A 57,671-nucleotide genomic window follows, 5' to 3' on the forward strand; every position below is an offset into this window, starting at 1 on the left:
AGATAAAGGTTCAGTAGAGATTACAAAAGTAGACAAAGAAAGTGGCGCAGTATTAGCGGGCGTAACATTCGAAGTGCAAGATGAAAAAGATAAAGTAGTAACAAAAGTAACAACAGATAAAGAAGGAAAAGCAACAATTTCAGATTTACCAGTAGGAAAATATAAGCTAGTAGAGGTAGAAAGCTTACCAGGATATAAAAAACTAGCGAAACCAGTATCGTTTGAAATTAAAAAAGGTATGACAGAAGTTTTATCACTAAAAGTAGAGAACGAATTAGTAGATAAAGGCTCAGTAGAAATTACAAAAGTGGACAAAGAAAGTGGCGCGTTATTAAAAGGCGTAACATTCGAAGTGCAAGATGAAAAAGGCAAAGTAGTAACGAAAGTAAAAACAGATAAAGAAGGAAAAGCGAAAATTTCAGATCTATCTGTAGGGAATTACAAACTAGTAGAAGTAGAAAGCTTACCAGGCTACAAAAAGCTAACAGAGCCAGTATCATTCGAAATTAAAAAAGGTATGATAGAAGTCTTATCATTAAAAGTAGAGAATGAACAGTTAGACAAAGGTTCAGTAGAAATCACAAAAGTAGATAAAGATAGTCAAAAAGTATTAGAAGGCGTAGTCTTCGAAGTTCAAGACGACAAAGGAAAAGTAGTAACAGAAGTAAAAACAGATAAAAATGGTAAAGCAAAAATCTCAGACTTATCTGTAGGAAAGTACAAATTAGTAGAGAAAGAAAGCTTACCAGGCTACAAACAATTAACAGAACCAGTATCGTTTGAAATTACAAAAGGTATGACAGAAGTTCTATCATTAAAAATAGAAAATGAAATGGTAGATACGGGAAATGTAGAAATTACAAAAATAGATAAAGATAATAAGGCACCGTTAGCAGGTGTAGTCTTTGAAGTACAAGACGACAAAGGCAAGGTAGTAACGAAAGTAACGACAGATAAAGCTGGAAAAGCAACAGTTTCAGATTTATCAGTAGGAAAGTACAAGCTAGTAGAAGTAGAGAGTTTACCAGGCTACAAAAAATTAGAAAAGCCTGTACCATTTGAAATTACAAAAGGTATGACAAAATCTTTAGCGTTCACTGTAGAAAATGAAATGGTAGATACGGGGAATGTAGAAATCACAAAAATAGATAAAGACAGTAAAGCACCATTAGAAAATGTTGTATTTGAAGTACGTGACTCAAAAGGAAAAGTAGTTGCGAAAGTAACGACGGATAAAGAAGGAAAAGCAAACGTTTCAGATCTATCAGTAGGAAAATACAAATTAGTAGAGACGAAGAGCTTACCAGGTTACAAAAAGTTAACGGAACCAGTATCATTCGAAATTACAAAAGGTATGACAAAAGTCTTATCATTGAAAGTAGAGAACGAACAGTTAGACAAAGGTGCAGTGGAGATTACAAAAATGGCCGCTGAAAGCAAGGAAGTCTTATCAGGAGCTGTGTTTGAAGTTCATGATGAAAAGGGAAAAGTAGTAGTGAAAGTAACAACAGATAAAGATGGAAAGGCAAAAATCACAGATCTATCTGTAGGTAACTACACACTAGTAGAAGTAGAAGCACCAAAGGGATATGAAAAATTAACTAATCCAATTCCATTTGAAATTACAAATGGAATGATAAATGCAGTTCAATTAGAAGTATTAAACAAATTGAATCATTTAGCACCACCAGGTCCAGAAACACCAGATCCAGAAAAGCCTGGAACACCAGATCCAGAAAAGCCTGGAACACCAGATCCAGAAAAACCTGGAACACCAGATCCAGAAAAGCCTGGAACACCGGATCCGGAGAAACCTAGAACACCGAATCCAGAAAAACCTGGAACACCAGATCCAGAAAAGCCAGCGACACCGAATCCAGAGAAACCTGAAAAAGAATTACCGAAGACAGGGCAGAAAATGCCTGTGGAACCATATATGGGAGCACTTCTTGTAATGATGAGTTTTGGGTTACTCGTATTAGGTAGAAAACAGCAGAGATAATAAAGGTGAAAAGGTATCCTCAAAGTATTTGAGGATACCTTTTTTAGCATAAAAAAAGCATCTAGCAAAAGTACTAGATGCAAATAAAAACACAAGGGAAGACAAAATTCTTCCCTTTTCCCGTATGTAATTATATCAAAAAATTTATAAAAAACTAGCTATATTTAAAATATAATTTTTAAAAAAGTTATATACATAAATAATTGCAATACGCGCAGTTTTATCTTTCTGAAAAATCCATTTCTTTAATTTCGAATATTAAGACTAATGTTGATAAATCTTCAGATAATTAGAAAAAATACCCAAAAGGATATATAATATTGCTTAATAAATAATTTTAATGAATTACATATATTTCATTTGGTGTATTAATTGAATATCATAATTTTAAATTTTATTAAGCAAGAATCTCGGTTACTTATTGCATTTCTAACATAGGGTGAGATAGAAAAATACAATAGTGTGGAGGTTTTTATAATGACGTTTGTTCTTAGTAAAATGAATGGGTTTAGCATAGAAGAAAAGGTACATGAATTTGAATCTAAAGGATTCCTTGAAATCTCAAATGAAATCTTTTTACAAGAGGAAGAGAATCATCGTTTATTAACACAAGCACAGTTAGATTATTATAATTTGGAAGATGATGCGTACGGTGAATGCCGTGCTAGATCTTATTCAAGGTATATAAAGTATGTTGATTCACCAGATTATATTTTAGATAATAGTAATGATTACTTCCAATCTAAAGAATATAACTATGACGATGGCGGGAAAGTTAGACAGTTCAATAGCATAAATGATAGCTTTTTATGCAATCCTTTAATTCAAAATATCGTGCGTTTCGATACTGAATTTGCATTTAAAACAAATATAATAGATACAAGTAAAGACTTAATTATAGGTTTACATCAAGTAAGATATAAAGCTACTAAAGAAAGACCATCTTTTAGTTCACCTATTTGGTTACATAAAGATGATGAACCAGTAGTATTTTTACACCTTATGAATTTAAGTAATACAGCTATTGGTGGAGATAATTTAATAGCTAATTCTCCTCGGGAAATTAATCAGTTTATAAGTTTGAAGGAGCCTTTAGAAACTTTAGTATTTGGACAAAAGGTCTTCCATGCCGTAACGCCACTTGGAACAGAATGTAGTACGGAGGCTTTTCGTGATATTTTATTAGTAACATTTTCTTATAAGGAGACAAAATGAGAGAGAATAAAATAATTATGATTTCTGGAGCCAATAGCGGTATAGGTCATGCTTGTATAAAATACTTTTTAGAAAAATCATTTTATGTAATAGCGCTTGATATTAATAATAATAATTTAATAGATTATATGAAAACAGATATGCCTTTGAAAGTAGTGCAAATTGATTTAAGTAATAGCGAAGCGATTCATAATCTTTTTACTCAATTAGATTTAGAAAAGCTTTCTCCTGATATATTAATAAATGCAGCTGGTATTCGAGAGATAACACCTGTTTTACATTTATCCGATGATATGTTTAAAAAAGTAATTGATGTAAATTTAGTAGCCCCATTTATCCTTTCTAGGGAAGTAGCTAAGCGATGGTGTGAATCGAAAATAAAAGGTTGTATTGTGAATATAGCATCGGTTTCTGGATTAATGGCTGAACCAGAGCGAGCTGCTTATGTTGCATCAAAGCATGCTTTAATCGGATTGACTAAACAGATGGCTATGGAATTTGGGAAGCAAAATATAAGGGTAAATAGTATTTCTCCCGGTGTTATTAGAACTGAACTTACAGAAGAATACTTTAGTAATAAAGCCTTGATGTCTATGATAAAAAGTAATCAATCTTTAGATACTTGGGGGTTGCCGCAGGATATTGTTTCATGTATTGAGTACTTGATTTCTGATCAGGCCCGCTTTATTACTGGTTCTAATTTTGTAATTGATGGTGGTTGGACTGCTGGGAAAAATTTATAATTGAGTGTTTTTGAGGAAAAGCACCTGTCCTTTTTTTAGGCTGGTGTTTTTCTCACTATAAACCGAGTTTTTATTGGAGGGGGATTAATTTGCTTCAAAAGAGTTTTAAGCAAGAGAAAACGGTACCGGCCTTAAAGATGATAGCATCAATGGTTATCTTTGGATCAGTTGGATTTTTTTCGGTTCAAACAAACTTACCTTCGTTTGAATTAGTGTTTGTAAGGTGTATTTTTGCGACAATATTTTTAAGTGTATGCTGGTTGCTTACAGGGCAATATAAACAAGATAAATGGGAACGAAAAGAAGTTATTCAAGTTTTAATATGTGGCTTTTTCTTAGTATTTAATTGGGTTTTCTTATTTAAAGCCTTTGAAAATATGTCAGTTACAATTGCTATATCAGTTTATCATCTTGCACCAGTAATTGTACTGTTAATTGGAAGTATCGTCTTTAAAGAAAAATTAACATTCATATCTATCATTTCAATAATTGTGTGTTTTGCAGGAGCTTTATTAATTGCTGGTATTGATGGAAGCTTCTCTGTCGGCTCATTAATGTCTTCAGGTATGATATGGGGATTTCTTGCGGCTCTCTTTTATGCATTTACAACTTTATTTGGTAAAGGGATTAACAAAATGAGTGCGTATGCAATGACATTTTTACAAACATTCTTGGGGATATTTCTTTTAATACCATTTATAGATTTAGATGCTTTTAGTGGCCTCACTCAAAGTAATTGGACATATATTATAGCTACTGGTTTTATTCACACAGGGATAGTATATTATCTGTTTTTTGATAGTTTACGCTATTTATCTACAAAAACCATCTCAATATTAGTTTTTTTAGATCCGGCAGTGGCAATATTATTAGATACTGTACTTACTGGATTCCGTCCAACTTTAATGCAAATAACAGGAATTCTTTTTATTTTTATTGGCATGACTTTAACATTAAAAAAATCTAAAGATAAAAAACTAAGCCAAAAAGAAAAGCGAATTGAAAGCGATGCTAGTATATCTCAACAATAATGAAATATATTGTGTATAAAACGATAAACCTTGCATGAATCATGTAAGGTTTATTTTAGTTCAATATAATTCATATTTATAATACATAATTTTCAAAACTGAGGTATGTGTTTCTTTAATATGCTTTTGATTCAACTATTTTTATTTGACTATAAATTTACAAAAATGTATATAAAACCTTATTTTTTGATAATATATAAGTAATAAATTCATAGAATTGGAGTGATGAGATGCAGCCGTTAGAAAGGGAGATTCATTCTAATATGCTGAAAGTGTGGAGGATGCACGCTTTAATTGGGGCGGTAGTTATACTAACAGTCGTAATTGCGTATTTCTTTTTTATGATTAACTTTAACTGGTGGGGCTGGTTGTTCGGACTATTAGTAACAGGAGCTATTACATTTATTCCCCTTGATTATTTTGTGTTTCCAAATTTACGTCAACGCTATTATAGTTACAGATTAAATGAAGAAGAGATTGAGATTCAAAAGGGAATGTTTGTTGTAAAACGCGTACTTATTCCGATGATCCGTGTGCAGCACGTAACGATTGAGCAAGGGCCGATCATGAGAAAGTATAATTTAGCAGAATTACATATTTCAACAGCCGCAACTTCTCATAGTATTCCAGGTTTAACGAAAGAAGAAGCAGAACAGCTGAAAAGACAAATTGGAGAACTTGCGAAAGTGAGTGATAAGGATGTATAAGAGGCAACATCCGATTACGATATTGTTAGGTATTAGGATTGCGAGTTTGTTGCCACTTATTATTCTTGTTTTATTTAAACCTGATGAACAAGTGGAACCTTGGTATTTATTTTATCTTTTTCTTCTGGTTGTTTTATTCATCATGGCTATTTTTTCAGCAATTAAATGGTATTTTAAAGTGTACTGGATTGAGAATAATATTTTACATATAAAGCACGGTGTTTTTGTAAAGAAGGAAAGCTATTTAAATAAAGAGCGTGTACAAAATATTAGTACGTCTTCTAACATCATTTATCAAATGCTCGGACTTATGAAGTTAAATATAGAAGTAGCCGGTGGTGGTAATGAACCAGAAGTGATGTTGGCTGGTATTAAAGAAGACGAGGCAAAACATTTAATTTCTTTATTACATAAGAAAGAAACTACTGTAAAAGAAGAAATAGAAGAGGAAGAAAGCAAGACGGTTTATCAGTTAACAGCGAAAGAGGTTTTAGCCGCAGCGATTACATCTGGTCGGTTCGGACTAGTGTTCTCTGGGCTAGTACTTTTTTACACAAAGTTTGATTTTGTTCTTCCTGAAGGATTCACAAGTAAAGTAGAAGCGTATGTGATGGGAAACGGTGTTTATAAACTAATTGTAATTGCATTAATTTTAATGGCAATTTCGTGGATTATTTCCACGGCTGGATATGTGTTGAAATATGCAAACTTTAAAATTGAGCGAAAAGGGGAAGAGATTCGTATCATTCAAGGATTATTTGAAAAGAAAGAGTTTGTCTTAAAATTGCACCGCATTCAAGCGATTACTGTAAAAGAAGGTATGCTTCGCCAGCCGTTTGGCTATTGTGCTGTTGAAGTGGAAGCAATTCAAAGTATTGGAGCAGCAAGTAACGAAGTAATGTTGCATCCATTTATGAAGAAAAAAGATGTACAGCACCTGATCACATATTTAGAGTTACCATATGAAATCGAAGCGGAGATCGTTTACTTACCAAAAACAGCGTTGCGTCGTTATTTCATTATGGGCTGGTTAATAAGTATCATACTCACAGTTCTAATTGCCAGCGTGAGTATATATTTTAAACAATATATTGCGTTGTTTGTTATTTTACCGTTATTTATCGTGTTTTCGTTACTTGCGTATGCTAGATATAAAAGTGGCGGTTATGAATTAAGAGAAAATCAACTAACGGTTGTATATCGTAATTTTTCGAAATATACAGGAATAATGCGAAGAAGACATGTTCAAGCAGTAGGTTATAATCAATCGTATTTTCAAAGAAAAGATGAATTATGTACAACTCTTGTAGCGGTAGCTGGGCGGGGTTATGAAGTAAAGCATATGAGAAAAAAAGATTCACTTCGTATATATAATTGGTACAAAGAAAAAGGAAACACCGGTGTGTAATGGTGTTTCCTTTTTGTTATTAAATGGATATCTTTAGTCGAATCGTTGATATATTTCAAGATATGATAGATATATTCGGAAAATCGTTGATATATTTCAAGATGTGATAGATATATTCGGAAAATCGTTGATATATTCAAAGATATGATAGATATATTCGGAAAATCGTTAATATAATTTCACGTACTGTTAGTGTTGTATTATGTTTTAATTAAACTAACACATCAAAAGTAGTCACAAAAGATGGACGAGAGAAAATACTCTTTTGCTGTTCCGCATGTGGATGCGCTGGAGCTTGTCCTTCTGCTTGCGTGGGACGTTTTTTATGAGCGTTTTCGAATGAACGTGATTCTGTCCAGTCTTTAAAGTTTTGCTCTGTTTCCCACATCGTTAAGATGACGTATGTATCGTTACTTAATGGGCGTAGAACACGGATCGCTTGGAATCCTGGTTCGTTTTCAATAAGGCCTGCGCGGTTTTTAAAACGGTTTTCAAATACAGGGCGACCTTCGTCTGTGACAGAAATGTTGTTACAAACGATATAGCCAGGTTGTCCTTTAAATTCACCGACAGCATCTAGTACGTCATACTGAAGTGAACCTTCTACAGATTCTTCTGTATTTTCTTTATAAAACATATTTTTTTCATCATTTTTTGCAGTGAAATGTGCTTGTTCTAGAGGTGTTTCGTATGAAATAATAGCCTTCATTTTAATGCCCCCTTAATAGTTTGTTTCTATTATATCAACTCTCTTAAAAAACTTCGAAGATTATATACATAAAGATACTTCTTTTTCAAATAATAAATGTACCATCATTTGGAAAGAAGGACGATGTATGAAGAAAGTAAAGTGGACTTTATTAGGCGGCGTCGCAACGTTCGTAGTAGCGATTGTAATCTATAAACTTATCGTGTTAGCTGGTGGCTATATGATGGATGAAAAGCAGCTCGTTTTCCACTCTTCATCACGTATCGTTGACCAGAAAGGGAAAGAAATTACGAAATTATACGTAGAAAATAGAGAGCTCGTACCAATCGAGCAAATTCCGAAGTATGTGCAGCAGGCGTTTGTTGCGGTGGAAGATTCTCGTTTTTATGAGCATCAAGGGATTGATTATCCGTCTATATTCCGTGCTCTTTATAAAGATACGTTAGCTGGAGAAAAGGTAGAGGGCGGTAGTACCATTACGCAGCAACTCGCTAAAAACGTCTTTTTAACTCGTGAAAAAACATTTACGCGCAAATTGAAGGAAGTCGCAATTTCTCTTCAATTAGAGCAAAAATATACGAAGCAACAAATTCTTGAAATGTATATGAATCATATTTATTTTGGTCATGGGGCTTACGGCATTCAAGCGGCAGCAAAGTTGTATTTTAATAAAAATGTTGAGGATTTAACAGTAGAGGAGGGGGCAATGCTTGCAGGCCTTCCGAAGTCACCAAACGGATATTCACCGTACTATTCTGCAGAGAAGAGTAAGGAACGCCGTGATCTAGTGTTGTCACTTATGCATAAACAAGGCTATTTGACTGCAGAAGAAAGCGTTCGTTATCAAGGGAAGACAATTGCTCTATATAAAAATTTAGATGAGAATGAGCTTGCATATATGCCGTATATTGATATGGTCATAGATGAAGCCGCTCGTTTATACGGATTGTCTCATCAAGAAGTACTTCGCGGAGGATATACGTTTGTCGTACCTATGGATGAAAAGATTCAAAAGGTAGCATATAACCAGTTTCAAGATGCAAGGAATTTCCCTGGGAAAGAAGAGGGGGCGCAAGGTGCTTTCTTATTAATGGATAATCGTACGGGAGGGATTAAAGCGGCGATTGGGGGAAGAAAGTACGTCCCGAGAGGATTTAATCGTGTTTTTGCCAAAAGGCAGCCTGGATCTGTTTTAAAACCACTTATCGTTTATGCACCAGCACTAGAAACGAAAAAGTATAATCCGTATTCTTTATTAACGAATGAAAGAAATTCTTTTGAAGGGTATGAACCTCGAAATTATAATCATGAGTATTCAAAAGAAATGACGATGTATGATGCGATTTTAGAGTCGGCAAACGTACCGGCAGTTTCTTTATTAAATGAGTTAGGGGTAGAAGAAGGAAAGCAATATTTAGAAAAAGGGAATGTTCATATTGCAGATGCTGGTTTAAGTACAGCGCTTGGCGGATTGAAAAATGGCGTTTCAACATTTGATCTTGTAAAAATGTATCGTTCATTTTTAGCAAATGGAAATATTATCGAGCCGCACGTTATTGATAAAGTATTAAATAGACACGGTGCAGTCATTGGGGAATCTCCAAAAGTAGAGACAAAAATCTTCTCGAAGCAGACAGCATGGTATATGACGAAAATGTTAGAAGGAGTTGTGAAGGAAGGAACAGCGAGAGTTGGTGTATATAACGGTGCGTTAGCTGGAAAAACGGGTACAACTTCATTGCCAAATGACGATAAGGGAGCAAGAGATATGTGGTTCGTCGGCTATACACCAAACTTAGTAGGCGCTGTTTGGATTGGTTATGACCGCACGGATAAGGAGCATCAGTTGCAAGGAGAAAGTGCATCTGCGACAAAATTGTTTAAGAAAATTTTAACGAAGGCTAATGTAGAACATAAAGAGAAGTTTATGAAGCCTGAAGGTGTGGAAACAATCGGCGCTCCGATTCGGCTGCGCAAAATTGAAGATGTAAAAATGAAATTATCATTTAGCCCTTTCGGTTTATTTAAAGCAAAATTAAGCTGGACGCCACTTCCAGATAACAGAATTATGTACCGAATCTATAGAGTGGAGAACGGAATTCATACGCATGTTAGCACTGTAAATGGTGCTGGGGAATATGAGGAAAAGTTCGTTAACATATTTTCAAAACCGAGCTTTTACGTTGTACCATATAATACACAAACGAATCGTGAAGGAGAAAAGTCAAAAGTAGCTAAACCATAGTTTTTCTCTGTGTTATAATAAGAATGTTGTGAAAATAGTAAGCGTTTTTAAGAATGTTTGTGTCAATTTAATGAACAACGTACATAATATTATGCATTTTGTTTTTACAAGCTGTATAGTAAAAAAAGATAAATATCGAACGTATTCGAAGCATTGGTAAGGAAGGGAGCAAGGGTCTTGGTAAGAACTATAAATGAGACATTTTTAAAAGCATGTAGGGGGGAACGTACCGATTATGTACCAGCATGGTATATGCGTCAAGCAGGTCGTTCACAGCCGGAATATAGAAAGATTAAAGAAAAGTATTCTTTATTTGAAATTACACACAATCCAGAGTTATGTGCTTACGTTACAAAATTGCCGGTTGATCAGTATAACGTAGACGCAGCAATTCTTTATAAAGATATTATGTCACCACTACCTGCAATTGGTGTGGATGTAGAAATTAAATCAGGTATTGGCCCAGTTATCGATAACCCAATCCGTTCTTTACAAGACGTAGAAAAACTAGGGGAAATCAATCCAGAAGATGACGTACCGTACATACTAGATACAATTCGTTTATTAACGACAGAAATGTTAGACGTACCGTTAATCGGTTTTTCAGGAGCTCCATTTACATTAGCGAGCTATATGATTGAAGGCGGTCCATCTCGTAACTACCATAATACGAAAGCGTTCATGTATGCAGAGCCGAAAGCTTGGTTCGCTTTAATGGATAAACTAGCAGATATGGTTATTACATATTTAAAAGCGCAAATTAACGCAGGAGCAAAAGCAGTTCAAATTTTCGATTCTTGGGTTGGAACAGTAAATGTAGCGGATTATCGCGTATTTATTAAACCAGCAATGGAGCGTATTTTTGCAGAAGTTCGTAAGATGGGTGTTCCAATGATTATGCACGGCGTAGGAGCTGCACACTTAGTGAATGAGTGGCACGACTTACCGCTTGATGTAGTCGGCTTAGATTGGCGCTTACCGATTGAAGAAGCACGTGCACGGGGCGTTCATAAGGCGGTACAAGGTAATATGGACCCTTCATTCTTACTTGCACCATGGTCTGTTATTGAAGAACATGTAAAAGGTATTTTAGATCAAGGGATGAAACAGCCGGGTTATATCTTTAACCTAGGTCACGGTGTATTCCCAGAAGTAAATCCAGATACATTAAAACGTTTAACTACATTTATTCATGAATACTCTAAAGGGCAGTTAGCGAAGTAAAGGAGCATTGCTGTATGAAAAAGAAAATTGGTTTGCTTGTAATGGCATACGGAACGCCATATAAAGAAGAAGATATTGAACGTTACTATACACATATTCGTAGAGGAAGAAAGCCAAGTCCTGAAATGCTGGAAGATTTAACAGAGCGTTACCGTGCAATTGGTGGTATTTCTCCTTTAGCTACTATTACATTAGAGCAAGCTAAGAAGTTAGAGAAGCGTTTAAATGAAGTACAAGATGAAGTAGAGTACCATATGTATCTTGGCTTAAAACATATTGAACCGTTTATTGAAGATGCGGTGAAAGATATGCATAACGACGGAATACAAGATGCAATCGCACTTGTTCTTGCACCTCACTATTCTACGTTTAGCGTGAAATCATACGTTGGACGAGCACAAGAAGAAGCTGAGAAACTTGGAAACTTAACAATTCATGGCATTGATAGCTGGTATAAAGAGCCGAAATTCATCCAGTACTGGGTCGATGCAGTGAAAGGTATATATAACGGTATGTCAGATGCAGAGCGTGAAAAAGCAGTATTAATCGTATCTGCACATAGCTTACCAGAGAAAATTATTGCAATGGGCGATCCATATCCAGATCAATTAAATGAAACAGCGGACTATATCGCGCGCGGAGCTGAAGTAGCAAACTATGCAGTAGGCTGGCAAAGTGCAGGAAACACACCAGATCCTTGGATTGGTCCAGATGTACAAGATTTAACGAGAGAACTAAATGAAAAGCACGGTTATACTTCATTCGTATATGCACCAGTTGGATTTGTTGCGGAACATTTAGAAGTTTTATATGACAACGACTTTGAGTGTAAAGTTGTAACGGATGAAATTGGTGCAAAATATTATCGTCCAGAAATGCCAAATGCATCGGAGGCATTTATTGATTGTTTAACAGATGTTGTATTAAAGAAAAAAGAATCTGTACTGTAAGAAGAAAGGAGGAGCCTGCTTGAGGAAAAAAGTTGTGATCGTCGGCGGAGGCATCACTGGATTAACAGCAATGTATAACTTACAAAAAAATATTCATGAAAAAAACTTGCCGATTGATACATTACTTATAGAAGCATCGGGTAAACTTGGCGGAAAAATTCAAACCGTTCGAAAAGATGGATTTACAATTGAGCGCGGACCAGATTCTTTCTTAGCACGAAAAGAAAGTGCAGCTAGATTAGTGAAAGAATTAGGTCTTGGCGATGAACTTGTAAATAATCAAGCCGGTCAATCATTTATCCTTGTAAACAATCGGTTACATAAAATGCCGAATGGATCAATGATGGGAATTCCAACGCAAATTACGCCGTTTCTATTTTCCGGGCTGTTCTCCCCAATTGGTAAACTAAGAGCTGGCTTTGATCTATTAATGCCGAGGTCAAAGCCAGTATCTGACCAATCACTCGGACAATTTTTCAGACATCGTCTTGGAAACGAAGTGGTTGAAAACTTAATAGAGCCGTTACTATCGGGTATTTATGCAGGGGATATTGATGAAATGAGCTTAATGTCAACATTCCCGCAAATGTATCAAATTGAGCAGAAACATCGCAGTATTTCACTCGGTATGCGTACGCTCGCTCCGAAAGAAGAGAGAGCTGAACCGAAAAAGGGAATGTTCCAGACAGTGAAAACAGGTTTAGAATCTATCGTAAAATCTCTCGAAGTAAAGATGCATGAAGGTACGATAATAAAGGGAACTCGCATTGAAAAAGTTGCGAAACAGGGTGATGGTTATACGATTACTCTTAGTAACGGAAAAGAAATAGAAGCGGACGCCATCGTAGTGGCAACTTCGCATAAAGTATTGCCGTCCATGTTTGCTCAGTACAAGCAGTTTCGTTTCTTCCGTAATATTCCATCCACATCCGTTGCGAATGTGGCACTTGCTTTCCAAAAGTCTGCAATCCAGCGCGATATTAATGGTACAGGATTTGTCGTATCACGAAATAGCGATTACACCATTACAGCATGTACGTGGACGCATAAAAAATGGCCACATACAACGCCAGAAGGAAAAACACTCCTTCGCTGTTACGTTGGACGTGCTGGTGATGAAGCGGTTGTAGAACAAACTGAAGAAGAACTCGTTCAGCTCGTACTAGAAGATTTAAGGAAGACGATGGATATTACAGAGGATCCAGAGTTTACAATCGTAAGTCGCTGGAAAGAAGCGATGCCTCAATATACAGTGGGCCATAACGAGCGAATGAAAAAGCTCACAACATTTATGGAGAAAGAGTTGCCAGGTATATACTTGGCAGGTAGCTCCTATGCTGGTGCTGGACTTCCAGACTGTATGAATCAAGGTGAGGAAGCTGCAAAGCGTGTATTATCTCATTTGGAGAAAGTAATAGATGCTGAATTAATCGCACAATAAATTATAAGAAACGCCTTCAATCATATTGAAGGCGTTTCGTTTATTATATAAAATACTTATTCGCCAATAAACATATATAAGTTATTTGGCTTTATAACAGCATCTCCTGCATAAATAACCCACTCTGTTAAGTTATCAAAATCTAAATGATAACTATTTCCTTCACTCATATCTTCTATAAAATATGGTTCATTAATGAGTATTCCTTGAATGAAATCTTCCGTAATGTTTTGCATTTCAAACCACATATGTTCGCTTTTACCCTCTTCATAGGAAACACCAAACTTAGCGAGAAAACGAAACTCTTCATTGGATTTTTCAATTTGAAAAATGTTGCTGAAATACCCGAAAGTATTTTTCGCATTATAAGCCATACGATCGGTTTCACTATTTGTTTTATAGAACATGAGCCCTGTAGCTTCCTCGTGTTCTTTGAAAAAACTTTCAATATATTCTTCTGAAGTATTAAATTTGAATAAGAGAACGGATGGAGATTGATGGTATTCATCTCGGGCATCCATTCCGCCTAAGAATGTATTTTGTGCATCTATTGGCTGTAATTTCACTTCTTCATCCTCGATTGAAGATAATTGGTCCATACTCGTTTTATGCCCTATATAAGATAATCCTTTCTCCCACGGAACAGCGACTGTATGTATAGAACCTTGCTGACTATGCGCGATAACGATAGGCTCATTCATAGGGACTTGTCCATTCTCAACGGCATTATTAGCAAATGTTTGAAAGAGATCGCCAATGCCGTAGTAGGAAGAAATACGATTTGGAATAATTAACTCTATTTCAGTTACGCCCGCTCTTAAAAGGCCGTGTGTATGAAACCAATATTGCGTAGGCTCGCCTTCTTTATCGTCTTCATAAACGGAATGAATAACGTATAAGTCAGGAATGTCAGGTAATAATTCATTTTCAACGTGATATTCAATATAGTTTCTAGATATCACTTTCATTGCTGCACTTGAATCGATTACAAATAACAAATCTGGGGCGAGGTTCCATAAAAATTGTATTTGCTGGAAAAAGCAGTCGAGTACATCGCCTACAAATAGCGTACGAGTGAAAATTTCAGTACCGAAAGCCGCATCTTCAAAATTACGATCTACGATTGTAGAATCTTGTCTATTGTACATTTTATATTCTTCTGGGTCATTCGCCTCATCAATATGCAGTTCATACGGTATGATTGTTTCATCCATATGTAACTCAACAATAAGGCTTGTCTCATCACTATAAACAATTTTTAACTCATCAACTTTAGTAGCGATAGTTTCTAGCCGTTGTTTTAACTGCTCAATTGTAATTCTAGTTGGTATAACGGCAATCATATCTGAAAAATGACGTTCTAATGTTCCATTCATAGCTGCGCGGTATGTTTCTGTTTGCACTTCCATCCAATCACTCCTATTCAAATGAATCCATTTTACATGCCAATCAAATGTCGATATTTTCTGTTTTCTCTCTCTAACATTATAGAGTGCATTTGTAGAAGGTGTAAAATTATTATTTTGTATTATAGTTTGAAAGCTTGTAAATTAAATAAATCTTTTGTAAAATTTGTCGAAAAATAGTTCTATATAACGAATCATTTGTTATGATAGAAATGCTGAGAAAATATGAAATAGGGAGAGGAAAATGGCTGTGAAGAAATTGTTAAGCGTCTTTTTATCATTCTTGCTATTGCTTTCATTTACTGGAACTTTAGCGCAAGCAGAAGAAACTGCTTCTATGTCAGTAGAAAAAGCAATTCAAGTATTTAAGCAGCAAGGAAAAACGAAGGGGATTGTGGAAGGCTATATTGTCGGATATACGCAAAGTTCTTCTAAATATACGAAGGATCCAGCTAAGTTTGATGATACAAACGTAGCAATTGCAGATTCGCCAAACGAAACGAATCCAGACAAAATCATGCCCGTTCAGTTGCCAAAAGGTGATGTGAGAACGGCAGTGAATGTAAAAGATCACCCTGAAAATATCGGGAAGAAAGTTAGTTTGACTGGGACTCTTGAATTATATTTTAGTAACCCAGGCCTAAAATCAGTAACAGCTTATAAGTTTCAAGGTGAAGGACAGAATCGTGTTAGCGATGTAGTAGCTTCACCGAACGGCGGAGAAGTTGCTAAAGGAACAGCGGTAACATTAACGACGAATACAGAAGGCGCAACAATCTACTATACGTTAGATGGCTCTAATCCTACTAATAAAAGCGTTCTTTATAATGGACAAATTATAGTGAATGAAAATAGTGTAGTGAAAGCAATCGCAGAAAAAGAAGGACTTACTTCTTCAGCAATTTCGACATTTTCATTTATTATCGTAAATAATGAACAGGTTCGTATTCATGACATTCAAGGAAAATCACATATGTCTCCTTACAACGGGAAGAAAGTAAACAATGTGGAAGGCGTTGTCACAGCGCTTGATAAAAACGGCTTTTATATAGAAGATAATCAGCCGGATAATGATTCAGCTACTTCAGAAGGTATGTACGTATATAAAAAAGATGCGAATGTAGCAGTAGGAGATCTTATTCAAGTTGATGGAGTAGTAGAAGAATATGTTGGACCAGGATATGCAGAGCGATTTGAAACAGACTTAACGACGACAGAAATTAAGGCGAGTCGCGTTGCTGTAATCGCAAAAGATCAATCTTTGCCGGCACCGATTGTACTTGGGGAAAACGGTGTGAAAATCCCAGACCAGATTATTGATAATGATGCATTCGGTTTATTTGATCCAAATGAAGATGCAATCGACTTTTATGAAAGTATAGAAGGTATGCGTGTTACGATGCCAACACCAAAAATTATTGCACCTCAGAAAAACGGAAATTTATATGTAACAGTAAAAAATGGTGGAGATAAAGTAGTAACACAATATGGCACACCTCTATTAGATGAAAATCAATTAAACCCAGAGCGCCTTTCTGTAAAAGTACCTCGTGATTATGTAGCAAAAGTAGGAGATACTTTCACTGGAGATATAACAGGGGTAGTAGGATATGATTACGGTTCTTTCCGTATTTCGCCAATAACAGAACTGCCAGCTGTAGTGGATGGTGGATTTAAGCAAGTAGGCGCAAATATTCAGCCACGTCTTGATAAGTTAACGGTTGCTACATATAACATTGAAAACTTCTCAGCGAATAAAAAAGAAACAACAGATGAAAAGGTAAAAGCGTTAGCGTATTCTATTAAATACAACTTAAAAATGCCAGATATTATCGGTGTAGAGGAAATGCAAGATAATAACGGATCAATTAATGACGGTACAACAGATGCGTCATTAAGCGCAAAACGTATCATTGATGCAGTGCTAGAAATTCGTGGACCGAAGTATGAGTATGTAGAAATCGCTCCAAACAATAATCAAGACGGAGGAGCACCAGGAGCGAATATTCGCGTCGGCTTCTTCTATAATCCATCACGCGTGAAATTAGCGACGGTACCAAAGTTACTTGATAAAAATGTTGTTCGTATTGGAGACGAAAATCCATTATTTGAAAGTACACGTAAACCGTTAGCGGCAGAATTTACGTTCCAAGGACAAAACATTGTTGTCGTTGCAAATCACTTAAACTCAAAACTAGGAGATGCAACGCCATTTGGAAAAGTGCAGCCGCTCGTATTAAAAAGTGAAGACAAACGAATTCAGTTAGCACAAGAGGTAAATCATTTCGTTCAAGGAATTCAGAAAAAGAATACGAATGCACCAGTTGTCGTGTTAGGTGATATGAACGATTTCGAATTCTCTAAACCACTAAAAACACTAGAGGGAACAATCTTAAAAGATATGTTAAACACAGTGCCAAAAGAGAATCGTTACACGTACATTCACGAAGGAAATGCACAAGTGTTAGATCATATTTTAGTAACAAATAATATCGCACCACACACAATTGTAGATCCAGTGCACTTAAACTCAAATATAATGAAAGAGCACGGACGTGTAAGCGACCATGACCCAGTACTTGCTCAAATTGATTTGAAGAAAGCTTCTTAAAGAAAGGAACGCTTAGGTGACTAAGCGTTCTTTTTTTGCATCGTTATAGAATAGTATAAAGAGATGATTCCTTTTTTTGTAATCTAATGATAAAATTGATTGAATATTTAGTTTTTCAATAAGGAGGACAACAATGCAGTTACAAATAAATGGAAAGGTAATGAATCAGTTTGCAATTTTTTTTAGTACGATCGTCATGCTTCAGTTTGTAGCTGATATAACAGGACTTACAAGCAATCTAGATATTACGTATAACTTAATACATACTGCAACTTCTTATATAACATTTAGTTTGGCGGTTATTTTCACTTTAATAGGTGCAAGAAGAGAATTAAGTAAATATGCAATTGTTTCATTATGTTTAGTAGTAGTGATTAAAGCGATTTATTTTGTAGCGGTTGTTATTTTATGGGGATTGGCTGGTACACCGTAAGTGAATAGTAAATAAAACCCTAATTTCCAATATAGTAAGGAAATTAGGGTTTTATTATACTTGAAACGCCTTTCTACACCGCTCTCTTTTTTGCAACCTTCTTCTATATTTTTTTCTATCACGTTTTACTCCTTGTATATACATGATTAAGCTAACGAGGAGGAAGAAGGCACATTGTATTGTCAAAATATATGGTGACATGCCATGCAGCGGCTGCCTTGGATCATATAAATGAATAGGTGCTCCGCCTATTGTAGGGAGTACCGTATTTAGCAGGACGTAAGGAATAGAGGTAGTTGCAAATGGAAATAGAAGCGCCATATAGTCCTTTTGGGACCATGCAGATGCAGCAAGTCCTAAAAGAGCCATCAAACCTGCAAATAAAAAATTAATTCCGATATATACAGCAATGTAAGTGATGGGAGAAGTTTCATATAAGTTTGCGAACATCCCGTTATCATTTATAATGCCTGAACCAGCCGTTGGTACTCCGTCTGGAATGGTTAATTTGCAAAATAATAACGATAAGATGAATGGAAATGTATAAAGAAGTCCGCCGCAAAAAAATGTAACGATATATTTCGTTACTGAATAAGAAAATAAAGAAATTTCTTTACTGACAAACGGTTTAAAACCATCGGACTTATCCGAGTTATAACTTGTACTAAAGGGAAGACTTGCAATAACTGGCATTAATAATAAATAAACATCCATTTCATTTCCACGAAATCCAATCCATTTAATATCCGTCGATATAGGTCCATTCGCAGCGTCTCCTAAATAACGAATTACATAATAATAATGATAAATACAAATAAGAACAAATCCACTAAACATAATAATTAAAGAAACACGATTACAAAAAGCTTGCTTTATATTTAAACGAAGCGCACGCATCATGACTGAAAAAGCCTCCACTATTTTGATAAACTTGTCTATTTTCTATATTACTATTAATTGTAAAGATTTTCTTGTTTTTTTATTTGATTATTTGAAAAAGAGGAATTTTGTTGTTGTGAAGTAAGGTTTAGCTGAAATTAATTTTTCTAAAATATGGTTGACAATTAAGTATTACATTTGTAATCTTAATTATAGATTACAAATGTAATACTTAGGAGTGAAACATACGATGACAAATCAATTACCTAAAATATCTGAAGCGGAATTAGAAATTATGAAAGTACTTTGGTCGAGTTCTCCGCAAACAGCGAATGAAATTATAGAAGAACTGGAAGATGCAATGGACTGGAAACCGAAAACAATCCGCACATTAATTAATCGATTAGTACAAAAGGAAGCCGTTTCTTACCATCAAGATAAAGGGCGTATGTACGCTTATTATCCGTTAGTATCACAAGATAATTATTTGCAAGTGGAAACGAAATCTTTACTAAAACGTTTTTGCGGTGCAGCGTTTAAGCCATTACTTGTTAATTTCTTAAAAGAGGAGAAATTATCTTCAGAAGATATTAATGAATTAAAACGCATTTTAGATGAGAAGACAGAGGAGAATAAGAGGAAGGATCGATAAAAATGATAGACACGCTTATAAATGTATACCTTCCTCATTTTTTTGATTGGCTTATAGAAACGTCACTTATGGCTAGCATATTAGTCGGATTTATTTTATGTATAAAAGTTCTATTTAGAAATAAATTAACCCCCCGGTGGCAATATATGCTGTGGATCGTATTAATGATAAGACTCCTTTTACCGTGGTCGCCAGATAGCTCTTATAGCATTTACTCATTACTTTCTTATAGTTCTAGCGTATCGGAAGTTATTCCAAAAAATATGCCGGCTACTGAGAATATAGTAAACATAGAAAGCGACCGTAAAGTGGAATTGGAATCAAATTCTAAAATGGTGACAAAAACTAGCGAACCGGAAGTAAAAGTCAGTTCGGAAAAACAGACTACATTTTCTTTATACCAACTTGCTTTGTATGTTTGGCTAGCTGGGGTAATCGTATTAGCAGTCATAACGTTTCTTACAAATAGACGTTTATATTCGTACATAAAGAAACAACCGGATATTACGGATGAACAGGTCGCTACAGTGTTTAATCGCTGTAAGCAATCTATGAAAATGAAGAAGGCAGTTTCGTTACGTCTAGCGGGAAAGATTGCGAGCCCAACTGTGTTTAGTTTCTTTCGTCCGAAAGTATTACTATCAAAAAAACATATGAAAGTATTAAATAAACAACAATTACAATATGTCTTTTACCATGAGTTAGCTCATATTAAGAGAAACGATGTAGCTGTAAATTGGATTATGTACAGTTTAATCCTATTAAATTGGTTCAATCCGATTCTTTGGTACGCCTATTTTTGTATGCGAGAAGATCAAGAATTAGCCTGTGATGCATATGCACTTACTTTTATAGATAAAGAGGAACAAATTGCATACGGACATACAATTATTACCCTTCTACAACACTATTCCTATCAAGTACCAAGCCTAGCAAATTTAAGTAGAAATAAACGAACACTAAAAAGGAGAATCGTTATGATTAAAAAATTCCAAAAGAAATCGTATCGCCTTTCTTTACTTGGGATTATTGCTATAGTTGCTATAGCATCCCTTTCTTTATTCAACGCACGTACAACGGAAGGAAAAGAAAAGCAAGAGGATAAAGTAGAGCAGTCAAAGGATGCTTTCCAAAATGCTGTAGATACATTATTTGGTACAGAGGAAAAGGCGAGAAAAGAGTGGGGAATGTCAAACTGGCAATATGAAAACCGAACAGCCTTTTTATATCATGCTGAAAAAGCTTTAACAAAGGAAGAGTTTGAGAATTATGTGCAGTTATATAAAGAGGTATTACAGATCGAGAAAAAAGGATTAGTTAGATTAAACTTACCCGAAAATTTCCAAGGGGATATAAAAGAGGTGAAAGAAGAGCGCTTAAGTACAGAAAATCGTGAAAAATTAAAAGAAATTCGTAATAAAACAACTCCTTATGAGGATAAGGTAGGGAAGTATTTAACATATACAGTTGAAGAAGTGCAGCAACATGTTGATTTCCAAATTAAGAGGCCAACTTATACAATTAAAGGATATACCCAAAAAGACGAAAGGGTGAATTATTATCTTAAGATAAAGCCGGAATTCACTATTGAATTAGAATATACGAACGGAAAAGGAAATTATACAATTTCTCAATCGCAAGTTTTTGGGGAAAGCAAAGACCCATTTAGCCACCAGTTTGTAGTGCCTGAAAATATAGAACAGTACGAACTAGAAGGGAATCAAATATTCTACGCTACTCATCACTCGGATAGTAATTTACAAGGTATGAAGATGATTGTTCCAGCAAAAGGGAAAAATAGTGCATACCAAATCGTTATTATTAATCATAGTTTAGAGAACCAAGGAGAAGCAGTATTCGATAAGAATGTAAATAAAGAAGAATTAGAGAAAATTATGCTTTCTATGTTGAAATAGCAAAAAGGTGTTCTTAAGATGTATATCTCTAGAACATCTTTTCCTTTTCTCTTTTCTTCTGATAAACTATGGAAAGTATGATATAACTTGACTGAAATCTTTTATACTGGAAATAATAAAAAGAGAACTTGTATAGAATGTAAGCGTGTGGTAATATCAAAGATGTACTGATTGACTATATTATCCAATTGGTCATTTTTGGAGGTGACAATGTGGCGATAGATCGAAAACGTTCTATTATTGAAGCTGCAACAAAGTCTTTTTCAGCGTTCGGTTATAAAGCAACAACGATGGATCAAGTAGCGAAGTTAGCGAATGTAGGAAAAGGAACGATTTATACTTTTTTCAAAAATAAAGAAGAGCTATTTGGTGAAATTATTTCTAATTTAATTACAGAAATGAAGCAAGTTGCAGAAAGTGCAATTCGTTCAGATGTTTCATTTTTTGAAAATGTACATAGAGCATTATATAGCATCTTGGAATTTAGAAAAGAACATCAGCTCATGATTAAATTAATTCAAGAAGAGCGCGATATGGGAACGAAAGAAGTACAAGAAGTTATGCAACAAGTTGATGTGGAAATCGTTTCTGTTATTCAATCGTATTTAAAGATTGCGATTGAAAAAGGTGAAATTAGCAAATGTGATCCAGAAATTACAGCATTTATTATGCTGCGTCTATATGTATCGCTTATTTTTGATTGGGAAAAAAATCACGAACCGCTAGAAAAAGAAAAAATTGCAGAGTTATTTGAACTTTATTTATTAAAAGGATTGTCAAACTAAGATAATCCTTTTAATTTTATAAAAAATGACCAAATGAACAATACGGTCATATATTTAAGTTAAGGGGGGATATAGAAAAATTATAATCATAATAAGAAAAAGTTGCATAGTAATAAATTCAGGGATAAGGCATATGTATGAACAAGTATAGCCTTTTTGTTTGGGTAAAAATGACTATATGAACATTTTGGTCATTTTATAAAAAGGGGGAGAAATTATGAAAGGGAATCAGTTACTTCGGAAAGAGTTCACGGAAATTATAAAAAGTAAAAAAATATTAATTCCAATTATTGCGGTCTTATTCGTACCGATTTTATATGCAGGGATGTTTTTGTGGGCCTTTTGGGATCCGTATAAACAGTTAGATGACTTACCAGTTGCAGTAGTCAATTTAGATAAAGGCGCAGTATTTGATGGGAAACCAATTGAGGTCGGAAAAGGGCTCGTTGATAATTTAAAAGATAATAAAAGTTTTAAATGGGAGTTCGTAAGTGAAAAAGAAGCGAAGAAAGGAATGGAAGGTAGAAAGTATTACATGTTAGTGCGCATTCCAGATGACTTCTCAAGTAACGCTACAACGTTACTAAAAGACAATCCAAAGCCATTAAACTTAGAGTACATTCCAAATGAAAGTTTAAACTTCTTATCTTCACAAATTGGAGGAACAGCCATTGAAAAGATTAAAACTGAAGTATCAAGCACGTTAACGAAAACATATGCAGAGAAAATGTTCGATTCTATTAAAGACGTCTCAAAAGGATTAGCAGATGGAGCGGAAGGGGCAAGTAAACTACACGACGGATCAAGTGAGCTGCATGATGGTTCAAGTAAAGTGACGGATGGCCTTCATACACTTCAAGGGAAGTCTGGGGAGATACAGACAGGTGTAGGGAAACTATTTGATGGATCTGGGAAAGTAACAGCAGGTTTAAATACGTTAAATAGTAAAACAAGTGAGATGCAAGCAGGTATCGGAAAATTAGTAGATGGATCAGGAAAAGTAACAGACGGTTTAAATACGTTAAATAGCAAAACGGGTGAAATGCAAAAAGGAATTGGTGAATTGCATGATGGATCTGAGAAAGTGACCGGTGGTTTGAACAAATTAGTAAGTAAATCCGGTGAATTAAAAACAGGAACAACGGATCTATCAAATGGTATGGAACAACTGGTTGGGGGACAAAACCAATTAGAGGTAGCTTCTCAAAAAATTGAAAAGGGTTTGCAAGATTTAAATAGTAAAGTGAAAAGTTCTGCTGCAGGTTTAGAGGAAATACAGTCGAAAGGCCCTTCTATATTGAATACAGTAAATGAGAAAATAGATGGAGCTGGGGCGAATGTAAATCAGTTAAATGAACTTACACAATCAACAGCAGGAGATGCCAAAAATGCAGCACAAGAGGTAGCGAATTTACAAAAGCAAATTGAAAGTTTACCGAAAGAATATCAAGAGCAGTTACAACCATTCATAACAAGTGCTGTAAAAAGTACAGCGACAGTTCAGCAAAAAGCTGCCGGAGTAGCAGGTGGAACAAATAAATTAAATGAAGAAGTAAAACAATTAAAAAGCGAAATAAATCAAAAAACAGGTGATGGACAAAGCAAACTGCCGAATGCAGCGGAATTACAATCCTTAACTGCTGGTATTGAGCAATTATCCAGTGCACAAAAAGGATTTGTTGAAAAATTCCAAGGGTTTGGTGCGAAGTTAAATACTGCTAAAGAAGGCGCAAATAAATTTAAAAACGAGTCTGGTCAATTAATAGATGCGATAAATCAATTAGCAGATGGCTCTGGTCAAGTAACAACAGGCTTAGACACATTATCTGCAGGAGCAAATCAAATGGCAGGTGGTGTCAATCAATTAGCAGATGGATCAAGCCAAGTAACAGGCGGCCTAGGTCAATTATCTGCAGGAGCAAACCAAATGGCAGGTGGAGTCAATCAATTAGCAGATGGATCAAACCAAGTAACAGGCGGTTTAGGTACATTATCTGTAGGAGCAAATCAAATGGCAGGTGGAGTAAATCAATTAGCAGATGGCTCCGGTCAAGTAACAACAGGCTTAGGCACATTATCAAATGGCTCAACCCAGCTAATCGACGGAGTAAATAAACTAGCAGACGGATCAGGAAAAGTAACTGATGGACTAGTGAAAGTAAACGATGGTTCAAGTGAACTTGCAGAGAAACTTGGCGAAGGGGCAGAGAAAACTGGTGAAGTGAAAGGAACAGATAAAACGTATGATATGTTTGCAAGTCCTGTAAAAGTGAAGACGGAGAAAATGGCGGAAGTTCCTAACTACGGAACTGGATTTACGCCGTATTTCCTATCACTCGGTTTATTCGTTGGGGCATTACTATTATCAATCGTATATCCATTACGTGATACAGTAGGAGTTCCAAAATCAGGATTTAGTTGGTTTATTAGTAAGTTCGGTGTTTTACTATCAGTTGGTATTATTCAAGCGATAGTAGCAGATGTTATATTACTGTTCGGATTGGGTGTAGAAGTACAAAGCATTCCATACTTCATACTCTTTAGTATCATTACAAGTTTAGCATTTATCGCATTAATTCAATGTTTAGTAACAGCATTCGGTGATGCAGGCCGTTTTATTGCCATTATCACATTAATTATGCAGCTTACAACGAGTGCCGGAACATTCCCGCTAGAATTGATTCCGAAGTTTTTACAATCATTCAATGCTTGGTTACCGATGACATACTCTGTATCAGGATTGAAAGCAGTCGTATCGAGTGGAGACTTTGACTTCATGTGGCAAAACATAGGAATGCTCATGATCTTTATCGTTGTATTATCACTTGGAACGATCGCTTCCTTAACTTTGATGCACAAACGACAATTTAAAAATGTTGCTGAAAATCAATCGGTTGAAGCGTAGATAAAAGCACCTTTTTGGTGCTTTTTTATTTTAATAGAGGGCACATCTTTTCCTTAGTTCATCTATAAATCTTTCTAAAAGCTATAAAAACGAAAGAAAAGGAATTACAACAATTTACAGAGAAACATAGGGTAGAGGAGTTGATATGATGAAAGGCAATCTTACTTATTATTTTATCGTAAATCCGCTAATAATCTTTCTTGTTTATGCCCTTTCACCTATATTGTTTGATAAAGAAGTATATACAAGTATGAAAGATGCATTTGGAATACTTACATTCTATGTAGTAAGTCTATGAACGCTTCAACATTCGAACTTGTAATGTATCCAAGCGTTATATATTCATCTTCATAGTAAAATATTATTTTTTTGTCAAAGATTCTTCTCTTCGTTTCTATGGATAGAATTTTTTCATAATCAAATTCGGCAATGAATGTGTTTTTATATTGGCTAAAAAAGAGAAGTCTTTGATTAGTAGCAAGTAACATGCCAGGATACGGGACTTTATGCGTAATCATATAGCCAGTAAGTGAACATTTTAAAGTAGATAAAATCTTTTCTTCTTTATGTAATAGTTGTTTTGCAGCTGTTAAGATTGGATTCATTGCATACATTCCTTTTATTTTGATGTATGAATATTGTATCAAGAGTAAAAAGATTCTCAATATGTAATATTGCATATTGGCCGTTTTATAGTTTTAATATTATTTTTAAAAAGAAAAAGTACGAGGTGATTCAATGATACGGTTAGTAAAAGAGACTGATGCAGAAGCAATTATGAATATTAGAAAAGAAATTATATTATCGGAAACTACTACAAAATTTTTCATAGTATCCCCAAAGAAGTTACCGAATGATATGAATGCAGAAAGAGAAAAGATACGGAAAAGTAATGAGAAAGGTAATCTTTATATCGTGTATGAAGTAGATGGGAAGGTAGTTGGCTTTTTACTTTTCAACCGATATGAACTAGAACGGTTACAACACGCAGGCACAATGGGAATGGGGATTAAAGAGGCGTATTGTAATCAAGGCATAGGCACGAAATTAATTGAATTTCTTATTAGTTGGGCGAAAGGGCAGAAAGGTTTAGAAAAAATTTGTTTAGGTGTAGTTTCTGTTAATGATCGGGCAATTAAAGTGTACAAACGTATGGGCTTTGTAGAAGAAGGCAGACAACGAAAGCAAATTAAATATGAAGATGGATCATATGGAGATGACGTATTGATGGGGTTTTATATTGAATAAAGGATATATGGTATTAAGAAAAGGAATGTACATAACGTAAATTTCTAAAAGCAGTATATTGCCCCTGCATTAACAGACTTTTACCTATGTATAATATTAATATAGTAAAATCATAACAACCGATATTGCAGTTTCCAATAATATACTATATAATCAATTTAAGAAAACGTTTTCATGCAAAGGGGGAGAATTTCGTGTCGACTATAGAGGACGTGGCGAAATTAGCGGGGTTATCAAGGACAACGGTTTCTAGGGTGATTAATAATCATCCATATGTTTCAGATGAGAAGAAAAAAAGGGTTCAATTAGCAATGAAGCATTTAGGCTTCGTTCCTAATTCTGCGGCGAGAAGGCTTCGTAAACAAAAAACAGAAACAATTGCGGTGCTCGTTCCAAGGATTACAAATCCTTTCTTCAGTAGATTTATCGAAGCAATCGAGATTGCTGCTTCTGAACATAAATATAAACTGATTATTTGTCAAACAAGATATTTACCGGAAAAAGAGATGGAGTATTTACAATTATTATCTACGAAGCAAGTAGATGGGATTATTCTATGTTCACTAGAAAATCCGTGGGAAGATGTAGAGCCATACTTACAGCACGGTCCAATCGTGTTGTGTAATGAATATATTGAGGAAGCAAATATTCCAACAGTGAAGTTTGATCATGCGCAAGGAGCATACATAGCTGCGAAGCATGTGTTAGATCAAGGATATCGTAATCTTATTTTTTGCCGTGGTAACGAAACCAAAGTCGTTAGCCAGCAGCGAAAAATGGGCTTTTTACGTGCAATAACTGAGAAGAGCCGCCAAGTAGAAGCGATTGACTTTCTTGAAAACGCTTTCTCTTGGGAAGATGGAAAACGAATATTCCATGAAGTATTAAAGGACAAAAAAAATCCTACCGCGATTTTGGCAGGAGGCGATGAGGTAGCAGCTGGAATTATCTCAGAGGCGAAACGCCATAACTGGAGCATTCCAGATGATCTCGCTGTTATCGGTTTTGATAATCAAATATTATCGCAGATTACAGAACCAGGTATTACGACAATTGAACAGCCAATTGATGAAATGGCCCGAAAAGTTGTCGACCTAATGATGGATAAAATCCATACGAAAAATTATCGAAAAAAAGAATTGTATGAGTTTGAACTGGAGCTCTTGGTGAAAGGTTCAACGATGAAGGATAAGATGTTATTAGCCTAGTAGACTATGTCTGCTAGGTTTTTTTCTGTTCACAAACTACTATTCTTCGTGAACGCAATCATCACATTTGTTATGGTATGCTTCGTGTTGCTCATCAATTTCTTTCCCACAGTGCGCACAAGTTTTCGTCGGTAAATTTCTGAAAAACTCCATTGGTTGATCGATCATGTCAATCCCTCCATTTCCATTTCTTACTATCATTGTATTAGTACAAAAAATAAAAGTCAACAACTGTTTTATAACAAAATTGAAAATTAATGAAAAAGTTTAGGAAATGGATTATAGTTAACAATGTAGGATGTAAGTAAAACATGCATTCCTACTCGGTTTTAGAAAGGATGGATACATATGAAAATGACTGTTGTCGGCTTTTGGGGCGGCTTTCCAGAAGCGGGAGAAGCAACGTCGGGGTATTTGTTTGAACACGATGGTTTTCGTTTACTTGTAGACTGTGGTAGTGGTGTACTAGCACAGCTTCAAAAATATATAACACCATCTGATATAGATGCAGTTGTACTATCGCACTACCATCACGATCATGTTGCAGATATTGGGGTATTGCAATATGCGAGATTAATTACAAGCGCGACAACAAGGCAACTACCAGAACTACCAATATACGGTCATACGTTTGATGAGAATGGTTTCCATTCTTTAACACATGAACCGCATACGAAAGGAATCGCGTACAATCCAGAAGAAACACTTCAAATTGGACCGTTCTCGATTTCATTCTTAAAAACTGTTCATCCTGTTACATGCTTTGCGATGCGCATTACAGCAGGTAGTGATATCGTAGTATACAGCGCTGATTCCAGTTATATTCCTGAGTTTATTCCATTCACGAAAGATGCTGATCTTTTCATTTGTGAGTGTAATATGTATGCACATCAAGAGGCTGCAAAAGCAGGGCATATGAATAGTACAGAAGTAGCAAGTATTGCAAAAGATGCGAATGTAAAAGAACTTTTATTAACGCACTTACCGCATACAGGCAACCCATCTGATTTAGTAACAGAAGCAAAACAAATTTTCAGTGGCCATATTACGCTAGCGCATAGTGGCTACGTATGGAACTCATGAGGTGATACGATGTTATTTATTGATAATAAAGGAATTACAGACCCTAGAATAAACTTAGCGATTGAAGAATATTGTGTGAAAAATTTAGATATTAACGAAACATATTTACTGTTCTACATTAATGAGCCTTCGATTATCATTGGTAAAAATCAAAACACAGTAGAAGAAATTAATGCAGATTACGTAAAAGAAAAAGGTATTCATGTCGTTCGTCGTCTATCAGGCGGAGGCGCAGTATATCATGATTTAGGAAACTTAAACTTCAGTTTTATTACGAAAGATGATGGAGACAGTTTCAGCAACTTCAAAAAATTCACAGAGCCTGTAACGAAAGCGCTTAGTAAATTAGGTGTAAAGGCAGAACTAAGTGGTCGTAACGACATTTTAGCTGAAGGTAGAAAAATTTCAGGTAACGCGCAGTTCTCAACGAAAGGTCGTATGTTCAGCCACGGTACGTTACTATTTGACTCTGAAATCGATCACGTCGTATCAGCGTTAAAAGTAAAAATGGATAAGATTCAATCAAAAGGTATTAAATCAATCCGTAGCCGCGTTGCGAACATTACAGAGTTCCTAAACGAAGAAATGACGACAGAAGAGTTTAGACAACTTCTTCTAGAAACAATTTTCGAAGGAGAAACAGAAATCCCAACGTACGAATTAACAGAAAATGATTGGAAAGAGATCCATAAACTTTCTGAAGAACGTTACCAAAATTGGGATTGGAACTATGGAAAATCACCGAAGTTCAACTTACAACATTCACACCGCTTCCCAGTTGGACAAGTTGATGTTCGTCTTGAAGTGAAAAAAGGAACAGTAACAGAATGTAAAATTTACGGCGACTTCTTCGGTTCACTAGATGTTCATGATATCGAAGAGCGTCTAACAGGCGTTCAGTTCGATAAAGATGCATTCACTGCAGCTTTAGAAGGCGTAGATATCGCACGCTACTTCGGTAACATTACAACAGAAGATTTCTTACATTTATTCTTCTAAAAATGAGGGAGGCTGCCATAAAGGCAGCCTCTTTCTTTTTGTAGTTTTGTCGATATAATTCCATTTACCACAAAATGTATACTTACAGGACATCTGCCTCTTATAAAGGAATATATATATGAAAAGGAGGCGAATCGAAATGAAAAGAGTAATGTACGTTATATTATTGCTCAGCTTCGTCATCGGAATGACAGCGTGTAACAGTGGATTGCCCTCAAGTCGTACAATTTTGTCTATCGGAAAACCGGCTGAGGATAATGTTATATATTTTACGCATACAGATAACAAACGAAAGATACATGATATACAAGACATGTTTCAAAATAAGAAGTGGAAAAGAAATGAAACATTCAGCACTGTTAATAAAACGCCAGATGTCGTCTTATCAATAGATGAAAACAACAAAGGGTTACCGACGTTATATGTTACGGTGTATTTTCATGAAGATGGAGCGGACGCTCTTAACTTGCACGGCGAGCATACGACGTTAAATAAAGAGGAACTTAATAAACTTAGAGAAAAGATGAATGCATATTATCCTAAAATGATTTCTGGTCTAGTTTCATAAATTACTTGTAAATAAAATCCCCTTATTTTTCCAAAGTAAACTAAGAGAAGGTGAGCTGTCTATATGCAGTTAATAGAATATCACTTGCCACTTTAATTTTCTTTTAATATAATTAATTTAGAATTTTTAAATATTCTAAATTTTATAAAGGTGGGGTTTTTGTGAATCTCGTTCAATCTTTGGCTGAAACGGCAAAAAAGAAGGGGGATAAACCGGCTTATATATTTATGGATCAGTCGGTCTCATATGACCAATTAAACAAAATGGTCACAAGGTTTTCTAGCAATTTAGCAGAAATGGGCATTGGAAAAGGGGACAATGTCGCATTAGTTGTTGGGAACTCACCACATTTTTTGGTCGGTTTATACGGAACAATGAAAGCCGGAGCAACTGTTATTCCAGTTAATCCAATTTATACAGCAGACGAAATGCATTATATTTTACAAAATGGAGATGTAAAAACAATCATCGTACTCGACGTCCTTCTACCTGTTATACAATCTCTTACAACAAGACTTCCTTCATTAGAAAACATCATCATATGCGAAACCTCATCAGATTTTAACCATACAGAAACCGAAAAAATGAAAACGTTTACTAGTTTTGTGGGGACTGGAGATACAACTTACGAAGGTCCTGAACTAGATGAAGAAGATGTAGCGGTTATCCTATACACTTCGGGCACAACTGGAAAACCGAAAGGCGCTATGCTCACACATAAAAATTTATATAGTAATGCGAGCGATGTGGCTTCGTATTTACAATATACGGCTGATGACCGCGTTGTTGCGGCACTGCCTATGTTCCATGTATTCTGTTTAACAGTTGCGGTAAATGCACCGATTGTGAACGGGGCAACGATTTTAATGTTACCGAAATTTAGTCCGAAAGAAGTATTCCGTATTTGTCGTACGTATGAACCAACGATCTTTGCTGGCGTACCGACGATGTACAATTATTTATATTTATTTGAAGAAGCAAGCGCAGAAGATGTGAAGACGCTTCGCCTTTGTATTTCCGGTGGTGCATCGATGCCTGTTGCTCTTCTGCAAAACTTTGAAAAACGTTTTAACGTTATTGTTTCAGAAGGATACGGTTTATCAGAAGCATCACCAGTTACTTGTTTCAATCCGCTAGATCGTCCTCGTAAACCAGGGTCGATTGGCACAAATATTTGGCATGTAGAAAATAAAATTGTAAATGAACTTGGGGAAGAAGTACCTGTCGGCGCAGTCGGTGAATTAATCGTTCGCGGACCTAACGTTATGAAAGGATACTATAATGCACCAGAAGATACAGCTGCGACATTGAAAGACGGCTGGCTATATACAGGTGACTTGGCGAAAATGGATGAAGAAGGTTACTTCTATATCGTTGATCGTAAAAAAGATATCGTCTTAGTTGGCGGTTATAACGTATACCCTCGTGAAGTAGAAGAAGTATTATATACGCACGAATCAGTAGCGGAAGTTGTTGTAATCGGTGTTCCTGATGAAAACTTAGGAGAAGCAGTGCGAGCTTACGTCGTTCTGAAACAAACGAACGTAACAGAAGAAGAACTAATGCATTACTGTACGTTACATTTAGCGAAATATAAAGTGCCGAAAAGCATTGAGTTTTTAATAGAATTACCGAAGAATACGACTGGTAAGTTGTTAAGAAGAGCATTGAGAGAGAAAGCGATGCAAGTGTAAAAATGAGGCAACCATCTTTGAAGGTGGTTGCCTCATTTTTTTGTGCATTGATTAAGCTGTGGTGCCATATATTTAAAGCTTCATATGACCAACAAGGAGGAGATATACATAGAACAGAAGGGATTAACGCTTACGGCGAGTGCAATATCTTATTTGCAAAATTATGGATGAACTCTGAAAATGATAAGAACGGTAATTTTAATCAAAATGGAGTAATGAACCGTGAATCAATGGCTACGGTGTTAGTAAATGCATATAAATTAGAATGGAATGAAAATAGTAAGTTACCAAAAGAATTTGCTGATTTGAAAAATCATTGGGCTCGAAGTATGCCAATATTTTAGTTTAGCAAAAAAATTTAAAATCCAAGTTGACACATATGAATTACAAAATTAAAATGAAAAGAAATCGAATACAATACATTAGAAGCTAATCAGATAAACTGAAGGCGCACAATGTTCACATTTGTGAATATATTGTGTGCCTTTTTCTATTGTATAAACTAAGGGGGCTTAACGATGAAAAAGTGGGGTAAGGCAGCGTTTATGAAAAGTACAGGTGTTTTATTATCAGCAGTTGTACTTTTATCAGGGTGTGGTTCGGCAACATCCACTAGTAATTCTGAAGGAAGTGGGGATAAAAAAACAGTTGAGCTTTTAAATGTTTCTTATGATCCAACTAGGGAGTTATATCAAGATTTTAATAAAGATTTTGCGAAGTATTGGAAAGAGAAGCACGGGCAAACAGTAAATGTAAAACAATCACACGGGGGATCTGGAAGTCAGGCGCGTTCTGTTATTGATGGCTTAGAAGCAGACGTTGTTACACTAGCACTTGCTTATGATATTGATGCCATTAGCAAGAAAAAACAATTAGCAGAAGATTGGCAGAAGCGACTTGCGAATAATTCCACTCCATACACGTCAACAATTGTATTTCTTGTTCGAAAAGGAAGCCCGAAAGGCATTAAAGACTGGGATGACTTAACGAAAAAAGGTGTGTCTGTCATTACACCAAACCCAAAAACATCAGGCGGAGCACGTTGGAACTATTTAGCGGCGTGGGGATACGCATTGAAAAAATATAATCATAGTGAAGATAAGGCGAAAGAGTTTGTTAGCCAAATTTATAAAAACGTAGAAGTATTAGATTCAGGAGCGCGCGGAGCAACGACAACATTTGTTGAAAAAGGAATTGGTGACGTATTAATCGCATGGGAAAATGAAGCGTTATTATCCCAAAAAGAGCTTGGAAAAGATAAATTTGAAATTGTAACCCCTTCTATTAGTGTACTTGCAGAACCACCAGTAGCGGTTGTAGATAAAGTCGTTGATAAAAAAGGAACGAAAAAAGTAGCAGAAGGGTATCTTGAATATTTGTACTCAGAAAAAGGACAGGAAATTGCGGCGAAAAACTTTTATCGTCCGCGTAATGAAAAAGTAGCAGAAAAATATGCATCTCAATTTCCGAAAGTTCAATTATGTACAGTAGATGAACTATTTGGTGGCTGGAAAAAAGCACAAGAAAAACACTTTAATGACGGCGGCGTATTCGATAAAATTTATCAAAAATAATGCGTACTGCTAAAGGGGGATGAGGTGAAAGAGGATGAGGAAGAAGCGTGTTTTACCAGGGTTTGGATTATCGCTTGGATTTACAATGTTGTACATGAGCTTATTCGTACTTATACCACTTTCTATCGTATTTATTCAAACTTCACAGTTAGGTTGGAAGAAGTTCGCTGGGGTTATAACGAACGAGCGTGTGTTGCATTCCTATCAAGTTAGTTTTACAACTTCATTTGCAGCTGCTATTGTAAATGCCATTTTCGGTTTATTAATAGCTTGGGTGCTCGTACGCTACAAGTTTCCAGGGAAACGACTATTAGATGGACTCATTGATTTACCGTTTGCACTTCCGACAGCTGTAGCTGGTATTACACTTACAACGCTTTATGCGGAAAATGGATGGATTGGGAAAATATTTGGTCTGTTGCATATAAAAGTAGCTTTTACACCACTCGGAATTATCGTTGCGCTTACTTTTATCGGTTTACCATTTGTCGTTCGAATGGTGCAACCAGTGCTGCAAAATATTGATAAAGAAGTAGAAGAGGCAGCTTCGAGCTTAGGTGCATCCCGCTTGCAAATATTTGTGAAAATCATTTTACCAGAAATCTTTCCCGCTCTTCTTGCAGGTTTTTCACTCGCATTTGCAAGAGCATTAGGAGAATACGGATCTGTCGTTTTCATCGCAGGTAATATGCCGATGAAAACAGAAATTGCACCACTCATGATTATGACAAAACTAGAACAATATGATTACGCGGGGGCAACAGCTGTAGCGACCGTGATGCTTATTATTTCCCTCCTTTTCCTTCTTCTTATTAATATGATTCAAAGCTGGAGTAGAAGGCATGAACTAAAAAGTGAATAGGGGGAGAGAAAATGGAACCAACATTATTAGAAAAGAAAATAGTAAAAAGCGTATCAGCTAAAAAAGAATCTAAGCTTGTACCAGGCATATTAATTACGATTACAGTTTTATTTTTATCTCTCTTTCTATTACTGCCACTCATAACTATTTTTCTAAAAGCCTTTGAAAGAGGGATGGATGTATACATTGCCGCTATTACAGATCAAGAAGCATTTTCAGCAATTAGATTAACGCTTCTCGTTGCGTTAATCGTTGTACCGCTGAATACGGTATTCGGAATCGCAGCGGCATGGCTTATTACAAAGTTTCAGTTTAAAGGAAAACAAGTATTACTCTCTCTTATTGAACTGCCGTTTGCTGTGTCACCAGTTATCGCAGGATTAGTATTCGTCTTACTTTTCACACCGAGGGGTGCTCTTGGCGAATGGTTACTTGAACATGGAGTGAAACTCATTTTCTCTGTACCAGGCATTATTATCGCAACAATCTTTGTAACCTTCCCGTTCGTTGCACGTGAATTAATTCCGGTTATGCAGGCGCAAGGGAAAAGTGAAGAAGAGGCAGCTTTATCACTTGGCGCAAGTGGCTGGAAAATGTTTTGGCGCGTTACGCTTCCAAATATAAAATGAGGTCTTTTATACGGCATGATTCTATGTAATGCCCGTGCTATCGGTGAGTTTGGAGCCGTTTCTGTCGTATCAGGTCACGTGCGTGGCATTACGAACACGATGCCGCTCCATATTGAAATTTTGTACAATGAATATCAATTTTCAGCAGCATTTGCAGTAGCGACGTTAATGTCATTAATTGCAGTGTTTACACTCGTTATAAAAAACTGGATTGAATGGCGAATGGAAAAACGACAATAAGAGGGGGATTACGGTGAGTATTCAAATTCAAGGTGTATCCAAGCAATATGGTACATTTCAAGCACTAACAGACATTCATTTGGATATTCCAAAAGGTGAACTTGTTGCCTTATTAGGCCCGTCAGGTTCTGGGAAAACGACGTTATTACGCATTATTGCAGGATTAGAAGAAGCGGATGAAGGTTCTATTTCATTTGATGGAGAAGATTTAACAGACATTCACGTGAAAAACAGGCAAGTCGGTTTCGTCTTTCAGCACTATGCGCTCTTTAAACATATGAATGTATTTGAGAATGTCGCTTTCGGTTTAAAAGTAAGAAAGAAAAGCTTAAGACCGTCAGCAGAAGCGATAGAAGAAAAGGTAACAGAATTATTAAAGCTCGTAAAAATGGATGGCTTTGCTAAACGTTATCCAGCGCAATTATCTGGTGGACAACGTCAACGTATTGTACTAGCCCGGGCACTTGCAGTCGAACCGAAAATTTTATTACTCGATGAACCGTTCGGTGCACTCGATGCAAAGGTGAGAAAAGAATTACGAAGATGGCTCCGAAAATTACATGACGAATTTCAAATTACGAGCGTATTCGTAACACATGATCAAGAAGAAGCGTTAGACGTTGCAGACCGCATCGTTGTAATGAATGAAGGTTGCATTGAACAAATGGGAACACCGGAAGAAGTATATGAAAACCCAGCAAGTCCGTTTGTATATGACTTTTTAGGAAATGTAAATTTATTTCACGGGCGCGTTCATAAAGGAAAGCTAAATGTAGGATCGGTCGAACTAGAAGCACCAGAGCATAAGCACGTTTCCAACGTAGACGGAATAGCCTACGTAAGGCCGCATGACTTATCAATCTCTCGTACGAAACAAAGCATAGATGCAATCCCAGCAAAAGTATCTTATTCTCACGCAGTCGGACCTGTCGTATATGTAGAATTAAAACGAGATGGAACAGATGAGTACTTAGAAGCAGAAATAAGTAAAGAACAGTTCAAGCATCTCAGCATTCAAGCGGGTGATGTTGTATACGTACAGCCGAAAGAAGTGAAGGTGTTTATTCCGGAAGATTTTGTAATTTAAGAGTGTTTACTCTTAAATTACAAAATCTATTAATAAGAAAAGGTCTCCTAAAAAATATTTTAGGAGGCCTTTTCTTTGTTTATCGTAATAACTTTTTCTCATATGAAATGTAGTCGGAAGTTTGTATATATAATAGCGGAGCGTGTTCAAACAACTATTTGATACGAGTAGTAATGAAGATATTCTTCCTACGTTCTTACATAAAATTTTTAATTTTGGATATTTGTATCATATGTTTCTGCAACAAACACAAAGTCTACATGCTCTTTATCAATAAAAATACTTGTTTTAGATGGAAGACCTGTTATGGTAGAAACAATATCAACCTCAACAAGGTCAAATCCTACACGATAAGCATCTTCAATTTCAATTCCACCAGTTAGAAAATGCAATCCATCCCCAAATGACTTAAATACAAATACATTTTCTTTCAAACTTTTATTATCCATTTCAATCCATTCTTCGTTAATATAAATCTTAAATGTCGTGCACTTTGGAACACACTCGATGTGATGTATTCCTTTATAACTATTAAGCGAAAACATATAGGTATGAGTTTCTTTAAAGTTAATATCTATCCCGTATTTAAAAGCAAAAGTTTTATATACCATTTCATAAAACAATGGCATTACAATATCATCCCATGCGTCATAGGCAAAAGCATGAATTGGTATTAGATGAGGGTATAAACTTACAATCGCTTTTTGAAAATTAAGTAAGATGGTTGTATCTGTAATTTCTTTTAAAGAATCATCTATTTCATGATCATAATCTTTCGAAATTCTGTTATCAATCATATGACAAACTCCTTACATAGTCTTCTATATACTACGTTTTTCCGCATCACCAGTTACGTTCCTTCTTCAACTAAATTGCAAGTTTAACCGATGATTCCAAAAAAGCCCTTGTCTTATTTTATCAATCGTTAAATCGGATTGGGATACTACAAGCATAAATGAGAAAAGAAATCGTCTTTTCTTTTTTATGATAGATGTATTTATTTTTAAACTGTATTTACTTTACTCTTTATTTTATTTAGATTTGGATATGTAACATTATTGTGTTAAAAAATATTTCAGCGAGGTGAGTTTATGAAAGAAAAGAAATGGTATAGGCAATTAGTCGTAATGGTGTAGGAGTATCATCTAAGGCCATTTTAAATGCCGTTAAAACTGGCGAAAAAGTTATACAAAGTGGTGGTAGAGCTAAATCTACTAGTAAACAGGCTGTAGTAGTTTTAAATAAAAAAGGTAAAGTAATTACAACTTTTGCTAAGGGTTCAAAATAAACTGGGAAAGGAGAAGATAAGGTTGTTTAAATTAAATAAAGAGATGCAGATTTTATTGAAACAGACATTAGAATCACAAAATAAACATTTACTATGGTTAAATGTTTATGAAGACTTAAGTATGATAGAAACTGAAAAAATAAATAAATTGAGAGATATTATAGTACATGAATTAATGGAGAAAGGTTTTGATGAACGAGACAATATAAACGATTTGGGAAGAGCATTAGAAGAGCTAATTGATATCTTAGGAAATTTAATACCTTAGAAAATGTTAAGCTGTATGGCAACGTTTTTAGCAGATGGAAAGTTCCGTTAATTACAGAATGAAAGATTATATAATTTTTAACAATGCGCTTAATACGAGCGTAGCTATGATTAGAGAGTTTTGCATGTGTAGAATAACTCCAAAAATATAAGGATATATTCTGAGGGCGTATGATTATATAGTATATTTATTGATTCGAATCTTTAAAAGGAGAGGAAACATGGAGAAAATAATAGGGATTATTCTGATTATAGGTGGTATGATTCCATTAATTTATGCAATGATACAAATCTATCGGCAATGGAAAGAAAAAGGACCTTCTTTTGCCCTTAAATCAATAATTTTCCTAGCCGTAAGCATTTTGCTAGATACTGCAACAACTATTATATTGTGTATAGTAACAGTATTCATTGGTATTTGTTTAATTATCTACACATAATAAGTTCAAGAAGGCTAACTTATCGATTGTTACTAATTGGAGGGATTGAATGAACTTCATTTTACATGGATCTAAACATACAGTTTTGGCTTCCGTTTTTGACTCATTTCAAGGTAGGGAAAAAGAGTTTAATTGGCTTATAACAGACATGGAGATTGTCGCACAGCAGGAAGAGAAACTTATCCGAGATTATCCTAAAATGTCGCATCCAATAGTTTGGATAGCAGGTGAAGATCTTTCAAATCTCGTAAAGAAATATAATCCTCAATTTATTTGGGGTGTACTATCTGCGTTTGATAAATCTATAAACATTGATATTAATAATTTGCTTGTAGAGCCCTATGCAAATGGAAACGAAGGGCTCTACCAAGTCCAAATATTCAGCACCCTCAAGCAAAAATTGAAATTGTTTGTTGGGATTCCAGTTTAATGTTGTTATTAAGTAACGATATAAATATTGATGATAAATTTAGAAATTACTTTAAAGAAGCTAGGGATTTAAATGCCTATAATTCGGAATTTTGATTTAAATGGAGACAACATTAATCCGTTATACGAAACAGATATGGAAAAGGGAACGGTATGCGTACTCTACAAGTAGCGTATTATAAGGTGAAAAGCGGATTCTCTGTGAGGAGAATTAGATTATTATTGATTTATAAAAACAAATAGGAATAGATAAACTTAATATTATTAAATGAGAATAGTAGGATGGAATAGGGATAAATATAACTTTGAGAGAAAAGAAGGTGTATTATGGAGTTTACATTCGAAAAGGTTCAACGTATTGAAGATGCAAATATATACCGTGTTAGTAATATAACTGATATTTATGAAACAGATTTATTTGATGATTATAATCGTAATGTTGATAATTTAAGTTTACTTGTTCAAGAGAGGATTAATCAGTTTATTGTACATGTAGATAAATCTGAGGAAAAAAATGTGAAAGAAGAAATAGAGTCTAAAAACATTTCCTACACAGTTTTTGATTCGGGAAGAAGGAACATTTTCTTTGTTTTTGATTCTATACCAAGGACAGAAGTATCATATATAATCAAGTATTTTTATGGTGTAAGTATAGAAAATACTTTTGCTATTATCAGTTTAGGAAATAGCGTTGGTATTAAACTAGAGGAAATAAATCAAAGTAAATTGATGAAGTGTTTAATGGGAGAATGTGTTGTACCACAAATCGAATTAGTTCCATCATCGGCGTGTGCATTTATTCAATATGATGGTGCGCTTTTAACAATTGCTAGTAATAATTTCGATATTTATGCAACATGAAAATAATAAGAGGTAATTAAATGATTTTTTTAGCGCAAGGAGATACTGGAGATATCCAAAGTTAATTAATATATATATGTCGCACCACTTATATTTTTCAGAAAAGGTAACTTTAAGAATATAGGAGGATAAAAGATACATGGATAAAGAATATGAAGAACTCATAGTTAGGAGTTTTTTTAAAAAAAAATCCAGGATAGAATTATTTTTGAACTAACTTCACCTAAAAAAAGAGTGAAGGCATTAGGGCGTTTGGCGCATAACCATGACACTATCTTAAATTCTATGTATTTTGAATCTATCCCAAAAAATATGGTGTATGCTGAAGGAATATCAACGTAATTAAAAAAATATGGAGCAAAGGATTCTTGTTACGTATCGGTATAATGTTGATAACAAATTAATGGTAGTTTAAGATGCATGGTAATGTTACATATTAGTATGATGTGAATGCAAAACGATTGTTGAATCTTTCTAGTAAAAATAGAATAGCTGCATTAAAAATTTACAATGAACCTTATGCTATAGGAAAAGAAAGAGGGAATTGTTGATGTGGATAGCGTTTCTAGAATTTTTAGAGTTTATTATAGTTTTGAGTTTAAGTCTTATATTAACATTGGTCGTTTTTTTTCAAGAAAATTATCTGTTTGATATTAAAGAAAGTATTAGTAAGAATAGGTTTTTGTTTATTATTCCAATCATACGTATGTCTCTAGGAGTGTGGATATTATATGTTACAGAAACTACTATAATTGCTGTCTCAAAAGTGACTGCAATTCAATTAATTATTTTACTTCTTTTTTGGGCATGCTCGAAGTATGTACAAAAAACTCGTGAAAATTGGCTAATTACTATAGTTGCTTTTGTTGTTTATGGTGTTGGTACATACATGTATATTCAGTTTGCTTTTAGAGGCTATTAATATATCACCAGAAAAGTTAGTGGTTAGAAAGATGCATTTGTTAAATGTTTGTATGAAGGAAGAGCGAATATAGGCTCTTTTTTCTTTATATATAGGATAGGACATGTATCTAATCCTCGTGGGATAAATCAAAATAGAGAACGGGAAGGAATTATATGAACAAAAAAGAATTAAAATTAAAGCTACTGCAAGGTCTAATTGAAGATTTTTCTGCTATTTAATATTTAGAGGTCCTAAATATTTTTAGTTGTGGGGATGTAATTACAATAAGTTTTATAGAAACATTGTGTAGATTAAAGTAGTTCTCTTTTGCAGAAAGTAATGTTGTAGATGATGATTTTAGTGTCTGTAAAGGGATAGAATTTGGTAGCTTTATGGATAAGAGGCATTATTCGCATAAAAATAAGAGTTTTAATGGTATACAGGAGGGTATTATAATGAAATTCCCAAAAGATGAAGATGGACAAGTATTAAATATATTATATAAACAAGGTATAGATTTTAATAAAAAACATATAGTAGATTTCTTTATTGCAATTCCTGATCAAGGTAATGGAGAAAAAATAATTGGCAGACTACAAGCGCTGGGCTTAAATTGTGAGTTAGATTATAATGAAGAATTTGAAGATTGGACATGTACTTGTTCTAAAGAAATGTTCTTAATTTATGAGGATATCGTAGAGATGCAAAAGGAATTGAATAAACTGGGTGAAGAGTTTGGTGGATATACAGATGGTTGGGGTGCATTTGTGTAATAGCGAATTTAATTATCGTGATAAAATAAATTAGACGGAGTAAAGAAACTATTTATGGAAAGAAGGGCTTATATAAGTTCTTCTTTCTTTGTATATATTAAGATATCTTAGTGGTAGAAAGGTATATGATATGTGGGCGGGGGGCTACCGGTAAAAGCCCGATTGGTAAGGACTAATTAAAGTTTCACTTTATATAGGTTTTGAGAGAGTAAGATATAAGATATATTGTTTGTAGTGAGATCTTGAATGAAGGGAGCGTGTGATAATTGGCAATGACGGATGAACAATTCGAGAATTATCTTGTTATGTATTATGACAAATTAGAAAGTAAACAGCAAAAATTCATTTCGGATTATAATATCTATAACTTTGATGAGTATTGTTATGATCAAGATCGATGTATATTACAGTTTAAAAAAAATGGTCAAGTGTTACTTGAATTTAGTGTTGTTTTTATAGGGTCTTGGTCTGGAAAGAGTAACAGTTGGATGTGGTCTTGGGCTAATGAGAATGTGGCTGATTATGCAAGAAGTAAGTCTAACTGTTTGAAAGATTTACAAAAGATTACAGGAAGTGAGGTTTTTATAAATCCACTTTTTGAATGCGATCAAGAAATGGCGTATGAGCTAGCAGCCTTTTCCGTTGAATATTTAGGATGCAGAAGGAATGTATATGGCACCAGGTGAGAGAAGTGATGTGTTTATAGCTGTTATGTCACCGCATGCATTGTGAGTAGAGCATATGAAAAATATAGATAAGGTAAAATGAATAAGGAGTACAGTTTAATAAATTAATAAAAGGTATCATAGGTCCCCGATGCATGGTGATAAATTTAAAGGAGTGAATTATATTGCTTGAAGTAAAGTTTTACGATTGGAAAAAAAAACGTCCTAAAAAACATTATTTGCTTGTACATGAAATTAGAATTTTTGAGCTAATTTTTTCAAAGAAAGTTAGCGAGTTTGAGATGGGATTAAGAGAGATTGAAAAAGTAACTGTCTTTTGTTTAGCTAACGAAAACACTGATATTTCATATGAAGTGAATAGAGCTTTGGGTGAAATTCGTATATATGTTCCATATGATTTTATGGACTTTTTAGCATTAAATTCAGTTGAAGAGAAATACAAAGAGTTTTGCAAATTAGTACGCCAATATGTTGTCCTTGGACTTGAAGAAAACTCTACTCTTTCATCATCTGTTGTTAAAGGGTATATAGAGGAATCTTTAGATGAAATTGTGAAGCAAAACTATGAAGGAATATTTTTAGTTGGGAAGACACCTAAGAAAAGCCCAAGCCGTAAGAAGATAGCGATATTAAAAGGAATTCATCGTGTTAAAGGTTTCCAGCTACGATGTGAAGTGTATGATGAAAAGGGATTAAAGATTCGAGACCAACTATTGGTGGAAGAGGTAGGGAATGAAATGGTATATTCTAGATTCTTAGGGACATTAAAATGGGAAAGTGAAAATCTAATAGTAGTTCAATCTAAATCCAGTAGTTGGAAAGAAGAAATCTATCTTTAATAACAAGGTTGTATAGTAGAAAGAGGGTTGTAGAGCATAAATGAATTTTTTTCGAAAAAATAAATTAAGTGACATTCAGAAAAAATACTATGAACATTTTGGAGAGCCTAGTCAGATTCTTGAATATACCTGGGGTGAAAGAGGAGCTAAAAGAGTAGAATTAGATAATACCGCTCTAAAAAAAGGAATGCTATACGTTTTAGAATTCCCGAAAAATGAAGATAGGCCAGTATGGACATATGTGACATTAGGGATGTCAGCTGAATATATGACCAATGGTGCTAAAGGAGAATTAATTTGGTTAAATGCAAATCAAAATGAGAAAATAATTGATTTGCTTGCTGGATTAGCACATTATCCATTTATAGATGAGACCTCGTTTGATTATGGGGATACAATTTCTAATGCGGATGCTGAATCTGATTTTTCAATGAATGTGCTTTTAGTAAGCCCGGCAGTTATTGAGGCAGGAGAGTCTCCAGAGCTAATGGAGTTTTTTGAAGAAAAGGAGCTTGATTTATTTTGGTTATTACCTATTCATCAAGCAGAAAAAGAGTATATGATGGAACAAGGAGATGGAGATATTAGTGCGCTCTTTGACCTTTGGCTGGAAAAAGAGATTGATACAGAAACTTTCTGTGATCCACATCGTTTATCTACGGTTTGATAAAAATATTTTAAATAATAATTGTGAGTAAGCATCAAACTTATTAATATTAAGGAAGTTTGATGCTTATTTTTTATGTTTAGAATAAACGAGAGGTTTTTGATATATATGAAAGATATTGTATGTAAAGAATTAATAAGTCTTAAGTCTATTGTTGAAGCCTATCAATTTAAAAAAATGAGTATAATGTTGAAATAGTACTATGGAAAGAAAGCTGAGTGTATTAGAGTGTTTTAAAACAAATTGGATGAATGGTTGAATTTATTATTAGAAGAAGTGGTGCGTGGTTTAGTGTGATAGAAAGAAAAAGAGAGTCTTCAAGGGATATGTATAAGAGAGTAAAGGAGAGAAAATATGTCTTTTTATAAAGAGGAAATAAAAGGGGATAAATTGATTATAAGTGATGAAAGCATTGATATTTTAATGGATGCTTTTCAAAAGATTGAAAAGATATATAATGAAGGGCCTCACAGATTACCAAATCTAAATGAGTTAGAGATAATGTTAAAAAATGCATTAGAAATGCAGAGTGATAGTTTTTCTTTAGAGGAACAAGAAGTAGTAGATTGTAAGTTTAAATTAAAAAAACGTCGCAAAAAATCATTTAAGCCAGGGATAGTTTTTGCGATAAATCTTAAAAATATTAATAAGTATGGGTACGGAATGTTAGTGAAAGGCCAAAATGTTACGCGGCCATATGATGGGGAAACATATATAGAATATTTTTCTTTATTTACAGATGAAAAAATACGAATAAGCGAGTTTAAAAACTATTACAAGAATCAAAAAGAAGTATTATTTACGGCGTATACTGCCTGGTCTGGTTGGTTAGATGGTGATTGGAAAATTATTGGTGGATTGCCAATGGAATTGTTTGATCCGGGGGAGTATAATCTTCCAGATTTTGTGTTTGAGAATAAGAATCAGGGGACTTATTTTGTGAGCCGAGGGAGAGCAGATGGTCCTTTAATCGATTTTGAAATGGTTAGTGAAGAAGAAGGTAAGAAAATTAAAAATCCTTCAGGGATAGCAGGACAATATGTTATAGAAGATTGGTTGGAAGAGAAATATAGCGTTTTATAAAAAAGAATGTTTTTGTGTTGAAGAGATAGCGGATTTTACTTGTATTTGAAAGGAGTAATAATATGGATATGTATGAGCTAGCTACTGGTGTAGATTCAAAAGAAAAATTAGTAGAATTCCTGTTTTATCTTCAAAAAGATTTTAAAGAAAATAAAGATGAGTGGGAGAATATAACGTTAGAAGATTACTTAGAATCATTGGAAGCATGGCTAAATGATTGTGATGGTGCTTTTCAAAATAAAGGTGAAGAGATGCCTAAAAATATATCATGGAATTTCATAGCGACGGTATTACTCGCGGGATCTTATTATGAATAAGTAAAAAAACGAAGAGTCTAAATAGTCCCTTCGTTTTTTTACTTATTTTTTCTCTACTAACTTTTTATTCTTCCAATCTAGTGTGAAAAATTTATTAAATGTTTTTTGATCAACGTCTTTTACGTTGTTTCCAACCCAGTTTGCAGTTCCGAATGTGTAGCCTGGACGAAGTTGGTAGTCGTCGGCGTGTTTTGTATAAGCGACTTGTAAGTTAGATTGATCTGTATTTTTTTCAGAGATAACAACAGCAATCATACCAGGAGAGAAACCGCTATTTGTTAATGCCGGAAGTTGATCCATCGGTATTAAATTACCTTTTGCATCAGATTCATATAAGTATGTGCGAGAGTACATGAACAATTGGTTTCCATATAAAGAATGATAGGAGTCACGTGTGTAAATACCCCAGTTTTGATTGTTATATCCGTTAAAGAATACGTTCCACTTTACGTTTTTGTTCGTTTGGTCAATTAAATTTGTTTTATAACTAGTTTGTTTATAGCTTACAGAGTCAGACCAAGTGACTTGACCAGTTGCACCAGCTTCACCGCTAGGTCCATTAGGCGTTACAGAAGCTTTAACAGAGCCACCAAGTTGATAAGATACACTAGATGTTACAGTCGTTTCTTCTACAGCATTTGTAGGTGCTACGTTAAAGAAACGAGCGCTGTTATCTTGAAGGTTAAATGCAACATCATATTGTGAAGGATAACGTAATGTTGCACTAGCGCCAGGGATTGGGTAGTTATCAATAGGTGCATCACTTATAGTAGGATTTGCTTTTAGAAAACTACCAGTTGTATTAATAACGGCAATCTGTTTATCAGCGCTTGGGTCATCGATAAAAGTTACCTTTAAAGACATTGTCATATTATCAGCTTGATCATTATTAAATGTATTATAGCTCGTATGTGTTTTTGCATTTTGTCCGATATCTGTTACAACTTGTGATGTTGTTTGAGCATAAGCAGCAGGTGTTGAAAGAGTTACAGCGCTACTAGCAAAAACAGCGGATAATGCTAAACATTTTAAGTATGTTTTAGAACGTTTCATACAATCACTTCCTTTTATCTTTGTCGATATATGTCGTATTACATTTATATCGTAACATGAAAATAAAACGGAATGGATGGTTATGCATAATTGCATAGATGAGTTTTGAAGGATAACGATAATAGCATTTTATCAATCCTTATTAAGAAAATTGATGCGGTTTTATTTTACCCCCCTATTTACTGGGTAGTATGACCCCCACCTCAAAATGAAGCGAAAGCAAAGAAGTTAGGTGGGGGATGAATAAATCCCCACTGATTAAAGTTGCATTTCATATATTCCTCCTAATCAACTCTCCAACTTGCGTCGCAACAAACGCAACATCACTATCAATTTCATCCAACACGTAAGACTCTAAAATTCCCATTACAGCTGTTCCTAAAAATTTTAAGACGATATGTTTATCGATGTTTTTATTTACTGATGTGTCTGTATTTAATTTTTTCTCTATTTCATCCATGATGAAAGTTAGTAATTTTTTTTGAAATGATAAGGTGCTGTTACTTCTAAATAGTGCCGCGAAAAATGGTTTGTGTTCTTTGAAGTATTCAAACCATATGATTGTTCCTTCTATAAATTCTTTGTTTTGCTTCTCGTAGCATATTTCTTTTAATTGGTCTAAATGATCGTCCACAATTTTATCTAATAAATTGTACTTATCTAGATAGTGTAAGTAAAACGTTTTTCTTCCGATGTTTGCTTTTTCGGTAATGTTTTTAACTGTAATTTCATCAAATCCATCTGTAATTAACATTTCTATAAATGCCGATTGAATGGCGTTTTGTGATTTTATAATTCTTCTATCGATTTTCTCCATATCGTGTTCCTCCGTTGTTGATACACATATTTCTTTATGTGTGTATTATCACCCAAATGCGTAAATGTGGTCATTGAAACAAGGTTCTACTCATTTTATTATAAATATACACGTGAGTAATAACTCTCACAAGTGTAAAATTAATAATAAGATAAGGGTGGTTTTATATATGGCAGTTACGAAGGAAAATATAAGATTTTATGCAAGAGGTTTACAAGTTGCAGGTATTTTGAACATTCCCGAAGGTACTGAGGAAAAGAAACAAAATCCAGCGATTGTTTGTGTGCATCCAGGTAGTAGCTGTAAAGATCAGACAGCAGGATTGTATGCCGAGAAGTTAGCGGAACAAGGATATGTCACGCTTGCGTTTGATGCGTCATATCAAGGTGAAAGTGAAGGTACACCGAGATATATTGAAGAGCCAGCTGTGCGAGTTGAGGATATTCGCTCAGCAGTAGATTATTTAACTACTCTTCCTTATATAGATGAAGAACGTATCGGTGTCTTAGGGGTTTGTGCAGGCGGTGGTTATGCGGTAAATGCTGCGATGACAGAGCGCCGCATTAAAGCGGTTGGTACAGTTGTTGGTGCAAATATCGGTCGTTTAAATCGTGAGTCTAACACGATTGGTGTGTTAGAGGCAATTGGTAAACAACGTACTGCTGAAGCACGCGGAGCAGAGAAAATGATTACAAATTGGATTCCTAAAAATCAGGAAGAGTTAGCGGCAGCAGGTATGACGGATATAGATATTGTAGAAGCAGTTGAGTATTACACAACGCCGCGAGGTCAAAGTGTGAACTCGCCAAATAAGTTAAACTTTACGAGTATGGGGTCGGTAATTGGTTTTGATGCGTTCCATTTAGCAGATACGTTATTAACGCAGCCGCTGCAAATTATTGTCGGCAGTAAGCAAGGTGCATTTGGTTCTTATAAAGATGGTCATGAGCTTTATGAGAAAGCAGCTTCAGAGAAAAAGGATTTACTTGTTGTGGAAGGTGCGAGTCATTACGATTTATACGACCAACCAGAACCAGTAAGAATTGCAGTTGAAAAATTAACAAGTTTTTATAAAGAGCATTTGTAAAAACAATGTTGATATAAATGGTGCCTATAGTTGTTAGATACAAGTCTAACAACTATAGGTTTTTACTATGATGAGCGAAGCGCTTAATATTTACGTTATAAGTGCATAACAAGTTATAATAGAAGAAATCAATAAGGAGGCTGGCTGTGAAGAATCTTCGTTATCTCAATATATTTACCATATTAATTATATACACACTACTTATGTTTTACATCGGCTGGAACGGATGGGTTTGGCTTCATGCGGTATTTGGCTGGGAATCTTGGGGATATTATGCTTTCATAGTCGCATTTATTTCATATGCGTACATTCTCGTGCAAGTGTTTAAGTTTTTGCCATTTCTGCGAACGATAGGTTCGATTTGGTTTGCGGTCATACAATATGCGCTTATGTTGTTGCCATTAGCTGATATTATGGTCTTTCTTTTACAGTTTTCAGTAGAGAAAGAAGCGGCAATTATTTGGACAGGGGCGGCTGTGATAGTTGCATTTATCTTTATCTTTGCGTATGGAGTATTTAATGCGTATAGTCCGGTAGTAAGAAAGTACGAGGTGCACATACCGAAAAAGGTAGAGGGGCGTAAAAGTTTACGCATTGCGATGGCTTCTGATATGCATTTCGGTAAACTGTCTGGCGTTTCGCATTTAAAAAGACTTGTTCGTCATGTAAATGAGATGGAACCTGATATTATTTTACTGCCAGGTGATATTATCGATGATCATCCAGGTGTGTTCATTCAAAAGAATATGGGACCAATCATGAAACAAATGAAAGCTCCATTAGGCGTATATGGCGTTTTAGGAAACCATGAATATTACGGCAGAGCAGTTCCAGAGTTTTTACAAGAGATGGATAAGATTGATATTCGTATTCTTTTAGATGAAGTGATTACAATTGAAGATGACTTTTATCTCATTGGAAGAAGAGATAAAACAGAGCGAGATCGCCAAAGCTTTGAACAATTAATGAGTACGGTAGATAAATCGATGCCTGTTATCGCAATGGATCACCAGCCATTTGAATTGAAACAAGCAGCAGCGGCAGGTGTAGATTTATTATTATCCGGTCATACGCACCGCGGACAAATGGCGCCCAATCATATTGTAACGAGAAGAATGTACGAGCTAGACTGGGGATACGCACAAAAAGGTGCGTTCCACGCAATTGTTTCTTCTGGATTTGGATTTTGGGGACCCCCGCTTAGACTTGGTAGTAGGTCGGAGATTGTGCAGGTAGAAGTTACGTTTGAATAGGGGTTATGAAATAGAGAGTTGATGGCTCTCTATTTTTTTTAATAAAAACAAATAAAAATAAATATTTATGTTGGTGCTAATTTCATAAAAGAGATACGATTATAAGACTCGATTAAAATAAAGGGGGATTGTAAGTGATCATATCAGATGTACTATACGGAGAATTTGAAGTGGATCAAGTAGTAGAAGAATTAATTTCAAGTAAGTCTATGCAAAGACTAAAGGGAATTCATCAAAATGGCGCAAGTTACTTAGTGAACGAGAAATGGAATGTAACGCGCTTTGATCATTCAGTTGGTGTTATGTTATTAGTTAAAAAACTAGGTGGTTCAGTAGAAGAACAGATTGCTAGTTTACTGCATGACGTATCGCATACTGCCTTTTCCCACGTGATTGATTACGTTTTTGATAATGAAGATGAAAGTTATCATGAAGAGATATTTAGTTCTGTTGTGAAAAACTCAGAAATTCCAGCGATCCTTGCGAAGCATGGTTATAACTATGAAGATATTTTATTAGATGATTCGAAGTGGACATTACTGGAAAGGTCAGCGCCCGAATTATGTGCAGATCGAGTGGATTATACGTTACGAGATATGTATACATACGGATATATTTCTTTAGAAGAGGTTCATAGATTTTTAGAGGATATTATCGCAGTAGAGGGGAAAATGGTCCTTCAAAGTATCGAAATGGCAGAGTGGTTTACAGAAACGTATTACAAAGAAGTAATCGATTTCTTTATGAAACCAATGAATATTTACGGAAATGATATGTTAGTGAAAACGTTAAAGTTAGCTCTTCATAAAAAGGTTATTCATGCAGATGATTTCCTTCTTGAAGATGCTGAGCTTATTTCGAAATTGCAGCAATGTAATGATTCAGAAGTCCATGCTTTATTAAGAAAAGTTCATCCCAATGTAAAAGTAAAAGAAGATAGAGACGATTACGATTTGTATCAGAAAAATAAAGTCCGTCTTATTGATCCTCCGTTACTTCGTGAAGGTGAAGTTATTCCAGCATCTGTTGTGTCAGAAAACATAAGACAGATGAGTGATATTGCTTATGAAAAAGCGGTGAGAGGGATGTATGTGAAAGTGATTTCGAATTAAAAAAGAAGTAGCGCATCGTTTTTAGAGCGCTACTTCTTTTTTATTAATGATCAAACCAATTCCAAATCTCAATATCTCCAAGAGTCGCATAACGTACGTGCGGGGAGTTTTGTAATTTTAATAACTCTTTCGACGGGCCAGTAATGACAATGCCGTATACTTTTACGCCATTCTCTTTTACATATTCATAACGTTTATCTAAGTTTAGTTCTTTCTCAGAAAGCGCTGCTATTTTGCTTACCGTTTTTTTATGGATAGAAAGGACGCGCATCATTTCGGTTACTTTGTCTTCTTGCGTTTTCTGCCCGTCAGTTTCATTATCGAGGAATCTTACATGTTCTGGAAACCCTATAGCTTCTCCGCCATGTAGGATATAGTCATCTACATTTTTTCTTTCTTGTCCTGTATCTAAAGCGTACCATAAAGGAGTTGGAGGGAGTTCTTGTGCCTCGAATGTGCTATATAAAAGCGGTTCTAATTCTTTTAAAGTGTAAGCTTTATCAAAAGAAATTGCTACTTCTGCAACGGTTCCATCATGTACTTTTGCAAGTGTATCCCATACTTTTTTTGATGAATCCTTTAAATAATCACCCTGCTCTGTTTTTGGATGAACAAAGAAGAGTTTTGGTTGATAGAACGGATTTATCCAAGTTCGCTTCGTAACATCTACAGATGATAAGAAGCTTTTTGTTTCTATTGTACCGAGGGGCATTTCTTTTTTACCGACGGTTCGTACTAAATCAAATTGGCTATTCGTACGGAAAAAAGCTTCTACACTTGTTCCGCCTCCCATAACACGGCTATTTGGGATCGTTGCTTCAAGTGCAAGCGAAGGAACCTCTCTAATTTCTTCTAGCCTTTTATCATTATTAGCTTGAAAATAAAAGGCTGATAATACCCCGCCGATTATATAGATAACGATGCAAATTGATAATATAAAACCAAACGTTTGTAAACGATGTTTCCACTTAATTCTCCAAAAAGGAATTTTAAGATTTTTTGGAGGTAACTTTTTCTTAATTGGTTCTGTTTTTGTTAACAGCTCATCTAAGTAAGCTTCACACTCTTCACATGACTCAATATGACTTTCTAACAGTTCTTGTTCATCATGCGTGAGCGTTCCATTTTCATACTTCTTCCATAGTTTTTTAAATTCTGTACAACTCATCCGTATCACTCCTTTATGCTTTTCGTGTCTTTCCGTCCCCTGTGTAATTCAATTTTCACTTTCGCTAATGAGAGACCAGTCATTTCTGCTATTTCCTTATAGGAGAATCCATAGTAATCTCGTAGTAGTAGGACATTTCGTCTTTCGAGCGGAAGAGCGTATAAACTGTCTAACCAACTAGCAATCTCATGTTTTACGAAATATTCATGTTCTGTACTTGGCACGTTTGGTAAATGGAATTCTTCCACTGTAGTTGTTTTATACTTTTTTTCTTTTCGATACCAATCGATAAAGGCATTGTAGGCAATTGTAAATAACCACGGCCTAATTTCTTCTCCTTTATAATAGTCAATATGGACGAGCATTCGGTAAAATGTTTCTTGCATGAGATCTTCCGCATAGTGGGAATCTCCGGTTAGGGAGAGAAGATAGCGAAATAAATCTTGCATATGCTCTGAGTAAATTTCTTCTAATGATTGTTTACGTTTCACTACATTTCCCTCCCTTCATACATAACAACGAAATACATATAAAAAAGTTACAATTTTTTATGGAATTATAGTAAAAAACGTCAAGAATTGGATTGCGTTCTCTTTTATCATAATACATATAAGGCGGGTGAACAGAGATGGAAAGCTATGAAACACAAATTCAAAGGTCAATTGATTATATTGAGGAAGATGTAATGGAAAAACAAACGCTGCGTAATTTAGCGCGGGTTGCAGGTTTTTCTGAGTCTCATTTTCATCGTGTATTTCAGGCGTTAGTAGGTGATACGGTAATGGAGTATGTTCGAAAGAGGAGGTTAGCCCGGGCAGCTTATCAACTTTCTCATACGGATGAAAAAGTTATTGATATCGCGTTTGAACATGGCTTTCAATCTCACGAAACGTTCACGAGAGCCTTTAAAAAATTATTTCAAATGACACCGAGTGAATATCGAAAACAAGAAATCGAAACACCGATGTATTACAGAGTAAATGTAAAGCAAAGAAAATTAAATCCGTATTTAGGAGGCATACAAATGGAATATCGTATTGTAAATAAACCAGAATTTTTAGTGGCGGGTTATGAACTGAAGACGACAAGTAAAGAAGGGAAAAACCATCAAGATATTCCAGCATTTTGGCAAGAATATTTACAAAAAGATCTTGGAACGACGATTCCGAATCGTAAAGATACGAGCCAATGGGTAGAGCTTGGATTATGTACTGATTTTAATTTAGAAACAGGAGACTTCACTTATATTATCGGAATGGAAGTTACAGACTTTGAAAATGTACCAAATGAAATTACAAAGCGTACTTTCCCGGCAGCAACATATGCAGTATTTACAACGCCGAAAGTTCCTCATGAAGAAATGGTATCGTCTATCCACCAAACTTGGAATGCAGTATTCTCAGAATGGTTTCCGCATTCAGGCTATGAACATTGCGGCGTTACAGAGTTTGAATTATACGATGAGCGTTGCCACGAAGATAAGAGTGAGTTTGCACAAGTAGAGCTTTGGATACCGGTGAAGAAAAAATAATAGGGTAAGAGCGAATCATTGGGAGATGGTTCGCTTTTTTTATAAGTGGATTGTTAAATTTGTATTGTTTTATCTGTAATACATATGAAAATGGTAAAATAAAGTAGCAATTAAATATTGCGGGTGGAAGGTTATGCCCTTTCTTCATTTTGTGAAGAAAGGAGGTGTAATCGTATGGAATTTCTTTTGCAAATTTTGTTGGAAATTACAAAAACTATAGCTAGAGAAGGTATAGTTTTTGGATTTAAGAAATTAACGGCAAAAAAGCGCAAAAAGAAGACCACCCGTCTGCCTGCGAAGCGTGGGAAGTCTTCTAAGCGCAAATAAGCTTTAGTTGCAACCTTCCACCTTGCGGTAATTAGTTGCAGTGACGGGGTGTTGGAAGCACCTCGTCTACTTCATTTTATGCAAAACTTAGTTAGTTTATACTTCTATTTATAGTATAACAGTTTAGAAATGTATTTGTTAATAGTTTTATTTTTACTTTTACTTTGTATAGTAGGGAAGTAGGTTAGTATTGTCGGTTTTTGTCGGTAAGTCGATATATCTAGAAAATCGCTGATATAATTCGAGTTGCGCCGATATAATTTCATATACCGATAAAACACCTCAAAAAAACGATCCACATAATTTCAATTACTGTAAAATCATCCCAGAAAAGAAAAAAGACGCCACATAGCGTCTTTCCTACGAACGAAACGGAAATACAAGAATAATCGTCGTTCCTTTTCCGAGTGCACTATCAACGGAAATTGTTCCGTTATGAGCATGAACGAGCTGTTTTGTAATGGCTAGGCCAAGTCCAGTTCCGATGTTGCTTTCTTCTGTGTTTGTTCCGCGGTAATATCGTTCAAATAGAAGTTCTTTCGTTTTTTCATCCATTCCTTTTCCATCATCTGAAATGGAGAGTGTAAAGGAATTAGCGTTTTGTGATAGTTTTACGATGACAGTAGTTGTTTCATTATTATGTTTTACAGCATTTACGAGTAAGTTTTCGATAATACGCTGGAACCATTTTTCTTCAATGAAATATTGAATTTTATTTGAGCTCGGTACGAATTCAATATTTTGATTTTGGAGTGTTGGATTGTTAATAAATTGCAATAACACTTTTTGAACGAACTGATTGATTTCAACGTTTACGTGTTGGGCAGGAAGGCTGTTATTTTTTAATTGATACGTTAAGCTTAAATCATCAATTAATGTTGTCATATATTGAGATTTCTCTTTCATAACACTACCAAATTGCTGAATATCACGATCAGTCCAGTTATATTGATTCGATTCGAGTAATAATGCGTAGCCATATATAGAGCTAAGTGGTGTTTTTAAGTCGTGTGTTAGACCGGTAATCCATTCTTCTCGTGTTTGCTGGAGGACTTGCCTCATCGCATCATTTTTTTTGAGTGTAATAGAAAGGTGTTCTAGTGAACTTGTTACATCTCTAAACAAACGGAATGACCATTTTTCTTTACCAGATCGCCGGAACCTGACGGGTTTTCCTTTTTTACTAATAGGTTCTTCATACTTTCCACCAGCGATATTTTTAAGCCAGCGCATCGCATGTAATAACGGTTTCCCGAATTTATTACCGTACCAAATAGAAAGAATGACTAAATAAACAAATACGATAAGAAGGATTAATCCACATCCGATGAGAAACTTCTTAGTAAATACATCTTCAATTTCGTCACCTGGATAGTAGTGCTCATTTTTTGCAGTTACAACGAGAAGGTTGCCACTATTTGCATCGTAAAAGCTAGACGTATTTTCTTTATGATTCCACGGTTCTTTTTCATTAAGGGCGATTTGTATTGCTGAAAATGTTTTTTTCTTTCCAGCTGGATAGGCAAAAACCTCTTCGCCATTTTGATTAAATATTTGAAGTGCTGCTTTTTCTTTAGACAGTAACTGTTTTTCTTGATCTGTTAATGTGAACGAATCCATCGTTAAAGAGGAGTGATCCTTTTGAATTGCTGTCAGTAACGCATTGCTTTTTAACATACCACCATAAATAACAAGTACTTTCTTTTCTTCTAATTCAATTTCCCAATATGTAAATTTATAATTACTTTCGATATGATGTTGTATATATGCGACTAAAGATGTCTTCGTATAAGCATTCGGAACATCATTTGGTGTATTAAAGTGGTAGAGGATTTTTCCGTTTTCATCTACAACTTGGAGCCAATCATTTTTCTCCTTTATTAAATCTTGCACTTCAGATTGTAACGAAATATGCCCATCTTCTGAAGAGATGTATCTTGAAATTGTAAAACTATCAGAATCTGGAATGTTAGGTTCGTATAAAGTACTAGTAAGAAGAAAAATTAAATAAGTAAAAGCAGCAACTACAGCGATAAGTAATGTAACTAAAACAAAAACGTGTTGCATGATAAATTGAATAATAAGTCGTTTATTAAAATTCATATCGTCACCCTACTTTGTAACGAACTTATAACCAAGCCCGCGAACGGTTTTTATATATTCTGGTTTACTTGGATCATGTTCAATTTTTTCACGTAGTTTTCGAATGTGGACCATAACAGTGTTGTCATCGCCATTATAGGCAGGTGCTCCCCAAACTTTTTCGTATATTTCCTCTTTCGAAAATACGTAGTTCGGATTCTCGCAAAAGAAGAGTAGTAGTTGAAAGAGTTGAGCGGAGCATTCGACAATGTGCCCATCTACTGTTAGTTCTGCAGAGTGCTGATCAATTTCAAATCTTCCAAATGAAATCGAGTGTGATTTTTGTTCGTGTGGTACGGTTTGTTTCATATGTCTCCGAAGCTGTGCTTTCATGCGTGCTACTACTTCTAATGGATTAAATGGTTTCGTAATATAATCATCTGCACCGTATGAAAATCCGGATATTTTATCTAAATCAGATGCTTTTGCTGATAGGAAGAAAATTGGACAATCTGTTTGTTGGCGAATGATTGGACAAATATCAAAACCAGATTGTCCAGGAAGCATTACATCTAAAATAATTAAATCGTAATTGTTTTGCTTAGTTAGAGATAAAGCCATTTCAGCTGATGTTGCAGTTGTAATATGAGAAAAGCCTTCTTTTTCAAGAATGGTAGTTAGTAATTGTAAAATTGCTGTTTCATCATCAACGAGTAAAATATTTGCTTGGTACATAAACATCCCTCCTAATTTTCTCGAATATCATATCATCATTTTGTAACTTATGGAATTTTTAAGGAAATTTTAAGGTTTTCTTTCGCAAAAAATTAAGAATCAAATGATATGATAAAAGTAACATAGGGGAGGAGATGAGTGTGAACCCGTTTCAAGTGATGCGAGCTAGATATTTTTTAATTGTATTTGCACTATTAATTTTAATAGCGAGAAGTAGTGGCGATTTGCTAACAAGTATATTTCATATACAAAATTCTTCTTTTATAAATATCCTTATATTCTATATTCTTCCGGTCGTATGGATTTCTTATGAGTATAGAAAGCACCACATTTCATTTTCATTATTTGTTAATAAAAATGAAACATTTAACTTGGTACAAGTTTTATACATTACGGTTATGTTATGCATGTTTAGTTACGGGTATCTTATTTTGTATATGTATAGTTTTGCATGGATTACACCGGACTTTATTATGAACGCCCTGCATGAACCAATTGTAGATAGTACTGGGGGATATGTATCTCAAGTCATTAGGGTCGTATTCATCGCACCAATTATCGGGGAATTTGTTTTTCGCGGATTTTTACTTCAACGTTTTGCAACAAAATGGGGAACGAGCATAGCGACCATCGTTGTAGCAATATTGTTTGCGTTGTTACATGTTGATTTCCTCGGTGCAGCCATATTCAGCATCGTATTGTCAATCGTATATATTCGTACGAAAAGTTTACTCATGCCAATTGCAATACATATGTTAAACAATGCATTTGTAATAGGTGCGTCTTTTCTAATAAGTAGAGAAAAAATTATGAGTTTTGCCGATTTCTCAAGTTATACGACATTCTTTCCTGGACTTATTATTTTTATAACAGGATTAAACTTAGTACTTATCTTTTTATTTGTTAATCGCAAATATTGGAGTAAAGAAGTGCCAGTTATATATGCAGTGCAGAAAAAGAGCTTTTCAGATGTAGTCGGGAGTAAATAAGATGAAGAAGACGGTTGAAAAAATATTAAAAGACATTATAGATTCTACGTCTATTACAGATATGTGTGATAAAAGCGTTTGTCATTGGCTTCAACCTGTAGTAGATACGATTGTGTTTCCAGAGTATTACGTATTTTCTAGTACTCATTTAAAAGAAAATATTATTTCTCTTCTTATTGTGTTCGGGGTTTTACTAATATTTGGTCTAATTGTAGAAGAAATGATGAAGCGCATCTTCAAAAAGAATGAAGAGAAGTATATGTGGATTCATAAAGTATTCGAGAAAGTAATGGTGGCTTTCCTTTTGTTTTATGGTATGAAAACAATCATTTACTTTATAGCTTTGAAACATCATTAATTCGAAATTTGAAAGGGATGTATAAAATTATATGAATGAAACGATATCATCAAATAAGTTTTTTTATTTGATTTTACTTAGTCTAGTGTTAATAACGACAGTGAATGTTATTTTGCGCTGGGAGGAAGCTTACTTTTTCATGTATTTAGCG

At 34.9% G+C, this 57,671-nt stretch carries 55 protein-coding genes and 3 pseudogenes (1 of these 58 running past the window's edge); 46 read left to right on the forward strand and 12 right to left on the reverse strand.

Going from position 1 to position 57,671, the window contains the following annotated elements; genetic code table 11:
- The 6 genes from ACTFN4_RS26700 to ACTFN4_RS26725 form a co-directional block, all read left to right on the forward strand.
- Window positions 1-2,002, forward strand: a 2,002-nt coding sequence (locus tag ACTFN4_RS26700; RefSeq protein WP_439963073.1) for an MSCRAMM family protein, incomplete at its 5' end; no start/stop codon positions are given.
- Window positions 2,003-2,479: 477 nt separating this feature from the next.
- The gene (locus tag ACTFN4_RS26705; RefSeq protein WP_000144813.1) at window positions 2,480-3,217 is read left to right on the forward strand and encodes a 2OG-Fe dioxygenase family protein; all 738 of its coding nucleotides are present in this window, start codon (window positions 2,480-2,482) and stop codon (window positions 3,215-3,217) included.
- Window positions 3,214-3,960, forward strand: a complete 747-nt coding sequence (locus ACTFN4_RS26710; RefSeq protein ID WP_001208949.1) for an SDR family NAD(P)-dependent oxidoreductase — start codon at window positions 3,214-3,216, stop codon at window positions 3,958-3,960. Before ACTFN4_RS26705 ends, ACTFN4_RS26710 begins: the two co-directional genes overlap by 4 nt.
- 89 nt (window positions 3,961-4,049) lie before the next feature.
- The gene (locus tag ACTFN4_RS26715) at window positions 4,050-4,991 is read left to right on the forward strand and encodes a DMT family transporter (protein ID WP_000939625.1); all 942 of its coding nucleotides are present in this window, start codon (window positions 4,050-4,052) and stop codon (window positions 4,989-4,991) included.
- A gap of 230 nt (window positions 4,992-5,221) precedes the next feature.
- Window positions 5,222-5,698, forward strand: a complete 477-nt coding sequence (locus ACTFN4_RS26720; RefSeq protein ID WP_001182728.1) for a PH domain-containing protein — start codon at window positions 5,222-5,224, stop codon at window positions 5,696-5,698.
- Window positions 5,691-7,106 carry a PH domain-containing protein gene (locus ACTFN4_RS26725; RefSeq protein WP_439963074.1) on the forward strand — a complete coding sequence of 472 codons (1,416 nt, stop codon included), beginning with the start codon at window positions 5,691-5,693 and terminating at the stop codon, window positions 7,104-7,106. Before ACTFN4_RS26720 ends, ACTFN4_RS26725 begins: the two co-directional genes overlap by 8 nt.
- 211 nt (window positions 7,107-7,317) lie before the next feature.
- Here ACTFN4_RS26725 and hmoB read toward each other — a convergent pair whose 3' ends face one another.
- On the reverse strand, window positions 7,318-7,815 hold the full coding sequence (gene hmoB / locus ACTFN4_RS26730) for a heme-degrading monooxygenase HmoB (protein WP_000644062.1): 498 nt from the start codon (window positions 7,813-7,815) through the stop codon (window positions 7,318-7,320).
- Between the two features lie 127 nt (window positions 7,816-7,942).
- Between hmoB and ACTFN4_RS26735 the strand changes: the two genes are divergently transcribed.
- The 4 genes from ACTFN4_RS26735 (at window position 7,943) to hemY (ending at window position 13,675) form a co-directional block, all read left to right on the forward strand.
- Window positions 7,943-10,060 (forward strand): transglycosylase domain-containing protein, encoded by a 2,118-nt coding sequence (locus tag ACTFN4_RS26735; protein WP_000756286.1) that lies wholly within the window; start codon window positions 7,943-7,945, stop codon window positions 10,058-10,060.
- 177 nt (window positions 10,061-10,237) lie between these two features.
- On the forward strand, window positions 10,238-11,284 hold the full coding sequence (gene hemE / locus ACTFN4_RS26740) for a uroporphyrinogen decarboxylase (protein ID WP_000252605.1): 1,047 nt from the start codon (window positions 10,238-10,240) through the stop codon (window positions 11,282-11,284).
- A 14-nt stretch (window positions 11,285-11,298) separates the two neighbouring features.
- Window positions 11,299-12,234: a ferrochelatase gene (hemH, locus tag ACTFN4_RS26745; protein WP_000726779.1), complete on the forward strand. Its 936-nt coding sequence runs from the start codon at window positions 11,299-11,301 to the stop codon at window positions 12,232-12,234.
- A gap of 19 nt (window positions 12,235-12,253) precedes the next feature.
- A complete protein-coding gene (gene hemY / locus ACTFN4_RS26750) occupies window positions 12,254-13,675 on the forward strand; it encodes a protoporphyrinogen oxidase (RefSeq protein ID WP_439963075.1) in 1,422 nt (473 codons plus the stop codon).
- Between the two features lie 56 nt (window positions 13,676-13,731).
- On the opposite strand, the gene ACTFN4_RS26755 is transcribed toward hemY, so the two are convergent.
- On the reverse strand, window positions 13,732-15,084 hold the full coding sequence (locus ACTFN4_RS26755) for a DUF4026 domain-containing protein (protein ID WP_137396443.1): 1,353 nt from the start codon (window positions 15,082-15,084) through the stop codon (window positions 13,732-13,734).
- Between the two features lie 241 nt (window positions 15,085-15,325).
- On the opposite strand from ACTFN4_RS26755, the gene ACTFN4_RS26760 reads away from it, so the two are divergent.
- Window positions 15,326-17,692 (forward strand): DUF6359 domain-containing protein, encoded by a 2,367-nt coding sequence (locus ACTFN4_RS26760; RefSeq protein WP_137396444.1) that lies wholly within the window; start codon window positions 15,326-15,328, stop codon window positions 17,690-17,692.
- Between the two features lie 133 nt (window positions 17,693-17,825).
- Window positions 17,826-18,125 (forward strand): hypothetical protein, encoded by a 300-nt coding sequence (locus tag ACTFN4_RS26765; RefSeq protein ID WP_001176852.1) that lies wholly within the window; start codon window positions 17,826-17,828, stop codon window positions 18,123-18,125.
- A gap of 54 nt (window positions 18,126-18,179) precedes the next feature.
- On the opposite strand, the gene ACTFN4_RS26770 is transcribed toward ACTFN4_RS26765, so the two are convergent.
- On the reverse strand, window positions 18,180-19,025 hold the full coding sequence (locus ACTFN4_RS26770) for a membrane protein (protein ID WP_000984146.1): 846 nt from the start codon (window positions 19,023-19,025) through the stop codon (window positions 18,180-18,182).
- A 229-nt stretch (window positions 19,026-19,254) separates the two neighbouring features.
- Between ACTFN4_RS26770 and ACTFN4_RS26775 the strand changes: the two genes are divergently transcribed.
- The 4 genes from ACTFN4_RS26775 to ACTFN4_RS26790 all read left to right on the forward strand — a co-directional run bounded on the left by ACTFN4_RS26775 (window position 19,255) and on the right by ACTFN4_RS26790 (window position 25,262).
- The gene (locus tag ACTFN4_RS26775) at window positions 19,255-19,656 is read left to right on the forward strand and encodes a BlaI/MecI/CopY family transcriptional regulator (protein ID WP_000184509.1); all 402 of its coding nucleotides are present in this window, start codon (window positions 19,255-19,257) and stop codon (window positions 19,654-19,656) included.
- Between the two features lie 2 nt (window positions 19,657-19,658).
- Window positions 19,659-21,572, forward strand: coding sequence for a M56 family metallopeptidase (locus tag ACTFN4_RS26780; protein ID WP_439963076.1), 1,914 nt, complete (start codon window positions 19,659-19,661; stop codon window positions 21,570-21,572).
- A 212-nt stretch (window positions 21,573-21,784) separates the two neighbouring features.
- Window positions 21,785-22,357 (forward strand): TetR/AcrR family transcriptional regulator, encoded by a 573-nt coding sequence (locus tag ACTFN4_RS26785; protein WP_000963381.1) that lies wholly within the window; start codon window positions 21,785-21,787, stop codon window positions 22,355-22,357.
- Between the two features lie 217 nt (window positions 22,358-22,574).
- On the forward strand, window positions 22,575-25,262 hold the full coding sequence (locus ACTFN4_RS26790) for a YhgE/Pip family protein (RefSeq protein ID WP_439963077.1): 2,688 nt from the start codon (window positions 22,575-22,577) through the stop codon (window positions 25,260-25,262).
- A gap of 272 nt (window positions 25,263-25,534) precedes the next feature.
- Here the strand turns inward: ACTFN4_RS26790 and ACTFN4_RS26795 are convergent, their stop codons facing one another.
- On the reverse strand, window positions 25,535-25,867 hold the full coding sequence (locus tag ACTFN4_RS26795; protein WP_439963078.1) for a PH domain-containing protein: 333 nt from the start codon (window positions 25,865-25,867) through the stop codon (window positions 25,535-25,537).
- A gap of 133 nt (window positions 25,868-26,000) precedes the next feature.
- Between ACTFN4_RS26795 and ACTFN4_RS26800 the strand changes: the two genes are divergently transcribed.
- Both ACTFN4_RS26800 and ACTFN4_RS26805 read left to right on the forward strand, forming a co-directional pair.
- Window positions 26,001-26,510 (forward strand): GNAT family N-acetyltransferase, encoded by a 510-nt coding sequence (locus tag ACTFN4_RS26800; protein WP_000620469.1) that lies wholly within the window; start codon window positions 26,001-26,003, stop codon window positions 26,508-26,510.
- 194 nt (window positions 26,511-26,704) lie between these two features.
- Window positions 26,705-27,718 (forward strand): LacI family DNA-binding transcriptional regulator, encoded by a 1,014-nt coding sequence (locus tag ACTFN4_RS26805; RefSeq protein WP_000103715.1) that lies wholly within the window; start codon window positions 26,705-26,707, stop codon window positions 27,716-27,718.
- A gap of 39 nt (window positions 27,719-27,757) precedes the next feature.
- Here the strand turns inward: ACTFN4_RS26805 and yhfH are convergent, their stop codons facing one another.
- A complete protein-coding gene (yhfH, locus tag ACTFN4_RS26810; RefSeq protein ID WP_000567010.1) occupies window positions 27,758-27,886 on the reverse strand; it encodes a protein YhfH in 129 nt (42 codons plus the stop codon).
- A gap of 180 nt (window positions 27,887-28,066) precedes the next feature.
- Here yhfH and ACTFN4_RS26815 point away from each other — a divergent pair, with 180 nt between their 5' ends.
- From ACTFN4_RS26815 to ACTFN4_RS26855, 9 genes and pseudogenes are all read left to right on the forward strand, one after another.
- Window positions 28,067-28,801: an MBL fold metallo-hydrolase gene (locus ACTFN4_RS26815; protein WP_000784668.1), complete on the forward strand. Its 735-nt coding sequence runs from the start codon at window positions 28,067-28,069 to the stop codon at window positions 28,799-28,801.
- Window positions 28,802-28,810: 9 nt separating this feature from the next.
- Window positions 28,811-29,800: a lipoate--protein ligase gene (locus ACTFN4_RS26820; protein ID WP_000897273.1), complete on the forward strand. Its 990-nt coding sequence runs from the start codon at window positions 28,811-28,813 to the stop codon at window positions 29,798-29,800.
- 139 nt (window positions 29,801-29,939) lie between these two features.
- Complete coding sequence (locus ACTFN4_RS26825; protein ID WP_000832612.1) at window positions 29,940-30,368, forward strand: hypothetical protein; 429 nt, start codon at window positions 29,940-29,942, stop codon at window positions 30,366-30,368.
- 161 nt (window positions 30,369-30,529) lie between these two features.
- Window positions 30,530-32,062 (forward strand): fatty acid--CoA ligase family protein, encoded by a 1,533-nt coding sequence (locus tag ACTFN4_RS26830; protein WP_001055178.1) that lies wholly within the window; start codon window positions 30,530-30,532, stop codon window positions 32,060-32,062.
- A 167-nt stretch (window positions 32,063-32,229) separates the two neighbouring features.
- The gene (locus tag ACTFN4_RS26835; protein ID WP_001986183.1) at window positions 32,230-32,406 is read left to right on the forward strand and encodes a hypothetical protein; all 177 of its coding nucleotides are present in this window, start codon (window positions 32,230-32,232) and stop codon (window positions 32,404-32,406) included.
- 174 nt (window positions 32,407-32,580) lie between these two features.
- Complete coding sequence (locus ACTFN4_RS26840; RefSeq protein ID WP_439963079.1) at window positions 32,581-33,636, forward strand: sulfate ABC transporter substrate-binding protein; 1,056 nt, start codon at window positions 32,581-32,583, stop codon at window positions 33,634-33,636.
- A gap of 34 nt (window positions 33,637-33,670) precedes the next feature.
- Window positions 33,671-34,498: a sulfate ABC transporter permease subunit CysT gene (gene cysT / locus ACTFN4_RS26845; RefSeq protein ID WP_439963081.1), complete on the forward strand. Its 828-nt coding sequence runs from the start codon at window positions 33,671-33,673 to the stop codon at window positions 34,496-34,498.
- An 11-nt stretch (window positions 34,499-34,509) separates the two neighbouring features.
- A pseudogene (cysW, locus tag ACTFN4_RS26850) lies at window positions 34,510-35,367 on the forward strand (sulfate ABC transporter permease subunit CysW).
- 13 nt (window positions 35,368-35,380) lie between these two features.
- Window positions 35,381-36,454 (forward strand): sulfate/molybdate ABC transporter ATP-binding protein, encoded by a 1,074-nt coding sequence (locus ACTFN4_RS26855; RefSeq protein ID WP_439963082.1) that lies wholly within the window; start codon window positions 35,381-35,383, stop codon window positions 36,452-36,454.
- Window positions 36,455-36,663: 209 nt separating this feature from the next.
- Here the strand turns inward: ACTFN4_RS26855 and ACTFN4_RS26860 are convergent, their stop codons facing one another.
- Entirely contained in the window at window positions 36,664-37,251 is a 588-nt protein-coding gene (locus tag ACTFN4_RS26860) for a hypothetical protein (RefSeq protein WP_000566764.1), read from the reverse strand.
- A 513-nt stretch (window positions 37,252-37,764) separates the two neighbouring features.
- Between ACTFN4_RS26860 and ACTFN4_RS26865 the strand changes: the two genes are divergently transcribed.
- The 11 genes and pseudogenes from ACTFN4_RS26865 to ACTFN4_RS26915 all read left to right on the forward strand — a co-directional run bounded on the left by ACTFN4_RS26865 (window position 37,765) and on the right by ACTFN4_RS26915 (window position 45,008).
- Entirely contained in the window at window positions 37,765-38,010 is a 246-nt protein-coding gene (locus ACTFN4_RS26865) for a hypothetical protein (protein ID WP_000475565.1), read from the forward strand.
- Window positions 38,011-38,230: 220 nt separating this feature from the next.
- Complete coding sequence (locus ACTFN4_RS26870; protein ID WP_000411162.1) at window positions 38,231-38,449, forward strand: hypothetical protein; 219 nt, start codon at window positions 38,231-38,233, stop codon at window positions 38,447-38,449.
- A gap of 49 nt (window positions 38,450-38,498) precedes the next feature.
- Window positions 38,499-38,974, forward strand: a pseudogene (locus ACTFN4_RS26875) (hypothetical protein).
- A 231-nt stretch (window positions 38,975-39,205) separates the two neighbouring features.
- Window positions 39,206-39,739, forward strand: a complete 534-nt coding sequence (locus tag ACTFN4_RS26880; protein WP_000397230.1) for a hypothetical protein — start codon at window positions 39,206-39,208, stop codon at window positions 39,737-39,739.
- Between the two features lie 550 nt (window positions 39,740-40,289).
- Entirely contained in the window at window positions 40,290-40,661 is a 372-nt protein-coding gene (locus ACTFN4_RS26885) for a hypothetical protein (RefSeq protein ID WP_074553938.1), read from the forward strand.
- A gap of 437 nt (window positions 40,662-41,098) precedes the next feature.
- Window positions 41,099-41,416, forward strand: a complete 318-nt coding sequence (locus ACTFN4_RS26890; protein ID WP_059304025.1) for a ribonuclease E inhibitor RraB — start codon at window positions 41,099-41,101, stop codon at window positions 41,414-41,416.
- Between the two features lie 266 nt (window positions 41,417-41,682).
- Window positions 41,683-42,148, forward strand: a pseudogene (locus ACTFN4_RS26895) (DUF6882 domain-containing protein).
- Window positions 42,149-42,266: 118 nt separating this feature from the next.
- Window positions 42,267-42,941 carry a hypothetical protein gene (locus tag ACTFN4_RS26900; RefSeq protein ID WP_211477957.1) on the forward strand — a complete coding sequence of 225 codons (675 nt, stop codon included), beginning with the start codon at window positions 42,267-42,269 and terminating at the stop codon, window positions 42,939-42,941.
- Between the two features lie 40 nt (window positions 42,942-42,981).
- Complete coding sequence (locus ACTFN4_RS26905; protein WP_001008994.1) at window positions 42,982-43,608, forward strand: suppressor of fused domain protein; 627 nt, start codon at window positions 42,982-42,984, stop codon at window positions 43,606-43,608.
- A 354-nt stretch (window positions 43,609-43,962) separates the two neighbouring features.
- The gene (locus ACTFN4_RS26910; RefSeq protein WP_439963083.1) at window positions 43,963-44,691 is read left to right on the forward strand and encodes an Imm26 family immunity protein; all 729 of its coding nucleotides are present in this window, start codon (window positions 43,963-43,965) and stop codon (window positions 44,689-44,691) included.
- Between the two features lie 62 nt (window positions 44,692-44,753).
- The gene (locus ACTFN4_RS26915) at window positions 44,754-45,008 is read left to right on the forward strand and encodes a DUF7660 family protein (protein WP_088867684.1); all 255 of its coding nucleotides are present in this window, start codon (window positions 44,754-44,756) and stop codon (window positions 45,006-45,008) included.
- Window positions 45,009-45,050: 42 nt separating this feature from the next.
- On the opposite strand, the gene cytK2 is transcribed toward ACTFN4_RS26915, so the two are convergent.
- Together cytK2 and ACTFN4_RS26925 are read right to left on the reverse strand one after the other, a co-directional pair.
- Window positions 45,051-46,061, reverse strand: a complete 1,011-nt coding sequence (cytK2, locus tag ACTFN4_RS26920; RefSeq protein WP_439963084.1) for a beta-channel forming cytolysin CytK2 — start codon at window positions 46,059-46,061, stop codon at window positions 45,051-45,053.
- Between the two features lie 271 nt (window positions 46,062-46,332).
- A complete protein-coding gene (locus ACTFN4_RS26925; protein WP_439963085.1) occupies window positions 46,333-46,878 on the reverse strand; it encodes a TetR/AcrR family transcriptional regulator in 546 nt (181 codons plus the stop codon).
- Between the two features lie 169 nt (window positions 46,879-47,047).
- Here ACTFN4_RS26925 and ACTFN4_RS26930 point away from each other — a divergent pair, with 169 nt between their 5' ends.
- From ACTFN4_RS26930 to ACTFN4_RS26940, 3 genes are all read left to right on the forward strand, one after another.
- Window positions 47,048-47,965, forward strand: a complete 918-nt coding sequence (locus tag ACTFN4_RS26930; RefSeq protein ID WP_439963086.1) for an alpha/beta hydrolase — start codon at window positions 47,048-47,050, stop codon at window positions 47,963-47,965.
- Between the two features lie 146 nt (window positions 47,966-48,111).
- Window positions 48,112-49,218: a metallophosphoesterase gene (locus tag ACTFN4_RS26935; protein ID WP_000793729.1), complete on the forward strand. Its 1,107-nt coding sequence runs from the start codon at window positions 48,112-48,114 to the stop codon at window positions 49,216-49,218.
- A gap of 134 nt (window positions 49,219-49,352) precedes the next feature.
- Window positions 49,353-50,330, forward strand: coding sequence for an HD domain-containing protein (locus ACTFN4_RS26940; protein ID WP_000587075.1), 978 nt, complete (start codon window positions 49,353-49,355; stop codon window positions 50,328-50,330).
- A gap of 43 nt (window positions 50,331-50,373) precedes the next feature.
- On the opposite strand, the gene ACTFN4_RS26945 is transcribed toward ACTFN4_RS26940, so the two are convergent.
- Both ACTFN4_RS26945 and ACTFN4_RS26950 read right to left on the reverse strand, forming a co-directional pair.
- Window positions 50,374-51,498 (reverse strand): anti-sigma factor, encoded by a 1,125-nt coding sequence (locus ACTFN4_RS26945; RefSeq protein WP_439963087.1) that lies wholly within the window; start codon window positions 51,496-51,498, stop codon window positions 50,374-50,376.
- Between the two features lie 5 nt (window positions 51,499-51,503).
- Window positions 51,504-51,989 carry an RNA polymerase sigma factor gene (locus tag ACTFN4_RS26950; protein WP_000824008.1) on the reverse strand — a complete coding sequence of 162 codons (486 nt, stop codon included), beginning with the start codon at window positions 51,987-51,989 and terminating at the stop codon, window positions 51,504-51,506.
- Between the two features lie 137 nt (window positions 51,990-52,126).
- Between ACTFN4_RS26950 and ACTFN4_RS26955 the strand changes: the two genes are divergently transcribed.
- Entirely contained in the window at window positions 52,127-53,029 is a 903-nt protein-coding gene (locus tag ACTFN4_RS26955) for an AraC family transcriptional regulator (protein WP_000446856.1), read from the forward strand.
- Window positions 53,030-53,203: 174 nt separating this feature from the next.
- Window positions 53,204-53,356, forward strand: coding sequence for a hypothetical protein (locus ACTFN4_RS26960; protein ID WP_000394943.1), 153 nt, complete (start codon window positions 53,204-53,206; stop codon window positions 53,354-53,356).
- 360 nt (window positions 53,357-53,716) lie between these two features.
- Here ACTFN4_RS26960 and ACTFN4_RS26965 read toward each other — a convergent pair whose 3' ends face one another.
- Together ACTFN4_RS26965 and ACTFN4_RS26970 are read right to left on the reverse strand one after the other, a co-directional pair.
- Window positions 53,717-55,459, reverse strand: coding sequence for a sensor histidine kinase (locus ACTFN4_RS26965; RefSeq protein ID WP_001010450.1), 1,743 nt, complete (start codon window positions 55,457-55,459; stop codon window positions 53,717-53,719).
- A gap of 9 nt (window positions 55,460-55,468) precedes the next feature.
- Window positions 55,469-56,173 (reverse strand): response regulator transcription factor, encoded by a 705-nt coding sequence (locus ACTFN4_RS26970; protein WP_000283871.1) that lies wholly within the window; start codon window positions 56,171-56,173, stop codon window positions 55,469-55,471.
- Between the two features lie 140 nt (window positions 56,174-56,313).
- Between ACTFN4_RS26970 and ACTFN4_RS26975 the strand changes: the two genes are divergently transcribed.
- The 3 genes in view from ACTFN4_RS26975 to ACTFN4_RS26985 are tightly spaced (at most 31 nt apart) and all read left to right on the forward strand, a layout consistent with a single transcriptional unit that may run on beyond the window.
- Window positions 56,314-57,162 (forward strand): lysostaphin resistance A-like protein, encoded by an 849-nt coding sequence (locus ACTFN4_RS26975; protein WP_439963088.1) that lies wholly within the window; start codon window positions 56,314-56,316, stop codon window positions 57,160-57,162.
- Between the two features lies 1 nt (window position 57,163).
- A complete protein-coding gene (locus ACTFN4_RS26980; RefSeq protein ID WP_000754338.1) occupies window positions 57,164-57,520 on the forward strand; it encodes a hypothetical protein in 357 nt (118 codons plus the stop codon).
- A gap of 31 nt (window positions 57,521-57,551) precedes the next feature.
- A protein-coding gene (locus ACTFN4_RS26985) for a DUF2101 family protein (protein ID WP_001006050.1) crosses the window boundary here: on the forward strand, window positions 57,552-57,671 show its beginning. It continues 180 nt past the right edge of the window; the window shows 120 of its 300 coding nt (coding positions 1-120); it begins with the start codon at window positions 57,552-57,554; its stop codon lies beyond the right edge, outside the window.

The sequence above is a fragment of the Bacillus cereus group sp. MYBK95-2 genome, from assembly GCF_051915225.1.
GTDB classification, from domain to species: domain Bacteria; phylum Bacillota; class Bacilli; order Bacillales; family Bacillaceae_G; genus Bacillus_A; species Bacillus_A cereus.

Excerpts from the sequence above, each read along its gene's own strand:
- ACTFN4_RS26765 (WP_001176852.1), top strand. The coding sequence starts at position 17,826 with ATGCAGTTACAAATAAATGGAAAGGTAATGAATCAGTTTGCAATTTTT.
- ACTFN4_RS26790 (WP_439963077.1), top strand. The coding sequence starts at position 22,575 with ATGAAAGGGAATCAGTTACTTCGGAAAGAGTTCACGGAAATTATAAAA.
- ACTFN4_RS26815 (WP_000784668.1), top strand. The coding sequence starts at position 28,067 with ATGAAAATGACTGTTGTCGGCTTTTGGGGCGGCTTTCCAGAAGCGGGA.
- ACTFN4_RS26870 (WP_000411162.1), top strand. The coding sequence starts at position 38,231 with ATGGAGAAAATAATAGGGATTATTCTGATTATAGGTGGTATGATTCCA.
- ACTFN4_RS26885 (WP_074553938.1), top strand. The coding sequence starts at position 40,290 with ATGTGGATAGCGTTTCTAGAATTTTTAGAGTTTATTATAGTTTTGAGT.
- ACTFN4_RS26840 (WP_439963079.1), top strand. The coding sequence starts at position 32,581 with ATGAAAAAGTGGGGTAAGGCAGCGTTTATGAAAAGTACAGGTGTTTTA.
- ACTFN4_RS26905 (WP_001008994.1), top strand. The coding sequence starts at position 42,982 with ATGAATTTTTTTCGAAAAAATAAATTAAGTGACATTCAGAAAAAATAC.
- ACTFN4_RS26710 (WP_001208949.1), top strand. The coding sequence starts at position 3,214 with ATGAGAGAGAATAAAATAATTATGATTTCTGGAGCCAATAGCGGTATA.
- ACTFN4_RS26945 (WP_439963087.1), bottom strand. The coding sequence starts at position 51,498 with ATGAGTTGTACAGAATTTAAAAAACTATGGAAGAAGTATGAAAATGGA.
- ACTFN4_RS26795 (WP_439963078.1), bottom strand. The coding sequence starts at position 25,867 with ATGAATCCAATCTTAACAGCTGCAAAACAACTATTACATAAAGAAGAA.
- ACTFN4_RS26890 (WP_059304025.1), top strand. The coding sequence starts at position 41,099 with ATGAAATTCCCAAAAGATGAAGATGGACAAGTATTAAATATATTATAT.
- ACTFN4_RS26955 (WP_000446856.1), top strand. The coding sequence starts at position 52,127 with ATGGAAAGCTATGAAACACAAATTCAAAGGTCAATTGATTATATTGAG.
- ACTFN4_RS26770 (WP_000984146.1), bottom strand. The coding sequence starts at position 19,025 with ATGATGCGTGCGCTTCGTTTAAATATAAAGCAAGCTTTTTGTAATCGT.
- ACTFN4_RS26835 (WP_001986183.1), top strand. The coding sequence starts at position 32,230 with ATGAACTCTGAAAATGATAAGAACGGTAATTTTAATCAAAATGGAGTA.
- ACTFN4_RS26720 (WP_001182728.1), top strand. The coding sequence starts at position 5,222 with ATGCAGCCGTTAGAAAGGGAGATTCATTCTAATATGCTGAAAGTGTGG.
- ACTFN4_RS26915 (WP_088867684.1), top strand. The coding sequence starts at position 44,754 with ATGGATATGTATGAGCTAGCTACTGGTGTAGATTCAAAAGAAAAATTA.
- ACTFN4_RS26780 (WP_439963076.1), top strand. The coding sequence starts at position 19,659 with ATGATAGACACGCTTATAAATGTATACCTTCCTCATTTTTTTGATTGG.
- ACTFN4_RS26755 (WP_137396443.1), bottom strand. The coding sequence starts at position 15,084 with ATGGAAGTGCAAACAGAAACATACCGCGCAGCTATGAATGGAACATTA.
- yhfH (WP_000567010.1), bottom strand. The coding sequence starts at position 27,886 with ATGATCGATCAACCAATGGAGTTTTTCAGAAATTTACCGACGAAAACT.
- ACTFN4_RS26820 (WP_000897273.1), top strand. The coding sequence starts at position 28,811 with ATGTTATTTATTGATAATAAAGGAATTACAGACCCTAGAATAAACTTA.
- ACTFN4_RS26960 (WP_000394943.1), top strand. The coding sequence starts at position 53,204 with ATGGAATTTCTTTTGCAAATTTTGTTGGAAATTACAAAAACTATAGCT.
- ACTFN4_RS26860 (WP_000566764.1), bottom strand. The coding sequence starts at position 37,251 with ATGATTGATAACAGAATTTCGAAAGATTATGATCATGAAATAGATGAT.
- ACTFN4_RS26825 (WP_000832612.1), top strand. The coding sequence starts at position 29,940 with ATGAAAAGAGTAATGTACGTTATATTATTGCTCAGCTTCGTCATCGGA.
- ACTFN4_RS26775 (WP_000184509.1), top strand. The coding sequence starts at position 19,255 with ATGACAAATCAATTACCTAAAATATCTGAAGCGGAATTAGAAATTATG.
- ACTFN4_RS26800 (WP_000620469.1), top strand. The coding sequence starts at position 26,001 with ATGATACGGTTAGTAAAAGAGACTGATGCAGAAGCAATTATGAATATT.
- ACTFN4_RS26980 (WP_000754338.1), top strand. The coding sequence starts at position 57,164 with ATGAAGAAGACGGTTGAAAAAATATTAAAAGACATTATAGATTCTACG.
- ACTFN4_RS26735 (WP_000756286.1), top strand. The coding sequence starts at position 7,943 with ATGAAGAAAGTAAAGTGGACTTTATTAGGCGGCGTCGCAACGTTCGTA.
- ACTFN4_RS26965 (WP_001010450.1), bottom strand. The coding sequence starts at position 55,459 with ATGAATTTTAATAAACGACTTATTATTCAATTTATCATGCAACACGTT.
- ACTFN4_RS26880 (WP_000397230.1), top strand. The coding sequence starts at position 39,206 with ATGGAGTTTACATTCGAAAAGGTTCAACGTATTGAAGATGCAAATATA.
- ACTFN4_RS26725 (WP_439963074.1), top strand. The coding sequence starts at position 5,691 with ATGTATAAGAGGCAACATCCGATTACGATATTGTTAGGTATTAGGATT.
- hemH (WP_000726779.1), top strand. The coding sequence starts at position 11,299 with ATGAAAAAGAAAATTGGTTTGCTTGTAATGGCATACGGAACGCCATAT.
- hmoB (WP_000644062.1), bottom strand. The coding sequence starts at position 7,815 with ATGAAGGCTATTATTTCATACGAAACACCTCTAGAACAAGCACATTTC.
- ACTFN4_RS26705 (WP_000144813.1), top strand. The coding sequence starts at position 2,480 with ATGACGTTTGTTCTTAGTAAAATGAATGGGTTTAGCATAGAAGAAAAG.
- ACTFN4_RS26970 (WP_000283871.1), bottom strand. The coding sequence starts at position 56,173 with ATGTACCAAGCAAATATTTTACTCGTTGATGATGAAACAGCAATTTTA.
- ACTFN4_RS26910 (WP_439963083.1), top strand. The coding sequence starts at position 43,963 with ATGTCTTTTTATAAAGAGGAAATAAAAGGGGATAAATTGATTATAAGT.
- ACTFN4_RS26925 (WP_439963085.1), bottom strand. The coding sequence starts at position 46,878 with ATGGAGAAAATCGATAGAAGAATTATAAAATCACAAAACGCCATTCAA.
- cysT (WP_439963081.1), top strand. The coding sequence starts at position 33,671 with ATGAGGAAGAAGCGTGTTTTACCAGGGTTTGGATTATCGCTTGGATTT.
- cytK2 (WP_439963084.1), bottom strand. The coding sequence starts at position 46,061 with ATGAAACGTTCTAAAACATACTTAAAATGTTTAGCATTATCCGCTGTT.
- ACTFN4_RS26760 (WP_137396444.1), top strand. The coding sequence starts at position 15,326 with ATGGCTGTGAAGAAATTGTTAAGCGTCTTTTTATCATTCTTGCTATTG.
- ACTFN4_RS26930 (WP_439963086.1), top strand. The coding sequence starts at position 47,048 with ATGGCAGTTACGAAGGAAAATATAAGATTTTATGCAAGAGGTTTACAA.